At 46.8% G+C, this 44,168-nt stretch carries 39 protein-coding genes, 1 tRNA gene and 1 pseudogene; 26 read left to right on the forward strand and 15 right to left on the reverse strand.

Translation table 11 applies throughout. The features are described from left to right. Positions 1–425: 425 nt before the first annotated feature. Positions 426–1,760: a hypothetical protein gene (locus tag QUA36_RS23450; RefSeq protein WP_333459276.1), complete on the forward strand. Its 1,335-nt coding sequence runs from the start codon at positions 426–428 to the stop codon at positions 1,758–1,760. A gap of 139 nt (positions 1,761–1,899) precedes the next feature. On the opposite strand, the gene QUA36_RS23455 is transcribed toward QUA36_RS23450, so the two are convergent. Continuing rightward, positions 1,900–2,220: a hypothetical protein gene (locus QUA36_RS23455; protein ID WP_333459277.1), complete on the reverse strand. Its 321-nt coding sequence runs from the start codon at positions 2,218–2,220 to the stop codon at positions 1,900–1,902. Between the two features lie 112 nt (positions 2,221–2,332). On the opposite strand from QUA36_RS23455, the gene QUA36_RS23460 reads away from it, so the two are divergent. From QUA36_RS23460 to QUA36_RS23495, 8 genes are all read left to right on the forward strand, one after another. Next, complete coding sequence (locus QUA36_RS23460; protein WP_333459278.1) at positions 2,333–3,235, forward strand: ion channel; 903 nt, start codon at positions 2,333–2,335, stop codon at positions 3,233–3,235. Positions 3,236–3,285: 50 nt separating this feature from the next. Then, positions 3,286–3,633: a DUF433 domain-containing protein gene (locus QUA36_RS23465; protein ID WP_333452287.1), complete on the forward strand. Its 348-nt coding sequence runs from the start codon at positions 3,286–3,288 to the stop codon at positions 3,631–3,633. Positions 3,634–3,678: 45 nt separating this feature from the next. Then, positions 3,679–4,854 (forward strand): exonuclease SbcCD subunit D, encoded by a 1,176-nt coding sequence (locus tag QUA36_RS23470; protein WP_333459279.1) that lies wholly within the window; start codon positions 3,679–3,681, stop codon positions 4,852–4,854. A 261-nt stretch (positions 4,855–5,115) separates the two neighbouring features. Further along, positions 5,116–8,157 carry an SMC family ATPase gene (locus QUA36_RS23475; protein ID WP_333459280.1) on the forward strand — a complete coding sequence of 1,014 codons (3,042 nt, stop codon included), beginning with the start codon at positions 5,116–5,118 and terminating at the stop codon, positions 8,155–8,157. A 157-nt stretch (positions 8,158–8,314) separates the two neighbouring features. After that, positions 8,315–8,734, forward strand: coding sequence for a XisH family protein (locus tag QUA36_RS23480; RefSeq protein WP_333240538.1), 420 nt, complete (start codon positions 8,315–8,317; stop codon positions 8,732–8,734). After that, a complete protein-coding gene (locus QUA36_RS23485) occupies positions 8,722–9,054 on the forward strand; it encodes a XisI protein (protein WP_333459281.1) in 333 nt (110 codons plus the stop codon). Before QUA36_RS23480 ends, QUA36_RS23485 begins: the two co-directional genes overlap by 13 nt. 117 nt (positions 9,055–9,171) lie before the next feature. Beyond that, positions 9,172–10,341: a pyridoxal phosphate-dependent aminotransferase gene (locus QUA36_RS23490; protein ID WP_333459282.1), complete on the forward strand. Its 1,170-nt coding sequence runs from the start codon at positions 9,172–9,174 to the stop codon at positions 10,339–10,341. A 16-nt stretch (positions 10,342–10,357) separates the two neighbouring features. Continuing rightward, complete coding sequence (locus QUA36_RS23495; protein WP_333459283.1) at positions 10,358–12,271, forward strand: aminopeptidase P family protein; 1,914 nt, start codon at positions 10,358–10,360, stop codon at positions 12,269–12,271. 238 nt (positions 12,272–12,509) lie between these two features. Here QUA36_RS23495 and QUA36_RS23500 read toward each other — a convergent pair whose 3' ends face one another. The 3 genes from QUA36_RS23500 to QUA36_RS23510 form a co-directional block, all read right to left on the reverse strand. Next, the gene (locus tag QUA36_RS23500) at positions 12,510–12,710 is read right to left on the reverse strand and encodes a hypothetical protein (RefSeq protein ID WP_333459284.1); all 201 of its coding nucleotides are present in this window, start codon (positions 12,708–12,710) and stop codon (positions 12,510–12,512) included. 49 nt (positions 12,711–12,759) lie between these two features. After that, positions 12,760–12,832: transfer RNA gene (locus QUA36_RS23505), tRNA-Thr, on the reverse strand. 133 nt (positions 12,833–12,965) lie between these two features. Continuing rightward, positions 12,966–15,122 carry a WD40 domain-containing protein gene (locus tag QUA36_RS23510; RefSeq protein WP_333459285.1) on the reverse strand — a complete coding sequence of 719 codons (2,157 nt, stop codon included), beginning with the start codon at positions 15,120–15,122 and terminating at the stop codon, positions 12,966–12,968. Positions 15,123–15,501: 379 nt separating this feature from the next. On the opposite strand from QUA36_RS23510, the gene QUA36_RS23515 reads away from it, so the two are divergent. From QUA36_RS23515 to QUA36_RS23535, 5 genes are all read left to right on the forward strand, one after another. Continuing rightward, entirely contained in the window at positions 15,502–16,647 is a 1,146-nt protein-coding gene (locus QUA36_RS23515) for a sulfate ABC transporter substrate-binding protein (protein ID WP_333459286.1), read from the forward strand. A 100-nt stretch (positions 16,648–16,747) separates the two neighbouring features. After that, positions 16,748–17,608 carry a sulfate ABC transporter permease subunit CysT gene (cysT, locus tag QUA36_RS23520; protein WP_333459287.1) on the forward strand — a complete coding sequence of 287 codons (861 nt, stop codon included), beginning with the start codon at positions 16,748–16,750 and terminating at the stop codon, positions 17,606–17,608. Further along, entirely contained in the window at positions 17,598–18,476 is an 879-nt protein-coding gene (cysW, locus tag QUA36_RS23525) for a sulfate ABC transporter permease subunit CysW (RefSeq protein WP_333082990.1), read from the forward strand. Before cysT ends, cysW begins: the two co-directional genes overlap by 11 nt. A 185-nt stretch (positions 18,477–18,661) precedes the next feature. Continuing rightward, entirely contained in the window at positions 18,662–19,021 is a 360-nt protein-coding gene (locus tag QUA36_RS23530; RefSeq protein ID WP_015174211.1) for an NIL domain-containing protein, read from the forward strand. A 710-nt stretch (positions 19,022–19,731) separates the two neighbouring features. After that, positions 19,732–25,077: a DUF4347 domain-containing protein gene (locus tag QUA36_RS23535; RefSeq protein WP_333459288.1), complete on the forward strand. Its 5,346-nt coding sequence runs from the start codon at positions 19,732–19,734 to the stop codon at positions 25,075–25,077. Between the two features lie 145 nt (positions 25,078–25,222). Here QUA36_RS23535 and QUA36_RS23540 read toward each other — a convergent pair whose 3' ends face one another. Beyond that, complete coding sequence (locus QUA36_RS23540; RefSeq protein ID WP_333161682.1) at positions 25,223–25,603, reverse strand: cytochrome c; 381 nt, start codon at positions 25,601–25,603, stop codon at positions 25,223–25,225. A gap of 180 nt (positions 25,604–25,783) precedes the next feature. Here QUA36_RS23540 and petG point away from each other — a divergent pair, with 180 nt between their 5' ends. Next, a complete protein-coding gene (gene petG / locus QUA36_RS23545; protein WP_006632329.1) occupies positions 25,784–25,903 on the forward strand; it encodes a cytochrome b6-f complex subunit V in 120 nt (39 codons plus the stop codon). 100 nt (positions 25,904–26,003) lie between these two features. Here the strand turns inward: petG and QUA36_RS23550 are convergent, their stop codons facing one another. The 9 genes and pseudogenes from QUA36_RS23550 to QUA36_RS23590 form a co-directional block, all read right to left on the reverse strand. After that, positions 26,004–26,222, reverse strand: coding sequence for a hypothetical protein (locus QUA36_RS23550; protein ID WP_333161685.1), 219 nt, complete (start codon positions 26,220–26,222; stop codon positions 26,004–26,006). A 22-nt stretch (positions 26,223–26,244) separates the two neighbouring features. Continuing rightward, positions 26,245–27,327, reverse strand: coding sequence for a glycosyltransferase family 1 protein (locus QUA36_RS23555; protein ID WP_333459289.1), 1,083 nt, complete (start codon positions 27,325–27,327; stop codon positions 26,245–26,247). Between the two features lie 92 nt (positions 27,328–27,419). Beyond that, positions 27,420–28,490: a glycosyltransferase family 1 protein gene (locus QUA36_RS23560; protein WP_333451235.1), complete on the reverse strand. Its 1,071-nt coding sequence runs from the start codon at positions 28,488–28,490 to the stop codon at positions 27,420–27,422. Between the two features lie 14 nt (positions 28,491–28,504). Continuing rightward, positions 28,505–30,634, reverse strand: coding sequence for a glycosyltransferase (locus tag QUA36_RS23565; RefSeq protein WP_333459290.1), 2,130 nt, complete (start codon positions 30,632–30,634; stop codon positions 28,505–28,507). A gap of 10 nt (positions 30,635–30,644) precedes the next feature. Continuing rightward, positions 30,645–31,202, reverse strand: a complete 558-nt coding sequence (locus QUA36_RS23570; RefSeq protein ID WP_333161693.1) for a hypothetical protein — start codon at positions 31,200–31,202, stop codon at positions 30,645–30,647. 239 nt (positions 31,203–31,441) lie between these two features. After that, positions 31,442–32,515, reverse strand: a complete 1,074-nt coding sequence (locus QUA36_RS23575) for a glucose-1-phosphate thymidylyltransferase (RefSeq protein WP_333161695.1) — start codon at positions 32,513–32,515, stop codon at positions 31,442–31,444. A 285-nt stretch (positions 32,516–32,800) separates the two neighbouring features. Further along, entirely contained in the window at positions 32,801–33,511 is a 711-nt protein-coding gene (locus tag QUA36_RS23580) for a M15 family metallopeptidase (protein WP_333459291.1), read from the reverse strand. A 45-nt stretch (positions 33,512–33,556) separates the two neighbouring features. Beyond that, positions 33,557–33,780: pseudogene (locus tag QUA36_RS23585) on the reverse strand (DUF433 domain-containing protein). Positions 33,781–33,903: 123 nt separating this feature from the next. After that, positions 33,904–34,566: a class I SAM-dependent methyltransferase gene (locus QUA36_RS23590; RefSeq protein WP_333459292.1), complete on the reverse strand. Its 663-nt coding sequence runs from the start codon at positions 34,564–34,566 to the stop codon at positions 33,904–33,906. 187 nt (positions 34,567–34,753) lie between these two features. Between QUA36_RS23590 and QUA36_RS23595 the strand changes: the two genes are divergently transcribed. The 9 genes from QUA36_RS23595 (at position 34,754) to QUA36_RS23635 (ending at position 42,486) form a co-directional block, all read left to right on the forward strand. Next, the gene (locus QUA36_RS23595) at positions 34,754–35,224 is read left to right on the forward strand and encodes a MarR family transcriptional regulator (RefSeq protein ID WP_333161704.1); all 471 of its coding nucleotides are present in this window, start codon (positions 34,754–34,756) and stop codon (positions 35,222–35,224) included. Positions 35,225–35,387: 163 nt separating this feature from the next. After that, a complete protein-coding gene (locus QUA36_RS23600) occupies positions 35,388–37,070 on the forward strand; it encodes an efflux RND transporter periplasmic adaptor subunit (RefSeq protein WP_333459293.1) in 1,683 nt (560 codons plus the stop codon). Positions 37,071–37,412: 342 nt separating this feature from the next. Further along, positions 37,413–37,550 (forward strand): 50S ribosomal protein L34, encoded by a 138-nt coding sequence (gene rpmH, locus QUA36_RS23605; protein WP_006632320.1) that lies wholly within the window; start codon positions 37,413–37,415, stop codon positions 37,548–37,550. A 42-nt stretch (positions 37,551–37,592) separates the two neighbouring features. Next, positions 37,593–37,997, forward strand: coding sequence for a ribonuclease P protein component (gene rnpA / locus QUA36_RS23610; RefSeq protein ID WP_333161708.1), 405 nt, complete (start codon positions 37,593–37,595; stop codon positions 37,995–37,997). Next, on the forward strand, positions 37,969–38,361 hold the full coding sequence (locus QUA36_RS23615; protein WP_333161710.1) for a PH domain-containing protein: 393 nt from the start codon (positions 37,969–37,971) through the stop codon (positions 38,359–38,361). The genes rnpA and QUA36_RS23615 overlap by 29 nt, the downstream gene beginning before the upstream one ends. Positions 38,362–38,562: 201 nt before the next feature. Continuing rightward, complete coding sequence (gene yidC, locus QUA36_RS23620) at positions 38,563–39,711, forward strand: membrane protein insertase YidC (RefSeq protein WP_333161712.1); 1,149 nt, start codon at positions 38,563–38,565, stop codon at positions 39,709–39,711. A gap of 11 nt (positions 39,712–39,722) precedes the next feature. Beyond that, positions 39,723–40,196: a Jag family protein gene (locus QUA36_RS23625; RefSeq protein ID WP_015174192.1), complete on the forward strand. Its 474-nt coding sequence runs from the start codon at positions 39,723–39,725 to the stop codon at positions 40,194–40,196. Positions 40,197–40,286: 90 nt separating this feature from the next. After that, on the forward strand, positions 40,287–40,799 hold the full coding sequence (locus QUA36_RS23630) for a YceD family protein (protein WP_333161714.1): 513 nt from the start codon (positions 40,287–40,289) through the stop codon (positions 40,797–40,799). Between the two features lie 178 nt (positions 40,800–40,977). After that, positions 40,978–42,486, forward strand: coding sequence for an AAA family ATPase (locus QUA36_RS23635; protein ID WP_333459294.1), 1,509 nt, complete (start codon positions 40,978–40,980; stop codon positions 42,484–42,486). 78 nt (positions 42,487–42,564) lie between these two features. Here the strand turns inward: QUA36_RS23635 and QUA36_RS23640 are convergent, their stop codons facing one another. Continuing rightward, positions 42,565–42,738, reverse strand: a complete 174-nt coding sequence (locus QUA36_RS23640) for a hypothetical protein (protein WP_333459295.1) — start codon at positions 42,736–42,738, stop codon at positions 42,565–42,567. On the opposite strand from QUA36_RS23640, the gene QUA36_RS23645 reads away from it, so the two are divergent. Further along, positions 42,731–43,192, forward strand: a complete 462-nt coding sequence (locus QUA36_RS23645) for an SH3 domain-containing protein (protein WP_333451222.1) — start codon at positions 42,731–42,733, stop codon at positions 43,190–43,192. The two genes, QUA36_RS23640 and QUA36_RS23645, sit on opposite strands and share 8 nt — an antisense overlap. Before the next feature lie 559 nt (positions 43,193–43,751). Then, positions 43,752–43,928: a hypothetical protein gene (locus QUA36_RS23650; RefSeq protein ID WP_006632312.1), complete on the forward strand. Its 177-nt coding sequence runs from the start codon at positions 43,752–43,754 to the stop codon at positions 43,926–43,928. Positions 43,929–44,168 lie beyond the last annotated feature (240 nt).

Raw genomic sequence — 44,168 nt, forward strand, 5'->3', positions numbered from 1 at the left:
TGTCGGCTTTGGCGATAAATTCGCTGTAACAATTTAGACGAAAGATGGTTTATTTCTCTGATAAACATCATATGAAACTGTAATTAACTCATAATTTTGCCGGAAATATCATTCTACTATGTATTTGTGTAATTAATTGTGTCTGACTACTTAACTCCCTAGAGACGCAGAGGCTTTGCTGTGCTCGACGATCGCACTCGTAATAAACGCTTTTTACCAAATCGGGATGCTTCTGTTGGAGATGGGCATTTTTTTTTGACTATTAGCCTTAAAATTAAGCTTATTCAGGACTGAGGCATTGATCGCATATTTCTGTTATTGTTCGCGATGCGCTTTCTTCAATCGCAGCCGGATCGTAAAGCATCGGTGGCTTCAAGTCCGATAATTGTTAATCTAAATCCTCTCATTCTAAATTGGTATTACTTGTGGATGAAATGTTGGAAAGAGCTTGGACACTCAAGCAAAATTTAATTGACTTTGTGCTGGATGCTGAGGGAGAGTTGGCGGTAGCTTTGGAAGCTTATGCTGCTGCTCGATCGATCGGCGAACGCTACGACATTGCTCAGCAAAATCAAGTGATTGACAGTTTTACAGTCGAAGGTAAAGTCGGAGACAAAACGCCGATCGACCTATTTGTCGAAAGTCAGCCGGATTTAACCGAAAGCGATCGTAGCTTGCTCGAAAGTTGGGAGCACAGAAGCTTCACTGGCTTATTTGAAATCACTCAAGTTTCCCCCGACAGGTTTGAACTGATGAACTGGCTGACGGCTAAGCACTACGTTGTCAAGCCCAACAGTCCTAATTTTCTTGCAGAAATGTCTCGCTTTAAGTTAGGAGAAATCTTGCTGGCTCGGATTTCTCCCCTTACCGATGACTGGTGGGTACTTTCGAGCTCTCCCATCCCCAAGGGGAAATTGGGTAAGCCGAAGTTGGCGGTGGCGATCGGCAATTTCAAGCAAAATCACAAAAAGAACCTGTACAGCGATGCGCCGGAATTGTTAGAGCAAGCTTGGGATTCGGTAGAAAAGTACCACGAAGATTTTACCGAATTTTTTGGCAGCGAGGAAGTTACGCTATCGGGATATCACCTGAATAAACAGTTGGCTGAATTTCAGGAATTTATCACTAAAAAACGCCTAGCTGATATCGGCGTTGATGGAAGTAAATCTCTGGCGGATATCGTTGAAGATGCCGGAGTCGATCGAGAAGAAGTCAAAGCAGCCGCCATCGCCGCAGCAGGTGCCGATGCTAACGCAGTTGAGGTAATGCTCGACAGCAATGCTAGTTCAAAAATGGTAATGCCGAAAGTTGAATTGCCCGATCGCTTCAAGAAAGCCGAACAGGTGACAGCACTTTCTCATCCTCGCTGGGGACAAACCTTTTTGTCTACTTACGCTCAATTTACTGCACTGCTAGCAGCCGAAGACTTTTCAACCGTTCCCGGTTACGAAAAGCTGGTGCGTAACTATCTAGAAGATCCTGCAATTAATGTCTGGATTTGGCAACGGTTAGCTAAAGTTAATCCAGCGAAATTAGAACAAGTTTTGCAAACTGTATTGGAACGTACAGACTTTCATATCGATCGCGATTTAGATGCCTTGCTGCAAGAGTTTAAAAAACCCTTAGAACCCGAACTCCCGGAAATTGCCAGCGTTCCCGTGCACCTGCACAACTTATTTCAGGAAGCTTTAGGCGAAGTTAATAAGTCAAAGTCTAAACCGCAGGAGAAAAAGAAAAGCTCTAAAGGCTTTAAATCCTAAGCAACCGAGTTTGTGGCATACTCACAGCTAACTGTGAGCTTATTGCCCGGTAATATCACTCAAATAGCTTTGCAGTCAGGACTTTAGTTTTTCTTCACCGCGATCGAAAAAACTGAAGTCCTCACTACAAACACTTTTTTTAATCTTCAACTTGTCGGACAGCCATGCGTTGCAGCGGCAGGCTGAGTATGCTAGAAGCAGTTAACAAGTAAGAAAGAACAGTAGTCAGCTTTAAACTGAGCAATAACCAGCTATCCTCTTGTAGGTGAAGTTTCAGCCCGAAAAAAGAGATGCAGTACACTATCCAGTAAGTAAAGCTCATCTTGATTAGAATTTCTTCGCTCAAAGTGCGATCGTCCGTTGGCTGCGAGTTGCGATTATCACCCAGCAGGACTAGACCCGCAATAGAAGCCACAAAAGAAACCATAACGAGATAGTCATGCCAGTTAAGCTCAACCATTTCTAAACTCCGCTTTTATCCGAATTTTTGGAATCAGACATCAGTCTAAAGGATAAGTTTTCCCGGTCAAAGCAATAGTTACAAATTGAAACAGCCGCAGTTACAAATCGCAATGAAAATCAACCGCAACCACCAGCCACAGGCTCGTTTAGTCAGTCGCAAAGGACAATTGCCCTTAAATATTGTCAAGTTGGGAGTACCGCGCCTGCATTTTGCCGACCTCTACCACAGGCTACTAACTCTTTCTTGGCCGCGATTTTTCATCCTGATTTGTCTCTCCTATACAGTCACAAATTCTTTATTTGCCTTAGCTTACTTGGCGGGAGGAGATTGCATTGCTAACGCGCGGCCGGGCTCTTTCCAAGATGCCTTTTATTTCAGCGTGCAAACAATGGCGACGATCGGCTACGGCGCTATGTATCCGCGCACGGATTACGCTAATACTCTAGTCGCGATCCAAGCACTTTTTGCTTTGTGGGGAGTGGCGATGGTGACGGGACTGGCTTTTTCGAGATTTTCCAGACCAACAGCTAGAGTTATCTTCAGCCGCGTAGCTGTGATCGCTCCTTTCAACGGCGTTCCGACTCTGATGTACCGCACGGCAAATCAGCGTTTTAACCAAATTTTAGAAGCGCAGCAACGAGCTACTTTGATCCGCGACGAGGTAACACCGGAAGGAGAATTTATGCGGCGTTTTTACGATTTGCAATTGATGCGGAGTCACTCTCCGGTTTTTGCATTAACTTGGACGGTTATGCACGCAATTGAGGAGAGCAGTCCTTTGTACCAACTTACTGCCCAAGATTTGATGCAACAGCAAGTGGAAATTGTAATTACGTTAACAGGAATTGACGAAACAGTTTCGCAAACTATTCATGCGCGACATTCTTTTGTGGCATCTGAAATTATGTGGAATATGCGGTTTGTAGATATTCTTTTGAAATCGGCGACGGGAGGGCGGGTGGTTGATTATACTCGGTTTCACGATGTGCAGCCTGTTGAAGGAAAATTTTGATTTAGCCACCAGTGCTAGAATACCTGTAGGGCAAAAAAAAGTTAATATTTATGAACTCAATAACGGCAAATACGACACTGAAAGAATTGCAACCGCAACTCTTAGCTTTAACTCCCGAAGAGAAGGCTCAAGCTATAGAATTACTAGCTCAAAGTTTAAGAAAATTTTGGTCGGGAATTCAAAAGACTCCCGGCGTGTGCGGCGGCGATGCTTGCATCAGACAAACGCGAATTCCTGTGTGGGTACTGGTGAATGCTCGCGATTTAGGTATTTCTGAGGCTGAACTCTTAGAAGACTATCCGACTCTGCGTGCCGCTGACTTGACGAATGCTTGGGCTTATGCTGAGGCATATCCTGATGAGATTGAAACAGCAATTCAAGAAAATGAGGAAGATTGAAAAGTGGCGCGTTTCTATTAAAATAAACAAAATACTCCTTGTACTATGCGAATAATTCATACTGCTGACTGGCATTTAGGGCGGCGTTTTCGAGGGATCGATCGCACTTTTGAAATTGCGATCGCCCTCGAACAGATTTTGAAGCAAGCAAAAGCTTTGGATGTCGATGCTGTGCTCGTTGCGGGCGACATTTTCGACGTGCCCAACCCTCCCGCTTACGCCGAACGCATTGCTTATAACTTTTTCTGCGAACTACAAGCCGCCGGAATTCCCGCAATTGCGATCGCCGGTAATCACGATTCGGCATCCCGCATCGACAGCATCGCGCAATTGCTTTCCCTCGCCGGTGTGCGCGCTTTAGGCAAACCCAGGCTTTCCGCCGACGGTGGCACAATTACTCTTAATACAAAAAGCGGTAAACTTTGTGTGGGAGCGATGCCTTTTGCTTCCGAACAAAGACTGTTAGATGCTAATTCTCTCTGGCAGTCTGGCGATGCCGAACGTCGAAAAGATTACCGCGAAATTGTAGCATATTTACTCGAAGATTTAAGCAGAGAGTTTAGAGATAATACGGTCAATATTCTCATGGGACACATGAGCATTGACGGCGCTAGATTGGCAAAATCCGAAGTCGCTTATTACACGCGAGAAAAATACCTGCTGTCAGCGCAAACTCTGCCCCAGGAAGCTCAGTATGTTGCCCTCGGACACATCCACATTCACCAGCGGATTTCTGAGACTTCTCCCGCTTATTATTCCGGTTCTTTGATTCAGCTAGATTTTGGAGAAGCGGAACAGGAAAAAGGATTTTGCTTGATAGAAGTTGAGCCGGGAAGTCCGGCAAAGGTAGAATTTAAGCCTGTGGCTTGCCACAAGCCGTTAAAAGTGCTTAAATGTCATAACGACAATCTCGATGAAACTTTACAAGCTCATCAGTATCATCCGGGTTTCTTGAAAGTAATTGTCGAACTGGACAGTCCGCAAATCGGACTTGCCGATCGAGTGCGCCAAATCTGTTCTCAAGCGCTGTTAATTGAACCGCGTTATCCAGATGCAGCGCTAGAAGCAACCGAAATAACTAATATCGATCCCAATAATTTCGATCCTGCAGCAGAGTTTTGCAACTATTATCAAAACCGCTTGGGAACGACACCGAAACCGGCAGTATTGGAGGAATTTCAAAATTTGTACAAGAAGTTTAAGGAAACAGTTAACAATTAAATGGGTAAAAAGATACAATCCAAAATCCAAAATCTCAAATTTCAAATAGTTTTAAGACTGAAATCCGCGCTCAATGTCGCTTGTAGTCGAGTCTAGATCCCCCTAAATCCCCCTTAAGAAGGGGAGTAGGGGTTGACTTTGATAATACTCTTGTCCCCCCCTTGTTAAGGGGGGTTAGGGGGGATCGGGAAGACTGTAGAAGGAAGACATTAGACCTGAATATAACAATCTAAAACCCCAAATCCCAAATCTAAAATCAGTATGCGTCCACTCGAACTTATTCTCGAAGGATTTACCAGCTTCCACCGCGAACAGCGTTTAGATTTTTCTCAACTCGATTTGTTTGCAATTACTGGTGCTACAGGTGCGGGCAAATCTTCACTGTTAGATGCCATGACTTACGCTCTTTTTGGCACGACAACTCGCAGCGGCAAACAAGTAAGTGACTTGGCAAGTCAAGGTAGCGAAAATTTAAAAGTGCAGTTGCGTTTTGCTGTGGGTTCAGCACAGTATCGGGTGACGCGAAGGTGGCGTTTTCGTCCGAAATCTCCCGAAAATAAGGTGATTTTGGACAACTGGCAAAATGGTCAATGGGAAACTTTGGGGACGAGTATCGTTGCTGTTCAAAATACCATTGAACAGATTTTAGGAATGGATTTTGATACTTTTACGCGAGCAATTGTTCTGCCTCAAGGCAAGTTTGATGAGTTTATTAAAGGGGATACTTCAAAACGTCGGGAAATTTTGCGTCAGCTAGCAGGATTTGAGATTTTTGAGCAGATGCGGAAGGAAACAAATGAACTCGCAAAGTTGCTGAAACAGGAACTGGAAATGGTGGAAAGGCAGCTAGCGGATTTAAGTGCGCCGACTGCTGATGAGGTGGCTCAAAGACGATCGCAACTTTTGATTTTAGAGCAGCAGTTGCCTGAGTTCGATCGCGCTGTGATGAAAGCTCAGAGGGATCTAGATGAAGAGGAACAGCTATTTTCGCAAATCGCTCGCTGGCAAGAGTTACAACAACAACTGACTCAATTAAATGCTAATTCTGCTGAGGTTGCAATTTTAGCACAGCGTTTAGACAGAGCGCAAGCTGCCAATCATTTACAGGGAGATTGGGCTTTAGTGCGATCGGCTCGCAGTCAGTATGAGACTGCAGAAAGTGCCTCGGTGGCAGCGCGAAAGCAGTTAATTAAAGCTCGCTCTGAGCTGGCAGTAGAGCAGCAGCAACTTGACTCGGCAAAAGCGAAAGAAGAGGTGCTAGGGCCACAAATTAAGGCTCGCGAAGATGCTCTAGCTGCTGCTAAAGTATATGAAGAACAGCGCGCTCAATTAGAAAAAGAAGTGGCGCTTGCCCAAAAAATTCAACAGGAAAAACTCCGCTTTTTTATGGCAGCAGATAAAGACCTGCAAGCTGCTAACACTAAAATTCAAGGCGCGGGTTTTCGAGTTACTCAAGCAGCGGCACAGCTCGCACAGTATTCGCAGGGAGGGAAGCGTTTAGAGCAATTGCAGCAAATTTCACCCTTATTGATGGAACTTCAGCTAATTACCAAGCAGGGAAAAGCTCAGCAGCAACAGTTGGATAAATCGATCGCAGATAAGGAAAAAGCTCAACAGAGTTATGTGGAGGTTGCCACTAATTTAGAAGCAGCCGAAATCAGGTTAAAAGAGTGCGCCCGCGAGTTAGAAGTGGCCCAAACCGCTAATGCGGAAGCGGCACGTTTAGAGAGTGTTGCTGCTATCAGAATGTCGCTGAATTCTGGCGATACTTGCCCGGTGTGCGGGGGGGTGCATCCTGAGAGCGAGAACCTGCCTCCTTTGCCGAATTCTAATATTGTCGATGTCGCTGGTTTGCGGCAGAAATTGGCTGCAGCAAATCAGGTTTTTCAAGATGCTCAAAGGTTGGCTGCTGAGGCAAAAAGTACAGCTTCAGCTTGCCAGCAAAAAGAGTCAGAAATTGCTCAAATGCTGGAATTAACGGGGAATAGAGTTGCCGAATTGCAGCAGCAAATTACTCAAGTTTTGGAAGATTCTCAGTGGGAAAGCTTGGGGTTGCAGCAGGAGTTGGCAAGCCTTAAAGAGAGCGATCGCCAATACCGCGAAACCGAACAGCAGTTCCAACTGGCATCATTGGAATATGATAATTTTCAGGAAAGATTTAATTTGGCGGTGGCGACTCAAGCAGCTAAACAGCAGGAATATCAAGATGCGATCGCCGAATCAGACCGCCGCCAGCAGCAGTTCCAAAGTTGTGTAAATGCGCTTTATCAAATTACGGAATATCAACCTTATGCTAATTTAGCAAAAGTCTTAGAACAAGACAAGCAAGACTTGGCCAATCTGCTGAAAGTGGCCGAAAAATCATATCAAACTGCTCAAAATAAGGTTATTCAAGCAGCAGAGAGAGAGCAACAAGCTGGAGAGGCTTTTGGGCAAGCCCAGGCTCATAAACAGCAGCTAAACCTCGATTGGTCAGCAAAATTAACGGCGGCTGATTTCACAGAAGAGACATTTTTAGCAGCGGTTGCGACAGTTAAGGAACAATCAGAATGGGAAAATGCTATTCGCTCTCACCGCGAATCAAAAATTCAGTTAGAGACGCGGGCGAAAGATTTGAGCGAGGCGATCGCAGGCAGAACTACCGATGAGAATACTTTAGCACAAGTGCGATCGGCAAAACATACCGCCCAAGAAAACCTCAAACAAGCCAACAACAACCGCGCCGAACTTTTAGCTTGGATTCAAGTAGCCGCCCAAAATCTCGAACAAGCCGAAAGACTGTCACAGCAAATCACAAATTTCACAGAACAAGAGCAAACTTATCACACCTTAGCGCAGAATCTCAAATCCAACGAATTTCAATCCTACATTTTAGAACATTTAGAAGCAGAATTAGTCGGCAGCGCCACATTAATTTTGCAAGAATTAACCGAAAATCGCTACAAACTAAAAAACCAAGACGGCGAATACTGGGTAGCAGATAATTGGAACGGCGGCGAAGCTAGACGAGTCCGAACCCTTTCCGGCGGCGAAACCTTTGCAACTTCCTTATCAATGGCTTTAGCTTTGTCAGAAAAACTGTCTCAAGGAGCTCACTTGGGTAGCTTGTTTCTCGATGAAGGATTTGGTACTTTAGATACCGAAACTCTCGAAAGCGTTACTCAAATTTTAGAATCTTTGCGGCAGCGAGACAGGCTGATTGGAGTGATTACCCACGTTCGAGAATTGGGCGAAAGATTGCCCGCACAAGTTAAAGTGTCTAAGTCGCCCCAAGGTTCTAGAATAGAAGTTGAAAGAGTCTAATTATAATATAATAAGACTTATGTCCAAAGTAGTTTTGCTCGCTATTTATAGCGCTCTCGGTGCGCCGTCCGCATCCTACCAAATATATATGTAGGGTGTGTACTACGCACCGATCAACTAAGCTCTTTTTGGATCTAGTAAAACAGTTTTTTAAATCATGTCAGCCAAAGATATTTTTCACAACACAGTACGTGCGGCTTTGGAGAAAGATGGATGGACAATTACTCACGATCCTCTGTTTCTAAAAGTAACTTCTCAAGTAAAAATGCAGATAGATTTGGGAGGAGAGAAATTACTTTCTGCCGAAAAGGGGAGGCAAAAAATAGCAGTCGAAGTAAAAAGTTTTGTGGGCTTGTCGGCACTGTCAGAATTCCATACGGCTGTTGGTCAATTTCTTAATTATCGAGTAGCATTGGAAAAATTGGAATCAGAACGAGTGCTGTATTTGGCAGTGCCTACAGATATCTATCAAGATTTTTTTACAGACTCGTTTATTCAAACTGTGTTAGAACGATATCAAATAAAGATGCTGGTTTTTCATGTGAAGGGACAGGAGATAACATTATGGAAAGATTAGATTATCGCCAGTTAGTTCAGAAAGTCATACATCAACACGCGACAGAGCAGTCGGAGCAAGATGTAGAAACCACTGAAATTGTTTTCGATACGGAACGCGACCGCTATTTATTGTTGTATGTGGGATGGCGGGATGAAGAACGAATTCATGGATGTCCGATTCATGTTGATATCAAAGATGGAAAAATTTGGATTCAGCGTGATTTTACGGAAGCAGGAATTGCCAATCAATTTCTAGAATGTGGAGTTCCTAAAACAGATATTGTGTTGGGATTTCGAGCGCCTTATGTACGGCAATTTACTGGATTTGCGATAGCGTAAATCCTTAAATAATATCCCAAACAACCACAGCCCCACAACCCCGACTTATCCAATGATTCGGGGTTCTAATCTGTAAGTTATGTCAATTTACTTAACGCCCCAAGAAACAAATATTATATGAAAAATTACCCGACTCGAATGCAATCGGTACAGTCGCCCATAATTCCAGTAGTTGGCGAATTGATTCGCCAAAATCCGGGAACGATATCTTTAGGACAAGGCGTAGTTTACTACAATCCGCCACAAGAATCATTTGAAAAAATCCCCGACTTCTTCGCAAATTCCGACAATCACAAATACAAAGCCGTCGAAGGAATTCCACAATTACAGGATGCAATCGCAGCCAAACTAAAAACAGATAACGACATAGAGATTAATAGCAAAAACTGCATTGTCGTTACCGCCGGCAGCAACATGGGATTTACCAACGCCATTCTCGCTATCACTTCTGCGGGAGACGAAGTTATTATCCAATCACCTTATTACTTCAACCACGAAATGGCGGCAATTATGGCAAATTGCCGACCAGTGATAGTAGAAACCGACGCCAAATATCAACTTAATATCGATGCTATAAAAAAAGCAATTACCGACAAAACGCGAGCCATAGTTACCATTTCACCAAATAATCCCACTGGTGTTGTTTATTCGGTCGAAGCACTCCGGGAAGTTAACGAAATATGCCGCCAGCACAACATCTATCACATCAGCGATGAAGCCTACGAATATTTTACTTATAACGGCGTCAAACACTGTTCGCCCGCTGCTTTTCCCAACAGCAGCGAACATACAATTTCTCTGTTTAGCCTCTCCAAAGCCTACGGTTTTGCGAGTTGGCGGATCGGGTATATGGTAATACCAGAACACTTGCTCGTTTCTGTGAGAAAGATTCAAGATACCATCTTAATTTGTCCGCCCGTAATTTCTCAGTATGCAGCCCTGGGAGCCTTGCAAGTTGGTAGAGGTTACTGCGATAATTATGTAAGGGCGATCGCATCCGTGCGCCAACTCGTATTAGACGAACTCAATACCATCCAAAACTTGTGTACAAATTCCCCAGCCGCCGGAGCTTTCTACTTTTTCTTGAAAGTTGATACTGAACTCGATACAATGGAATTAGTAGAACAATTAATTCGCGAATATCACGTAGCAGTGCTTCCCGGTACAACCTTCGGCATGGACAACGGCTGCTATTTGCGCGTTGCTTATGGTGCTTTGGAGAAAGCAACCGCCACCGCAGGTATTAGGAGATTAGTTAAAGGTTTGAAGACAATTTTAAACAAGTAAAATAGGAAACTTAAAAATGGTTGCCACTAACTTAAAAACCAATACAAATATTCAAGATACCTCCGCTGCCAAACTGGCAGACTTGCGCGATTTGATGGCAGATTACGACTTAGATTGCTATTATATTCCAGCGGTTGACGAACACTTAAATTTATCAGTTCCAGCAGCTAAACAACGGCGAGCTTGGATGTGCGGTTTTACTGGTTCCGCTGGTGATTTGTTGGTTGGCAAAGATTCCGCTTGGTTGTATGTGGATTCCCGCTATTACGAACAAGCCGAATTGCAAGTCGATACTGGAATTATTCAAATATCGAAACTCGGCTTAGAAGGAAATTTAACCTTAATTGAAACTTTAGAAAAACTGGCTGTAGAATCGGCACAAAAATCAACGAAAATTCGCCTGGGTTTTGACCCATTTACCGTAGCGACAGAGCAATATCAAAATTGGGTGAAAAAATTTGCCACTGCGGATATTCAACTCATACCAATCCGGGAGAATTTGACAGACAAAGTGCGATCGCAAACTCCTTGGCAAACAGCAGAGACTTTACCCGCGATTGATGCAGAACCCATATTTAGCTTACCTGTATCCCTGACAGGAGAAACCGCCGCCGAAAAATTAGCCAGAGTCAGGGAAGCGATGCAAAAATCCAACATCGATGTGCTTCCGATTACCAACCTGAATCAAATAGCGTGGCTGTTCAATCTCCGAGGCTCGGATATTCCCCACATTCCCATTTTCATATCCTATGCCATTGTCACCACAGATGCAGCGTTTTTGTTTACAAATCCCGAACGAATTTCCCCCGAAATCAAGCAAGAATTGCGGGCGGATATAACTTTGCTTCCCTACGCAGACTATCCGCATACATTAGAAACTTGCGTAAATTTGCCACATAAAGTTCGGGTACTTTTAGACCCGAAACACAGCACAGCAGGCACGTACCAGTTAATATTAAACCATCAAGAAGCGCAGTTCTACAACATCGAAATAGTTTTTAAGGCACATCCGGTAGAAGGGATGAAAGCTCGCAAAAATCCCGTAGAAATTGAGCAGATGAAATCAGCCAATTTTAAAGCCAGTCGAGCGAAAACTTTGACTTTAAAGTGGTTGACAGAACAGCTAGAAACTGGTAATGTAGTTACCGAGTTTGATGTCAAAGAAAGCATCGAAAAATTTTACCAAGAAGAAACAGATTTTCAGACTTTAACTTTTAGAACGATCGCCGGTGCGGGAGCCAATAGCTCGATCGTACATTACGGAACCCCCAGCCCTGAAATAACGTTAAAACCGGGGGAACTGCTGCTGCTTGACTCAGGCGCGCAATATTTAGCAGGTACAACCGACGATACGAGAACAGTAAGTATCGGAGAACCCACGGCGCTACAAATAGAACACTACACAACAGTCTTAATCGCGCACATCAACTGTGCAATGCAGCAATTCCCCAAAGGAACAACGGGAGCGCAATTAGATGCGATCGCCCGTGCGGTATTATGGCAAGAACAGCTAGACTACGGACACGGTACAGGGCACGGAGTCGGCGCGTTTTTAGCTGGTCACGAAGGGCCAAACGGCATCAGCAAATCTGTGCAGTATCCCCTGGAAGGCGGAATGGTAACAAGCATCGAACCGGGATATTACGAACCGGGATGGGGCGGAATTCGCATCGAAAATCTCTATGTTGTCAGGGAAATGCCATCAAAAAACGCTACGGTTTGGTACGGATTTGAATCGCTGACGTATATTCCGTTTGAGCGCAAATTAATAAATGTCGATCGGCTCTCAAAGACTCAACTAGCATGGTTGAATAATTATCATGCTGCTGTAGTCGAGAAACTGGAACCCGTACTTGATGCAGCAACAATTGAATGGTTGAAAAAAGCCTGCGCTGCGTTAGGTAAAATTGATGTTACTGTTAGCCTATAAGCCGATCGTACTCTGCGTGCGCGCCGATCCAAAACCACAAAATACCCTGCTCAATCCCTATACCCAAAGCTCAGTAGTCTTGTCCGGCTCTGACTGACCAATACTTGCCGACTTTTTTGAAATGCAGCGATGGATGAGTTGGATCGGCTTTGAGTAACTCGTAACATCGATCGGCTGAAAGCTTTGGTTTCAGGTAAAGCGTTGTAGCATTCCCAAAATCGATGAGTCGTGTAGTGCATCAAATTTCCCGATAGCGCCCCGCCTCAAAATCTGCGATCGCCTCCTGGGCTAAATCTTCCAACTTACCGCCAGCAATATCTAGTTCTAACTGATCGTCCCAACGCCGATAATCCAACTCAAGAAACCATTCTAAAAGTTGATGAAACTTATCTGGTGGTAGATCCAGGATAGCGGCTTCAATTTGCTCGATCGTCAACATAGAGCTTGTGATTTGTAGATAGTTATATCTATCAAAATTATACTAATAAAGCTGGTGACAGGATTTGAACCTGCGACAGGCTGATTACAAATCAGCTACTCTACCAACTGAGTTACACCAGCAGTGAAAATTAATATAGCAAACTTATAGTCATTAGCGCAACCCCCCCAGCCAACTTTTTTTTCAAATTCGCTCAAAACCCCTCCCCGTAAGGGTAAAACCGGAATAGTCAGCCCACTGCCCACTGTTAATTAACTAATCGCAGCGCCAAATCTTAATCGTCTGATCCGCACTGCCGCTGGCGAGCAAATTGCCCGAAGGTGCGATCGTCACCGAGTACACCGTACCCGAATGTCCCTTAAGACTGGTCAACAATTCCCCGGTCTGCAAATTCCAAATATTAATCGTATTATCATCGCACCCGCTAGCCAAAGTCAAACCGTCCCCACTGATAGCAACCGACTCGCCCCGACTCACATAATTCTTCAAAATATGCAGGGCCTCATTCGTTCCTAAATTCGGTACACCCTTTCCCCTCCCAGAATTAGTATTTAAAATCCGCAACAAACTGCCCGTATGCAAATTTCGCAGCTTAATCGTATAATCATTGCTGACGCTAGCAAGAATCTGACCATCCGGCGCGATCGCCACAGAATTCACCCCAACATTCAACCCCGAAAGAGTCCGCAGCAACTTGCCACTTTCCACATCCCAAACCTTGCTCGTCGCATCCGAACTGCCACTGGCTAATATTTTACCGTCCGGGCTAAAAACCACCGCATTCACATTGTCAGAATGACCCTTCAAAGTCCGCAGCAACTCACCACTCCGCAAATTCCACAGCTTAATCGTATTATCAGCCCCGCCGCAGCTAGCAATTACCAGGCGCTTCGGGTTAATCGCCACCGAATTCACCTCCATAGAATGTCCCGGAAAAGTACACAGCAAATCGCCGTTGTGCAAATTCCAAAACTTAATTGTTTCGTCCGAACTGCCACTGACCAACATTTTTCCGTCATAGCTAATAGCAACCGAATTTACGCGATCGGAATGTCCCGTCAGAGTGCCAATTAATTCCGTTGTTTCTAAATTCCAAATCTTAATAGTTTTATCCCAACTACCGCTAGCCAAAATTTTGCCGTCAGGGCTAATCGCCAGAGAATTCACAAACGATGAATGTCCCGGCAGCGTAAATACACACCGCCATTTCTGATGTTTTAATTTATGAGCTAATTCCTTCACCCGCTTAGCTGCTGCCTCAGCTTCCTCTCTGCGTTTGAGTTCAGCCTCCTCCAAACGCTGGCGTTCCGCCCTAGCTTTCGCCTCTCGCAGCGCCAGCCGCCGCATCTCTCCCTTATAGACTATTCGCTGCTGCTCCTGAATTTCTTTAAGAGTTTCAATATAGGGTTGGGCCCAATCTTTAGAAAACCATTCCTGAGCAAATTCAGCCTGTAATTTAAATAACTGAGGTTCGTGAGTAAAATCGATATTTAAATAATACAAATCCGCTAAAAAAGCAGCCAATAACTTGTGAATAGTCACAATTATTTGCCGAATAATCCGCAGGCTCAGCTTTTTGTCTTTCCCCTCCGCCTCCAACTGGTGATAAACCTCTTCCCAATTCCAAGGCTGCATCGCCACTAGAGAAACGCTCTGATTGATGACTCCCCAAAAACCCACATGAAAATTAACTTCATAATCGCTGATATCGCTGTACAGTATAGCTGTCGGTACGGGAGACAACACAGTCTGCAACCGCTCCACATCAATATCAGAAATGGATTTTTTGAAATAGTCTCCGTAAAACTGAACCGGGCACAAATCTCCGTGCGGGGGGTAGTGCTGGTTCAAAAAAGCTCTTAACTTAGCCGGCAGCTCGATATTCAGATTGTGGCGAAACGAATCGGGGCAATCTTGGCTAATTTTTGCGGGAGCAACTAACAGCAGCAATCGGTGCTGCTGCTGCTGCAAAATCTGTTCAGTTTCCTGCCTGCTCAAATTAGAAAACCAGTTGTCCCTATCCCAAATTGTTTGAATTTCGCTCAGCTTAACTCGAATTGCTTCTGATTGAAACTCCCGCATTAAGTCGCGGCAAAGTCGGCTAATTGCCCGCTTATCTCTTACTTCTTGTGCCTTAATTCGATTAGCCCGTTCTTCCTTTACCCTTTCTTCTGCGTCGGCGATCGCGATTAATTCTTGTTCTCTGGCCTGCTGCCGCTGCAAATATCTCATTTGTGCTTTAATCCAGCGGGGGTCTTTTTTGATTTGCTGGTTCAAAGCTGAAGAACCCGATGGCTCAATTTCTGCATAGCGTTCGCTGACAGCGTTTGCCCCCAATCTTTCTCCCAATTCAGAGGCTACAGGCTTCAACAGTTCAATTAGGGTGTCTGAGACGGGGCGGGGTAGGGACATACCAGTTAAAACTTTTTCTTAGTTTAAGGGCGATCGCGCGAGTCAGGCATATCTCGCTGGGGCGGGGACTCTTGGCAGGGTTATTACATTTGGGCGATCGGCCGATGGTATATGTAAGGCGTATCGTGCAGGCGTATCGTGCAGCCGCGCAAGTTTAGCACCTTAACTCAATAAGAGTATTTATACACTTTACATTTTACCCCGAATCTGAATCGAAAACACCGACGGAAAAGACTTCAGGATATGCGATCGACCCTGAGTTCCCCCAATTTGTTTTTTTTGTTGCCTTTTGACTCGCTCTTGTCTATAATCGTACTTCACAACCATAATTACGGTATTCCTACCCAATAACCGTAGTTTATCTAGAGGAACAAATATAATGAGCCCGTGGCAACGCCTAACTCAACACCTTTACTGGCCGCAACAGCGATCAGCCAGCACAAATCAATCATTTACTGCCATGAGAAGATTTGTATCGCTATTTTTAGTGGGAATAACTTTAAGTCTGGCCGTTGCATCCTGCAGCCAGGGAAGCACCAACAACCCCGCAGCCACTCCAGGCAGTGCTACCCCAGCAGCTAACAAAGGCAACGTAGAATTAACCCTAGTATCCTTCGCCGTCACCAAAGCCGCGCACGAAGCCATAATTCCCAAATTCGTAGAACAATGGCAAAAAGAAAAAGGCCAAACCGTCACTTTCAACCAAAGCTACGGCGGTTCCGGTTCCCAAACTCGCGCAGTAATTGACGGTTTAGAAGCAGACATCGTACACCTAGCCCTAGCCCTCGACACTGCAAAAATCGAAAAAGCCGGACTAATTCAACCTGGGTGGGAAAAAGAAGTTCCCAACGAAGGCATAGTCAGCAAATCCGTAGGAGCAATAGTTACCCGCGAAGGCAATCCCAAAGGCATCAAAACCTGGGAAGATTTAAGCAAAGACGGAGTAAAAGTGATTACTGCCGATCCCAAAACATCAGGCGTTGCCCGTTGGAATTTCCTCGCACTTTGGGGCTCGGTTGTTAAAACCGGAGGAGACGAAACGAAAGCATTAGACTTTACTAGCAAAGTCTACAAAAACGTCCCGATTCTGACTAAAGACGCCCGCGAAGCCACCGACGTATTTTTCAAACAAGGCCAAGGCGATGCCTTAATTAACTACGAAAACGAGATTATTCTGGCTGGTGAGAAAGGCGAAAAACCAACTTATACTATTCCAGAAGTCAATGTTTCGATCGATAATCCCATTGCCATCGTCGATAAAAACGTTGATAAACACGGCACTCGCGAAGTCGCCGAAGCATTTGTCAAATTTCTGTACACCCCGGAAGCTCAGCGAGAATTTGCTAAAGCAGGATTCCGCCCAGTAGATGCGACAGTAGCGGCGGAACCGGAATTTGCCCAAAAATATCCCCCCATCAAAACCCTCTTTACAGCTCAAGACTTAGGAGGTTGGGGAGATATTCAGCAGAAATTCTTCGATGACGGAGCTGTTTTTGACAAAATCCAAGGTTCAATTAGATCGTAGTAGCCGGGGCGGGTTTACGAGATGATTGGCTTTAGGCAATTATTTTTGGTAAAACCCGACCCTACAGCAATTATTTTTTCCAACTCAAAACTATTGACTTATGGCTGGATCATCTGCAATCAGTAACCCTCAATCTCCAATTCAGCATATCAAAAAGGCGATCGGCAAAATCACATTACCTTGGGGAATCACCCTAGGCTACCTCAGCTTAATGCTATTGCTCCCAGTTGCAGCAATGCTGCTGAAAGCCAGCACAGCAAACCCCGCCGAATTTTGGGCAATTGCCACCAGTCCGATCGCCCTTTCCGCCTACGATGTCACCTTCTTTACGGCATTAATTGCGGCATTAATTAACGGAGTATTCGGCACATTAATTGCCTGGGTATTAGTCCGCTACGACTTTCCCTTAAAACGGATTGTCGATGCAATCGTCGATTTGCCTTTTGCACTGCCCACCTCCGTCGCCGGTTTAACCCTCGCCACCGTTTACAGCGATAACGGCTGGATTGGTTCGCTTTTTGCACCTTTGGGAATCAAGATATCGTTTACTCGATTGGGCGTAGGTATAGCGATGATATTTATTTCTTTGCCATTTATCGTTAGAACCGTACAGCCAGTTTTAAACGAAATGGAAAAAGATATCGAAGAAGCAGCTTGGTGCTTAGGTGCTTCTCAATTTGAAACCTTCTGGCGAGTAGTTTTGCCGCCGCTATTTCCGTCTATTTTAACCGGAGTAGCACTCGGATTTTCGCGAGCGGTTGGCGAGTACGGCTCTACTGTAATCGTAGCTTCTAACATACCGTTCAAAGATTTAATCGCACCAGTATTAATTTTCCAACGGTTGGAACAGTACGACTATGCAGGAGCAACAGTTATCGGCACTTTCATGTTAGCTATTTCCCTGGCAATGCTGTTCGCCATTAATCTCTTACAAGCATGGAGAAGACGCTATGACGGCTAATATCAATTCACCCGCTGGTTACAAATTTCCGCCCAGTGGTTCTAGCCGCAGTCAGGAAAAAGCTTGGGTAAAACCAACTTTGATCGGAATTGCGATCGGCTATCTCGCTCTGGTCTTATTTATCCCCACTCTCAACGTTTTTTATCAAGCTTTCAGAAAGGGGTTTGAGCCATTTTTGTCTAACTTAACCTCGCCGGATTTTCTGCACGCAGCGCAACTTACCCTGGTAATTTCTCTGATAGTTGTGCCTATAAATACAGTATTCGGTTTGTGTGCAGCCTGGGTAATTGGTCGCAATAAATTTCGTGGCCGCACGCTATTAATCAGCCTTTTAGACGTGCCTTTTGCCATATCTCCCGTAGTTGCAGGTTTAATGATTGTACTGCTTTACGGTCGAGTGGGATGGTTCGGGCCATGGCTGGAGGCGGCCAATATCAGGGTTATTTTTGCCTTCCCTGGAATGGTGCTGGCTACTGCTTTTGTTACCTTGCCTTTTGTGGCGCGCGAAGTGATTCCTGTTTTGGAAGAAGTGGGAACAGATCAAGAAGAGGCGGCGAAAACTTTGGGAGCAAATGACTGGCAAATTTTCTGGAATGTCACGCTTCCGAGTATTCGCTGGGGATTGCTTTACGGAGTAATTTTGACCAATGCTAGAGCAATGGGAGAATTTGGAGCCGTCTCTGTGGTGTCGGGAAATATTGCTAAAAAAACGCAAACTTTGCCTTTGTTTGTAGAGGATGCTTACAAGCAGTACGCGACGCAAGCCGCATTTTCAGCGGCGGTAGTTCTCGGTCTTTTAGCAGTTGTTACCCTGGTGCTTAAGGAGATTTTAGAACGAAAAACTAGGATCAAAGAAGTTGAAGAATAGTCATTAGTCATTAGTCATTAGTCATTAGGGCTTTAGGGTGCGCTGTCAACCTCATCCCTCAAACCAGTCATTATTAACCTGCGACGCTATCGACAATCTGGTTGGAATATCGAAAATATCGCAGATCCGCACCCTACAAGATATTGGTGCAAAATGTAAACTGAAACAAACATCAGGAGGCTCAAATGTTAGCTCACAACACTAGCGAATCTGAATTTGAGGCGATCGGCGATTTTCACAGAACCCAAGAATCAGATATTCCCCACTCTGATAGTGGTGACAGCAGACCAACTCAAACCCGCATTCGCATTCGTGTTCCTAAAGAGTACCATCAGGAACCTGTAATCTCTAACCTGATTTCTGAATACGGTTTGACGGTAAATTTTAATGCCGCTTTATTGGGTGTCAAAACTTTAGATGATGGTTGGTTTGACTTGGAACTTAACGGTACAAGTAAACAGATTGAAACGGCTCTGATGTATCTCAATGATTTAGATGTGGAAATCTGGAGCAATTCCAATAACCCGGATGAAGAAACTTGGTAATTAGTGAGCCTTGGACGCACACAACTGGAAGAGGAGTTAATATTCGGGAATGCACCCCTAATTTTATTTCTTCGAGCCGGTTAATTGAGTCTAACAGTCTTTAGGAATGTTAGTCATGAGTCAGCCTATCTATTCCTGTAAAATAACTGTTATCAAGGTTCTAGTGAGGAATGCAAGCCTTCATAAAACTCAGAGGACTTGCATTTCTTGCTACAAACCGATTTGATTGCGGTTGTTCGTTAGCGAAGCCCTCGAAGAGGATCGCACATACATATCATTCAGCAGCCAACCACTACCAAATAACACCAGCTTACAGCTAATAACCGTGATTGATGACTCTTGATTAACAAATATCGATCGCCATCAGTTAATTATTTGATTGACAGTTTTTATAAAATCTGGTACTTTGTCCATCTCTGGCATATCAATAAACAGCGCGCAATTCTTCTCCAACATTAATGTAACAGCCGGAACAATATCCCCTTTAAAACTTCTAAACAATCAAACTAACTCAGTTAGGGCATGGCAGCATAAAACAACGTTTTTGTCAATATTCAATTTAGGTGAAAGTTAGGTGAGGTAAAACTCAGGGGCGATCCTCTTAGAGGGCTTGGCCAACGACTCTCATCCGCGCTGGAAAAAGATCGATGGCTGCTGCGGTTGGTTTGTGATATGAATTTGATGTGTGCGTGTACCAGGAGAATTTGAACGTGGAACTGTATAAAGAACCGAAACACCAGATAGTTTTTGCAGATTCAAAAGTTAAAGATTGCGAAAGTTTAACAGAAACGGTCAATCCCGATACAGAAATTGTTATTCTGAATGCCGATCGCGACGGCATCGAGCAAATCGCCGAAACACTTAAACAGCGGCAAAACATTGCAGCCGTCCACATTTTGTCTCACGGTGCAGCAGCCAGCTTGCAACTGGGAGCAACAGAACTAAATCTGTGCAACATTGAAAGCTACCGCAATTATTTAGAAACATGGTTTGCTTTGCCAGCAACTGAGGCAAACTCTAACTCTCCAATTACAGCTAAACCCGAAATTCTGCTTTACGGTTGCAACGTCGCCGCCACAGAAGCAGGTGTCGCCTTCGTCCAAAGGCTGAGCCAGCTCACGGGAGCAAATATTGCCGCTTCCGACAACTTGACTGGGAATGCTGCGTTGGGTGGAGACTGGGAACTCGAAGTAACTACGGGAAACATTGAAACACCTTTGGCATTTTCGGCGGAGGCGAGGGAAGCTTATAGTGCAGTTTTAGTCGCCACATTTGGGGAACTGCGGGATGCGATAACTCTGGCTAACGCTTTGCCCAATGCAGACACGATCGCCATCACAGGCAACATCGCCTTCGGGGTGGGACAGGTTCTGCCCAGGATTTCCACCCCCATCACCTTTACCGGCGGCGGTTTCACCCTAGATCTCGGCAATAACCGGGGCTTTTTTGTAGACAGCGCGACTGCCCCAGTCAGCTTTTCCAACCTGACACTGACCGGTGGTCGAGCGCAAGGCGGTGCCGGTACGGGCGGCGGCGGCGGTGCGGCCGGCATGGGCGGCGCACTATTTATCAACAGCGGCACTGTCACAGTTAACAGCGTTACCTTCAATGGCAACAGCGCTACCGGCGGCGCGGGCAGCCCCCCCCCCGTCGCACCCGCAGTCGCAGGCCCAGGCGGCAACACCGATTTTGCAGGTCTGTTTCCCTTCGTTTCCGCAGGCGGCCCCGGTCAAACTGGTCTTCCCGGCTTGGTAAATAACGGCGCTGCAGGTGGACCCGGCGGCCCGGGCGGCAATGGTGGCGCTGGCAGTGGCGGATTGCCAGGAACTGGTCTTAACGGCGGAATTGGTGGCGCGGGAGGGGTTGGTGGCAGCGGTACACCGGGCGGTACTAATGGCGGAGTTGGCGGCCCTGGCGGTGCTGGTGGCGCTGGCGGCCTCGGAGGAGGAGGCGGAGGAGGAGGCGCCGGCGGCGCTGGTGGCGTCGCCGGCAGTGGCACAGTAGGTGCAGCCGGCCCTGGGGGCATGGGCGGCGCTGGCGGCTTCGGAGGCGGCGGCGGAGGCGGCGGCGGGGGTGTTGGCGGCAACGGCGGTGTCGGGGGCTTCGGAGGCGGCGGCGGCTTCGGTACAGTAGGCGGAGCCAGCACGACAGTCGGAGCTTTTACTCCCGGCGGCACTGGCAGCCCAGCCGGTGGGGGTGGCGGTGCTGGTTTGGGAGGCGCAATTTTTGTTAATACTGGCAGTTTGACCCTGAACAACAGCACTTTGTTCAGCAACACAGCAACCGGAGGCGCGGCTGGCGGTGTGGGCGCTACACCGGGCCAGGGCGCGGGTGCGGCGATTTTTGTCAACAGCGGCGCTACTGCAACTCTGACTAACAACACCATCACTGCTAATACTGCGACTGCGACTGCTCCTGCTCTTGCTGTCGGTGGGGGCATTGCTACTAACGGCGGTATTGTGGATCTCAGAAATTCGATCGTCGCCGGGAATTTGGGCGGCGCGAATCCTGACGTGTTTGGGACATTCGCCGCCACCAGTATCAACAATTTGATCGGGAATCTTGCTGGCAGCACTGGCTTCGCAGCCACCCAGCAACTGACCGTTCCTCTAGCAAATGTCATCGCCCCTACCGCAGCATTGAACCAGGCTACAGGCGTTCCCGTGACTTATGCTTTGGCTGACAGCACTGGGACTCCTAATCCGGCGATCGATACTGGGGATGCCACGGCTGCGGCTGCTGCTGGCGCGACGGACCAGCGGGGTGCTGGCTTTCCCCGGACGATCGGCACTGCTGTTGATATCGGTGCTTATGAATACGGCCCGATCGTCACAGGCGTTAAATTCAACGACCTTAACGGGGATAGCCTGCAAGGTGCCGCGGCGACTGAACCAGGTCTTCCGGGCTGGGTGATTTCTGTAGGTACGAAGAGCGCTACTACCGCAGCCGACGGCACTTACATCCTCCGCGACGTAAAAACAGATACTCCGATTACAGAAGCGCCACCCGCTGGAACCCCTGCGACTGCTTGGGTGCAGACTCTCGGCCCGACTCCGGCAAATACGGGTATTGTGAATGTCACCGGTGCCAATTTCGGCAACTTCCAACTGACATCGATCGCAGGCAAAACCTACACCGATCTCGCGGGCAACGGCTTCACGCCCGATGACACCGTATTAAACGGCATCACCGTTAACTTATACAAAGATACCAACGCCAACGGCACGCTAGAAGTCGGCACAGATACTGTTGTGGGCACTGCACAAACCACTGCGGGAGCCGGAGATTACACATTCTCGGAGATAGGCCCCGGCAATTACCTGATACAAGCCACTGCCCCAGCCAACTCCAGCATCTCTTTCCCCGCTGCAGCAATTCTCGTTAGTGCCCAAAGCGGTACTCCCGTCACCGGTCAAAACTTTGGCGTTTTCCAAAACATCACCGTCAGCGGCACCAAATTCACCGACCTCACAGGCAACGGCTTCTCTGCTGACGACACCCCCCTCAACGGCACTACCGTTCGCTTGTTCAAAGATACTAACGATAACAGCACTTTAGATACGGGTGACGCGGAAATCGCCTCTCAAGTTACCGGGACAGCGCCAGCGGCTGCTGGGACGTATAGCTTTGCCAACGTCGGCTCCGGTCGGCACTTTGTGAGAGAAGACGTACCGACGGGATTCTCACAAACCGCCGGGCCGACTTTTTATCCAATTAACCCAGTCAGTGGCACAAACATTACGGCTCAAGACTTTGGCAACCTCCAGTTGGGCAAAATCAGCGGGATTAAATTTAACGATCTCAACAAAAATGGCGTCCAAGATGGGCCAGAAGAACCACCGCTAGGAGGCTGGACAATTTACTTGGATGCCAACAATAACGGTGTGCAAGACGCAGTAGCAGCCGAAACAGGCACTAACGCCGCCGTCACCGATGTCGCCGGTAACTACCAGTTCACAAACCTGCCAGCCGGCACTTATACAGTGCGGGAAGTGCCACAAACAGGCTGGACGCAAATTGTGCCCCCCGTCAACGAAGCTACGCCTACTCTTTCCGGCGCGTTTACGATCGCCGTCACCAGCGGCACAGACTCCCAAAACAACAACTTCGGCAACTTCAGACCCAACTCGATTAGTGGTCTTAAGTTCAATGACCTCAACAGCAACCGGGTACAAGATACCGGGGAACTAGGGCTGGCCAACTGGCAATTCTTCCTCGATACCAATGATAACGGCACTCTCGACACCGGGGAACCGAACACCCTCACCGATGCCGCCGGTAACTACCAATTCCTCGATTTATCAGCAGGAACCTACAAGGTGCGGGAAGTCTTGCAGCCTACTTGGACGCAAACTACCCCCGACCCGGATGACATCACTGTCACCAGCGGTCAAGACATCGCTAATATCAACTTCGGCAACTTCCAGTCGAGCACTATTAGCGGTCAAAAATTCAATGACCTCAACAACAACGGCGTTAAGGATGCCGGAGAATTGGGACTAGGTAACTGGCAAATATTCCTCGACAGTATCACTCCCGATGGCATCTTTCAGCAAGGCGAACCGACTACCATCACTGATGCAGCGGGCAACTACACTCTCCGAGATATACCCGCAGGTACTTACCAGGTAAGGGAAGTCCAGCAAAACGGCTGGACGCAGACGACCCCCAACCCCGCCCCCGTTACGGTTAATCCCTCCGATAACATCACAGGCATTGACTTCGGCAACTTCCTGCCGCAACCCGGGGCGATCCGAGGTCTGAAGTTCCAAGACACCAACAACAATGGCACTCAGGATGCTGGAGAACCCGGTTTACCCAATTTCCAAATTCAGTTAACCAATGTTGTAGCTGGAACTGCTCCTGCTCCTGTTACCACTACCACAGACAACAGTGGCAACTACCTGTTCGCGAACCTAACGCCGGGAACCTACCGCGTCAGGGAAGTCAATCAAACTGGGTTTACCCAAAGCACACCCCAACCCGCCGACATCACCCTAACTTCGGGCGCTATTGTCAGCGGGATCAACTTCGGCAACTTCCCAGCGCCGACGCCGACTCCGACGCCGCCGCCGACTCCGACGCCGCCGCCACTGCCACCTGTACCGACGCCGACGCCTGCACCTGCACCTGCACCGACGCCTGCACCGACGCCGACGCCTGCACCTGCACCGACGCCGACGCCTGCACCTGTACCGACGCCGACGCCTGCACCTGTACCGACGCCGACGCCTGCACCTGTACCGACGCCGACACCTGCACCAACGCCGACAGATTTGGTTTGCCCTGATGACTTCCCCAGGATCGCTACTCCCAATGAGCCCGGCACTCCTTCAGCGGGTAATGTGCTCAACGGCCCTAATGGCAACGATACGATCGTGGGTAGTGCCGGCAATGACTCTATCTTCGGGTTGAGCGGCAACGATTTGATCTTTGGTCGAGGAGGCGGTGACTATATCAATGGCAATATGGCCAACGATACTGTCTACGGAGGCATCGATAGCGATACTCTCTTCGGTGGCAAAGGCTTTGACCTGATTTTTGGCGATCGCGGTAACGATACGATTTTTGGCAATCGTGGCAACGACTCTCTTTCTGGCGATGAAGGCAATGACTTATTGTACGGGGGCAAAGCCGATGACGTAATGTTGGGAGGCGCTGGCGACGACGTGCTATTTGGCGATCAAGGCAATGACACTCTCTGCGGCGGCGAGGGTAACAATACCTTAATTGGCGGCAGCGGCGATGATTTGCTCTTTGCTGACACTGGCGATGACTTGCTCTTTGGTGGCATTGGCAGCGATACCCTCGTCGGTGGCAGTGGCAGCAATGGCTTTGTCTTGTCAGCGGGCGGAGGAATTGACACGATTTTCAACTTCACCGCAGGAGTTGATTCGATCGAGTTGGTGGGAGGCTTGGACTTCAATCAACTGTCATTAACCGAAACTAATGGCTCGACGGCGATCGGAATCGCTAACAGCGACCAGATTTTGGCTATACTGACGGGCGTACAGCCGAGCCAGTTATCGGCTCAGAGTTTTAACTTGCTGGTTTAGTCTGCAGATAAAACTCGGCAGTTACAGCCGAGCATACACTTGCCTGCCGTCCCTGCAGAGAGGGACTAGCGGGAAGCAGAACCTCTAAGCATGGGTTTCGAGGCTCTGCCAAAGAAGGGGAACGAATTCCGTTCCCCTTCTTTGGTCAAATTTGTTCGAGATACTTCAGCAAGTCGGCCATTTCTTGCGGACTCGGTTGAAACTGCGGCATTGGTGGGGTTTGCCCGCTGGTGACTTGCCGGATCAGATCCAATTCGGATTTGCGATCGGACACTCCGTGCAAGTTGGGCCCGACTTGACTGTCTGAAACGGAGATGTGACAACCCGCACAGTTCATTTGAAATATGGCGGAACCCTGAAGCGGGTTGCCCGTGAGGGATAGGACACTTTTGACGTAAGGATCGGCGACTTGAAATTGACGTATTGTGAGCGTAGCCAAGATGATGACAAGCAACACCGCTAGCACAAATATGGCAAGTCGCTCGATCGGGTTTTTAATTTCATTCCTGGCAAGTTGGTTATTCAAAGGAGTTCAATTAAAAATAGTATCTACAAGAAAATTTATTTCTCATAACATAGCTTAATCGTTCGCAGCGGGGAGAGCAAGATCTAATACTCCCGGAAGGGCGTTTTTCGGGAAATTCATCTGTGTAAGTGCTGGTAATATTAAAAATAGGTTGTTAAATCTTAACGTTAAGGAGCTCTCATGGTAGAACCGCTGCTTTCAGGTATTGTTCTGGGTCTAATCTTTGTTACTCTGGCGGGGCTGTTTTTTGCTGCTTATCAGCAGTACAAGCGCGGCGATCAGTTGGGTATCAATAAGTAAAAGAGGCTACAGTCCCTAACTCAGGCTGTCAGGGGGAGGGGGAATTGGGAATTGGGAATTGGGAATTGGGCATGGGGGATGGGGCATGGGGCATTGGTCATTAAATCGGCCTACTTCCTTCTTCCCTCTTCCCTCTTCCCTCTTCCTTCTTCTCAACATCCGTTACATCCCTTACATCCGTTACCAAATCCGTTGCCGAACTTCCCTCTTCCTTCTTCTCGAAATCCCTTACATCCGTTACATCCGTTACCGAATCCGTTGCCGAACTTCCCTCTTCCTTCTTCTCAACATCCGTTACATCCCTTACATCCGTTACCAAATCCGTTGCCGAACTTCCTTCGTTAAAGATATCGATCGAGAATAGCAGCAGTTTCCAAGCCTGTTTTTTCCCAGCTAAATTGTTTTGCTCTGGCTAAACCGAGCTCCCGCAAGTGCGATCGAACTTTGGCATCGACTGCAAGCTCTTGCATAGCCGAAGCAATTTCCTCGACGCTGTAGGGGTTGACTAATAAGGCGCCGTCCCCCGCCACTTCGGGCATTGAAGACAGGTTAGAGGTGATGACAGGAGTGCCGCAGGCCATTGCTTCGAGCACGGGGAGGCCGAATCCTTCCCAAAGACTGGGGAAAACCAGGGCGATCGCTTGGTTGATGACTTTGAGCAAGTCGGCCGCGGGAATGTAATCTAAGAATTTTACTCGATCGACCAATCCCAATTCTTGAACCTGCGCCTTCAGCAGCGGCGTATAGCGTTTGTCTTCCGAACCTGCTATCCACAATTCGTATTCGGAATTATGATGCAAAGCAGCAAAGGCTGCTACAACTCGCTGCACGTTTTTATAAGGATTGTGGCGGCCGATATAAAGAAAATAATTGCTTGTTGGTAAGTCTAAAAAACGGAAAAAACTGGTATCATATCCGGGGAAAATTGGCGTAATTAAATTAGTAGGAATCTTGCAAAAATTAGCGATATCTTTGGCAGTTGATTCCGAGTCGCAGATGACGTGTTGAGCCTGCCGCAGCACTTGGGGAATGTAATAGCGGTGGTAAGGCGTCAGAGGATCGAAGCGGCGGGGAAATCGCAGCGCTATCAAGTCATGTACTGTAATTATATAGCGGCAACCTGCAAATAAAGGAGCTTCGGGAATTGGGGAAAATAACAGGTTTGATTTTAGCTGTTTGTAAATTTTGGGGAGTTGGGTTTGTGTCCACAGCAATCGGTTGATGTGTCCTTTGGTTCCTTGTTCTGGTGTGAGGTTTGGGGGGATTTGGTAGCAATTACTATTGGGGAATTTTTCGGCTGTTAGTAATGTTGGATTGAGGGATTTTAGATGGGGAAATAGGTTTTTGGCATAGATGGCTAAGCCGGTTGGTTTGGAAATTAGGAAGGAAAGGTTGATTAGTAAGTTAGATTGGGGATTGGGCATGGGATAATATGTAGATTGCGGTTTTTGGTGGGATTTTTTTAACCGCAGAGGGCGCAGAGGACGCAGAGAGGAGAAAGGAAGAGAGGGAAGATTTAAAGATATTGTTGTAAGATGTTGGCGGTTGCTGTTCCGGTTTTGTGCCAGCTAAATTGAGATGATCTGGCTAAACTAGCAGTTTTTAAGTTCGATCGCACTTTTGAATCTGTGGCTACTGTTTGCATGGCTTCGGCTATTTCTCCGACGCTGTAAGGATTGACTAATAATGCGGCATCTCCGGCTACTTCTGGCATCGATGACAGGTTGGATGTGATGACGGGTGTGCCGCAAGCCATTGCTTCTAAAATTGGTAAGCCGAATCCTTCCCAAAGTGTAGGGAAAACTAGGGCGATCGCCTGATTCATCAATACGGGCAATTGAGAATAAGGAACGTAACCGAGAAACTTTACCAAAGATTGTAAACCTAATTCTTCAACTTGTGCTGTCAACTGCGGCGTGTAGGCATTGGGAGGCCCTGCTAGCCACAATTCGTAATTTGTGCGATCGGGCAAACTCGCAAATGCAGCAATTAATCTTTCTAAGTTTTTGTAAGGATCGTGTCTACCCGTATAAAGAAAATAATTTTTGGTTGGCAAGTCGAGATATCTAAAATTAATATTATCGCAAGCTAGGGGAATTGTGGTCATTTTCTCAGGCGGAATGTGGAAAAAATTAGCAACATCTGCCGCCGTTGCTTGAGAATCGCAAATAATGTGTTCTGCTTGCCGCAAAACCTGCGGTATGTAGTAGCGGAAATAAGCTGTTAATCTAGAAAACCGTTGGGGAAACCGCAAAGGAATTAAATCGTGAACTGTGACAATGTAGCGACAGCCGGAATACAAAGGTGCTTCGGGAATTGGGGAAAATATCAGGCTTGACTGCAATTTTTTGTAAATTTTAGGTAAGTTGAATTGAGTCCACAGCAGCCTGTTAATTTGTCCTTTCGGCCCTCGATCCGGAGTCAGGGTTTCTGGAATTTGATAGCAAGTATAATTGTCAATTTGCTGGGAAGTAAGTAATGTTGGTTTTAGCTTTTGCAGTTGCGGGAAAAGATTAGCTGCATAAGTTCCGATTCCCGTTGGTTCAGGACTTAAGAAGGATAAATTGATTAAAAGTGGGTTAGACACGCTTGAATTAGCCTTTAAGTTCGATCGAGCATTTGAGCTATATCGGCAGGATTTGGCAGCCGAATTGTAGCATACTCTTGATGAATAATATCAAAAAAACTATTGACTTTTTTTTCAAAATGTGCAAGTCTAAAGTTCTGACTGCGTTGCTGTGCACCAGCTTGAAGTTCTGCTAGCAAATCAGGATTAACAATTAGTTGATGTGAATGCTGACAAAGTTCCTCAACGGTATTGAACACAAAGCCCGATCGCCCATGTTCGACAATTTCCGGTTGGCCGCCGCCGTTGAAAACAATCGGAGCACAACTGTTGTGCATTGCTTCCACAGTCGCCATCCCGAAATGCTCAAATCTTTGAGGATTGACTTCACCCAAACCGCAGCCGTGCCAAAATATGCTTGCTCTAGCATAAAGCGATTTTACCTCATCGAAGTCAACATTGACTTTTAGCTCGATCGCCCTTGAATCTTGCTTCAATAAATTCTGAACAGTCTTTAAATAAGGATTTTTCGGAATGCTGCTGCCAACTAAAATTAGTCGCCATCCTTGAAAATCTTCGGGGTAATCCGCTAGCAAACTGCGGAAAGCTTTAATTAGTTCAATTTGCTTTTTTGTTCCCCCAGCTTCAAACTGTCCCACCGCCAAAATTATGTTTTCTTTCGGCACTTTAACTGTTGCCATTTCCACGGGCGGATAAAGCAGAAAAGTTGGCTGTAGGTTCCAGCGTTTCTCCAACCACTTGACGGTAAATAGACTGTTGGCAATAATGAAAGTGTAATCATCGACAGCAAAGTGACGGTTGCGGAAGGTATTGGGAAAGTGACAGAAAAATACTGAGATTGGCGACAGTGGTTTAACTTTTTCCAGTTGGTTCGCGTTGATGAAAATATCGTAGTTTTTGCTTTCTCTGGCAATTTCATCAAAGGGATTTTCCATATCCTCCACGATGATGCTGGAATCGATGCACTGCATTCCGCGTTTCTCATAAAACGCCAAGGGAATAATTTTAATTTTGCATCCTGAAAGGTTGAGTCCGTACCACGATTCTAAATCGGAAACAGCAACTGGTTTGTTAGCAATAAAAGTAATGTCAAATTCATTTTGTAACAGCGAGGCGAGGGTAGCGACGTATTTTTGACCGCCACCAATAAAATGCAGCCCATGATCGTAAATGGCGATCGACATTTTGCGATCGCCCCGAACCACCTGCAATCGAGACAAAATGCGATCGATCTTCAGGCGACTGTAAATCACCGCCAACTTTTCCGACAACTGCGGCAATACAGTTTCAATGATTTCTGGTTTCTGATAATCAAGCAGCTTTTTAATCGCTACAAATAAACTATCGAACAGCAAATCGTACTGCTTGTTAGTAAAAAAATCAGAAGTATGAATTCCTTTGACTAATTGCAAAGGTTCATGTTTTGCCAAATACAAAAACCGATTGCGGTTGCAGAAATACTCGGTAAGTTTGCTGCCTTTACTCGAACCTCTATATTCGTGATGGGCGATAGCGGCGGGAGTATAAAGCATTTTCCAACCGCGTTTGTGGCAGCGTTGGGCAAACTCTACATCCTCAAAATACATCACAAAATCTTCATCTATTGGCCCCACATCTTCGAGACATTTCCTGCGGAAAAGCACCGCCGCCCAACAAAGCCCTTCGACTTCCCGTTCTGTATCGTACTGTCCCGCATCTTTTTCGCCAAAACCGACATCTTGCCAATAAAAATTAGGTAATTGCTGAATACCCGCGCTGTTAATTCGCCCGTCTTTAAACAACAATTTGCCGCTAGCCGCACCTAATTCTTTATTAGTTTCTAGCCGTTTTACAAGAATCTCTAACCAGCGACTGTCAAGGGTAGCATCGTTATTTAGAAATCCGATATATTGCCCTTTTGCTTCGCTGATGCCGAGGTTGAGGGCTTTCGCAAAGTTGTTGGCAGTATTGACAAAAACCCGAGCTTTGGGAAATAGTTCGCGCAGGGAATTAACGGAGTCGTCTTGAGAACAATTATCAATTACAATTAAATCTAGTTGCGATTCGGGATACGCAAGTTTTTGTAGAGATTTTAAGCAATCTTTGGTGTGGCGCAGACCGTTATAGTTGACTATAATTAAGGAGCATATGGGCAGTGTGGTCATCTTTGATGCTTTATTTTTGTCGATCGAGCAATTGAGCGGTAATCTTCTCTAAAATAGCAGTATGTTGCTCCTGCACTGCTTTAATCTGCTCTATTTCAGACTGAAAAGCTGCGATCGCCTTTTGTTGAGTCTCAAGCTGTGCTGTAACTTCGGGAGATGCGCTGCTGAACTCCGATTTAATTTTTTTCTCTAGAGTTTGTTGATTTTCTTGCAATTTTTGCAATTGAATGCTCAATGTTTGAACGACGCGGGTATTCGCAAAATTGTAAATTACTTGTCGTTCCAGTACGGGTCTGAGCAATTTTCTGACTATTTTCCTAACTGCAATTACTGCGGAACCAAGCCGCCTTTGATAAGAGGTAATGGGGATGTTATAAATGTCGAAACCCGCCTTTAAAAGGGCGATATCTTCGTCATCTTCATCTCTGGCGTGAAGCGAAGCTATCCCGAAGGGAATCGCACTATTTTCTGTTCCCAACAGCGACGGCTCAGCAATACCAATCCGCGGCTCCAAAGTTTGTCGCAATTTATCTATTATCTGTTGAGTTGGTATTTCTTCTGACTGCAAACTTTCCTCTCCTTTAGATAACTTATAATGACTTATTATGGAACAGGCATCTTTGCTGTTTCCATCATTGTAACTAATTGTGGACAGGCCACTTTGCTGTGTGAATAATTGTAATTAATTGTGGAACAGGCATCTTGCCTGTTCAAGGGCGGGCAGGATGCCCAACCCTACTCCCCACAAGAAAATTTATCTCTATGTTAAATCAGGATTATTGCTTCCGATATTGGCAATATCTCAATTTAAGCTAACTCAATTTGACTGTCATCACCAATCAGAAACCGCAGAGCTTTTGGACGAGCGGGCGCATTTGTGAGTTGAGCTCGTTGCCCGATCACGCTGTCAACAATTCGCTGGTGAATGCCAAGTATTTTCGCCCCTTGCAATATTACACTGTGTTCGATATCAGCATCAATCATCGTCACGCGATCGGCAATACTGCTGTAAGGCCCGATAAAGCAGTTTTCAATGCGGCAATTTTCCCCAATTACCACAGGCCCGCGAACTGTAGAATTAATAATTTCCGTTCCTTCGCCTATTTGCACTCGTCCGATAATTTGACTTTTCGCGTCTACTTTCAATTCAGTTGAAGCTACGATACGGCTATCTAAAATGATTTGGTTTGCACTCAGCAAATCGTCTTTTTTACCCGTATCCAGCCACCAGCCCTCTAAATTGCAGGCTTCTACCTGTTTTTCCTGATTCATGAGCTGTTGAATAGCGTCTGTAATTTCCAGTTCGCCGCGGGCAGAGGGTTGAATTTGATCGATCGCCTCGTGAATAGTAGGAGCAAAAAAGTAAATCCCCACCAGTGCTAAATTCGATGGCGGATCTTGTGGTTTTTCTACTAACTCCAAAACTCTTCCTTTCTCATCAACTTTTGCAACCCCGAAAGCTGAGGGATTGGGAACGGGACGCAGCAAAATCAGAGCGTCTAGTTTCTGCTTGTTAAAAATCTCTAAAAACGGATCTAACTGATTCTGAATTAAGTTATCTCCTAAATACATAATAAACGGAGAATCGCCCAAAAATGGTCGGGCAACTTTTACCGCATGAGCGAGCCCCGCCGGCTTTTCTTGCAAGATATAAGTAATTTTTGCCCCGAAGCGAGATCCATCTCCTGTTTTCGTCTTCACCTCTTCCCCGGTTTCGGGACTAATAATAATCCCAATATCTGTAATCCCAGCCGCCACAATTCCTTCAATTCCGTACCACAGTATTGGCTTATTTGCTACAGGAACCAACTGCTTAGCACCCGTATAGGTGAGGGGACGCAAGCGTGTTCCTTTGCCGCCAGAGAGGATGAGTGCTTTCATTGGGTGAACTCTGAGTTATCCTTTAGGGTTTGCGGTGCTGGCTTGAGTTGCCTGCACTTGTTCGCTCTTGTTGATTTTAAAGCACCGCTACCCTGCTGGCAATAGTTGTCGTGTCTTATGATACAAATTATTTATGCCGATCAAACTTTTATAGTCCAGGACGCACAGAGGGTCAGAAAGGGGGTTTCTTGCTGCTTGAAGTAGCTAAAAGCTGAGGTTTCTTGTCAACAAACCCGGTTTCTCAAGGTCGCGAGTGCACCAGTCCAGATTTAATTACGTACCCTTTTAATAGCGGCCATATCGAGCAATCAATTGGCTACCACTATTGTTTTGATTTGTCAACCAAGCCCACATCTGATCGCCCAGACAAAAATGCCACCATTCGTTAGGATGCTGCTGAAAACCCGCAGCTATCATCGCATTTTTTAAGATTTGCCTGTGACGGTGGTATTGCTGTTCTGGTAGATGATTGCTGTTAGCAAAATAATCTGGATACGAACGTTCTGATATTTCATCAATCGGAGAACCCATATCAATTGGCCGATTATTTTCATCCACTAAAGTTACATCTAAAGCAGCACCTGTACTGTGAGGGGGAGGCGTCGCGCGATCGAGGCTCGGCACTGCCCAAAATTGATAGACGTGTTCTATAATCACTTGGCGTTTGTCTTCGGAAACCGGAAATTCGCAGCCTTGAGCAAGGGCAATTTGATTAAAAGTATAATCTACCATAAATTGCTGGACTTCCACCGGCCGATAAGCGTCAAATATCAGAATTTTCCAATTTTGATAATTTTGCTGTAGCTCAGTTTGAGCTGCGATTAAACTATCTACAACTCCTTGCCGCAAATAGTAAGGCGAATCTGCTTTGCTGTTGTGATAGGGAGCACCCAAGTTTTGATAAGGGTGCGGGATTTCAAAGGCAAAATGTTCTGGTGGGATGGGGACTAATGGTTCGTCGCATTCGTCGATCGCTATTTGCTGGTATGGTTTCATATCAAGGTGTTACCCTACTTTATGATTACTGATGAACTACCCTACTCAGTATATGCTTTTCTCTTGAGTCAGCCGCGCTGCACATAGCAAAGCAGCTAGAATATCCTCATGTTGTAAATCTTCATAGTCATCTATAATTTCTTTAGCATTCATACCATAACTGAGTAATTCAAGAATTAGTAGACTGGATATCGGAGACCGCGAATACATATTTTTCCGTAACAGATATTTGGATCGAGTGTGATGCGCTGCAAAAGCTGGTTTTCCATATTTGAGGAGCAAATATTAAATATATCCTAACCTAAAGAGCGTAACTTGCGATCGTTTTGTAGTAAGGACTTTAGTGCTTTGAATCTCCACCTAAAGTCCTAAAGTCCTTACTACAAAAAATCCTAACTTTGGCGGTAAGCAACTACCGCATAAAACGGATCGCCGCTTCCTATTCGCAGCATTTGCATAAAACTCGGCAAGTTAGGCTTGCGAACAATTACTTCCGGCTTGCTAAATCCGGGTATGTTCGCTCCTTTGACAGAATCAAAGTAACCCTTGACTAATTCTACTCGATCGCCCTCGGAACCTTCCCGCCAAGCCGCGATCGCCTTTTGATAAAACATTCGGTTGGAAAAGCTCATAATTGCTACGCCACCGGGCTTCAAAATCCGGTGAATCTCGGCAAAAATCGCATCCGGGTGTTGCAAATACTGTACGGAAACGCAGTTGACAACCGCGTCAAACTCTGCATCCGGCAGCGGCAGTTTAGGATTTGCGTTCAAATTCTGCACAAAATAATGATTCAGTCTGCGATTCTTTGCCAACTCTTCTTGATTCATGCCGTGCCCTTCGACATGGGCAAATTCCATCTCGTCGGGGAGGTGAGAAACCCAACTGCTCATCATATCAAAAATCCGAGTATTCGGCTTCAGCCGTTCCCGATACAAATCGGTTAGTTGCTGAATGAATCCATCGTCTACGTGCGTCACAAAGCGGGGAGCGGAATAGAACAAATTGTCGTCGGTGTCGTCTAACTTGGTGCGTTTGTCGGCTGGAAGCAACATAAATTCAGATCGCAAACTAGATTTACTCTTTCTAGTTTAAGAACAATAAGAATTGTTAACATATCCGGCAGAGGGCGGATTCCCGGTTTTAGCGTAGCAGTTGATCGCCAAACAACCTGCTTGCACCCCCTTGACATCTCCCAAAAAGCACTTTACACTAATAGTACGAACGCTAAGCAATAAGCCGATGGTTACTACATCCACTGTCGATCGCACACATCTAGCTCAGTGGCACGACATTCTCGCCCCCCAAAGCCTGGGCTACCGTCTCAAACTTCTGGCACAGCTAGGCAGTCGCAGGCTGCAAGAGGTACTTGAACCCTTTGGATTGACACCTTTTCACTGGCTGGTACTGTGCTGCTTGTGGCAAGAAGACGGTTTGCCGACTTCCAGCATTGGCGACAAACTGCAACAGGTAGGCGGGACGCTGACAGGCGTGATCGATCGCATGGAAGAAAGAGGCATAGTCCGCCGCGAGAGAGACACTCGCGATCGCCGCATTTGGCGCATTTGGCTGACAGACTCCGGCAGGGAACTGCAAGAGGTATTGCCCCCGCTGGTAGCTGCAATCCGAGATCGAGGTGTCGAGGGCTTTTCAGAGGCCGATCAAAAACTCTTTTCCCAACTGATCGATCGAGCGATCCTGAATCTTTCCTAAATCAACAAATCAATCTTTTGAGCGAAGTGCAGCAGCATCTACCTCCACTAAATTACAAATAACCGCAAAATACTACGCACTCTTAAAAAAAGCCGTCTTACTAAATAAAAACTACGTACCCTAAACAAACGACATCTTACTAAAGTATCAGGAGTCAAATATCATGAAAGCCCCAAACGAAATCAACCCAGCAGAATTCAACGGTAACGGCAACGGCAAAGCAGCCGCCGTATTAGAAAAGCCGATCGACGACAGCATCGCTAAAAGCCTACCAGTAATCCCCATCCCAGAGACAGAAATCAACGCCCCCGCCGAGGCCAAAACAGGCGCAGAAACAGAACTCAAAGCACCCCTGCCGACGGCTGCAACACCCAAGAAAAAAGCCCCGAAAGCGTTGATATTAGCAGCGCTGGGTATAGGGGCGATCGCAGCAGGCAGCTTCGGCTACCGCTACTGGCAATACGCCTCCATCCACCAAGAAACAGAAAACGCCACAGTTGCCGGACACATCCACCAAGTCAGCAGCCGCGTCAACGGTACTGTCGCCGAAGTCTTAGTACAAGACAACCAACAAGTAAAACCCGGACAACTGCTAATCAAACTCGACCCCCGCGACTACCAAGTTAAAGTCCAACAAGCCCAAGCAGCCTTAGAAAACGCTCGCCGCCAAGCCGAAGCAGCCGAGGCAAATATTTCCCTAGCCTCTCAAACCAGCCAAGGCAAAACAGCCCAAGCCCAAGGAGACATCGGCAGCGCCAACGCTGCTATTTCCACCGCCCAAGCAGCAATTAGAGAAGCCGAACAAGGCGTACCCGCAGCCGTTGCTGCAGTCGCTGAAGCCGAAGCCGGCGTACCCGCAGCGCAAGCTAAAGTCGCCCAAGCTGAAGCCGGAATTCCCCAAGCTCAAGCCAAAGTGAGGGAAGCCGAAGCCGGCATTGCCGCCGCGCAAGCTCAGCTAGCACAAGCGCAAGCTAATCTTGTCAAGACGCAAGCTGATTATAGACGGTACGAAAGCTTGCAGGAAGAAGGTGCGATCGCCCGCCAGCAGCTAGACGCAGCCAGAGCCGCCTACGAAGTAGCCCAAGGCCAAACCACAGCAGCCCAACAAGGAATTGCCCAAGCCAGAGCGCGCTTAGCTCAAGCCAAGGAAGGCGTAACCGCAGCCCAAGCAGCAGTAGCCCAAGCTCAAGAAGGAGTAAAACAAGCCGAAGCGCAAGTAGCGCGCGCCCAAGTCGGTGTCGCCAGCGCTCAAGCTAAAGTCGCCTTAGCCGAAGAAGGCATCAGCACCGCAGAAGCCAAACTTGCTGCATCAAAGGGGGGATTGCAACAGGCGCAAGCGACGGGCGAACAAACTAAAGTCAGTCGAGCGCAGTATGATGCTGCTAAAGCTGCGATCGGGCAATCGGAAGCGTCGGTTAAAGACGCTCAACTGCAACTTTCGTACACGAATATTACTGCTCCCGCCGCCGGACAAATCGGCCGCAAATCGGTTGAAGTCGGCCAGCGGGTGCAGCCGGGAACTCCGTTAATGGCGATCGTCAGTAACGATTTGTGGGTAGTTGCTAACTTCAAAGAAACGCAACTGGCAAATATGAAACCAGGCCAAAAAGTAGAAATCAAATTAGATGCTTTTGGTGGCCGTAAATTTGAAGGTCATCTAGATAGTTTCTCCCCTGCTTCTGGCGCTCAATTCTCCTTATTGCCTCCCGATAATGCTACGGGCAATTTCACCAAAGTTGTGCAGCGGATTCCGGTAAAAGTTGTGTTTGATCCCGAAAGCATTAAAGGCTATGAATCGCGGATTGCACCGGGGATGTCTGCTACGGTAAATGTTGAACTGAAATAAGGGCAGAACACGGATGAATTTAGAAGTCTGGGATTTGATTTTTTGTGAATAGAAGAGGAAATCCCCGACTTCTGGGAGTTTGAGAAGTTTTAGCAGTCGGGGATTTTATTTTTTTCGGTTAAGGGCGATCGCTCTTGCAATATCATCTTAGAAAGTTAGGGATATGGTAGTGAAAACACAACCGAAATTTCGTCCAGCAGCTCGAACACGGGTTGTTGCTTTGTGATTAGTGGCGATCGATTCAAATCGGAAAAATATTATTGCCAACAAAACAGCACTATGGTATACTAGAAGATTGTGAATATTAATCAAAAGTAAAGTAGCAAGCCGGGAGAAATTAAAATGACACAGCAAACCCTGCACGGAACCAGCCGCAAAAGAAAAAGAACATCCGGTTTTCGCGCCAGAATGCGTACCGCAACCGGTCGATTGGTAATCAAAGCCCGCCGCAGCAAAGGTCGCCACCGCCTCGCAGTCTAGCACTGCATCAAGGTTGAGAGGCCTCAACGATCGCCCTACGCCATGTTGCCCGAGACAAACCGACTTAAGCACCGAAAAGACTTCAGCGCCGTATACCGCAAGGGAATGCGCCGCAACTCCGCTCATTTCAGCTTAAGAGCTCTGCGTAAACCCAAAAGCGTCGAATTAAGCAAACCGACAGCCGAAAAATCCTTGCAGCCAACTCGCACAGGCATTTCTATCAGTCTGAAGGTTAGCAAACGCGCTGTAGTCCGCAACCGGATTAAGCGTCAGATTCGGGCAGCTTTGCGACAGCTATTGCCCCGATTAAAATTAGGGTGGGATTTAGTAATTGTCGTGCGTCCGATCGCACAAGAGTGCAATTATGCAGAAATTCTGCAAGAATTAGAGCAGTTGTTGGTAGAAGCCGAGGTACTAGATGGGAATTCGAGAGGAAGTATATTATGAAGGCGGCCCCGCGCCCGGAGACTTGATCCTCAATTTACTCTTGGGGCTGACTGTGGTGGGAATCCCCCTCGCAGTAGGAGCAATTGTCCGGGCTCTGTGGCTGCGGTATCGGATCACGAGCCGCCGAGTGTCCGTAACTAGCGGTTGGATGGGGGGCGAGCAGACAGACGTTATCTACTCAGATATAGTCAAAATCGTCACAGTACCTCGCGGTTTCGGGACTTACGGAGACATGGTGCTCACCATGAAAAATGGCAGCCGCTTGGAACTCAGAGCTATGCCGAAATTTCGAGCAATGTATGACTACATTAACGAAAAACTGCCCATAGCCGCTCAAAAAGCAAACGCGGCCAAAGCTAAATAACCGAATCGCTTCGCCCTCAAATCAGGGTAAAGTGAGTGCGAGTATTGGCAAACTCATTACAACAAACCGCTAGCGGGCGGTCGATCAACGGGCAATGTCCTAAGATAGAGACAAAACCCTAAAAATTGAGGCGGCTCGCCTTCAGCGGGTAAAAATAGTTCTCAACAGCAAACATAGAGCACCTAAATTAACTCAAAGCGAATGGATTTCGGTATCTCGTTTCTCTCCAACAACCTCATGCTCCCGATCCTAGATTTTTTCTACGGGATCGTGCCAAGCTACGGTTTAGCGATCGTAGCACTGACGCTCGTGATTCGCTTTGCTCTTTATCCTCTCAATGCAGGCTCTCTTCGCAATATGCGGCGCATGAAAGTAGCGCAGCCATTGATGAAAGAGCGAGTAGATCAAATTCAAAAACTCTATAAAGACAATCCTGCCAAACAGCAGGAGGAAATGAGCAAAGTATACAAAGAATTTGGTAATCCTCTAGCAGGATGCTTCCCGTTGGTGCTGCAAATGCCAGTGCTGTTTGCACTGTTTGCAACGCTCCGGGGTTCGCCGTTTTCTGACATAAATTACAGCGTCAACGTTCAAGTTTTGCCGAAAGAACAAATCGAAACTGTTCAACCGCAAGCTTTTGCGACACCGCCACAAAATATTTACGTCACAGGTACTTTTCATGCTCCTGTTGTGGGGGTAATTCCAGGCGGCGACAAACTCGCAGTCGGCGACACAACCAAGATTAATTTTCAAACCCCAGAGGGCAAACCTCTCAAAATTTTAGCGGCAGAAAATAAGAGCGAAATCGACTTTGAACCCGGCTGGAAAGTCATCAAAGGCGAAGATCTGATCAAGGTAGATGAACAGGGAAACATCACGGCATTAGCCCCCGGTGAAGCCACAGTTCAAGGCACAATCCCCGGATTGGCTAGTAACAAAGGATTCCTGTTTATTGAAGCTCTAGGCCGCGTTGGCGCGATCGACTCAGACGGTACAATCCACTGGGATATTTTGGTAATGATCCTGGGCTTCGGCATCAGTTTATACATCAACCAAACCCTTTCAGGACAAGCACAAGGGCCAAACGACAACCCCCAGCAGGCTACAGTTAACAAACTGACGCCAGTCATATTTTCAGGGATGTTTTTGTTCTTCCCGCTGCCCGCCGGCGTGTTGATGTATATGCTGATTGCTAACATCTTCCAAACAGTTCAATCGTTTATTTTGTCGCGAGAACCGCTGCCCGAAAACCTCCAAAAAATAGTGGACGAAGCAGAGGCGAAAACCCAAAAAGAACAAGGATTAGATGCACTTCCCTTTGAGCCCAAGCGTTCTAAGAAAAAGGCTTGATTTTAACAACAATGAAAGACTCTCAAATGCAGCGCGGACAGGCATGGTTAGAAGAATTGCTACAACTGTCCGCAATTCCTTCAAAAGTGGTATGCGAACAACGAGAAGATTGCTATTGGATGACAATAGATGAAAGCAATCTGACTCGAGAACAAGTTGCAATCTTAGTCGGGCCAAACGGTAATGTCATAGATGCCATTCAGTACCTCTGTAACACGGTTCAGAATATAGGTCAGGAAGTAGAGGAGTCAATTCCTTATACAGTTGAACTAAATGGCTATCGCATCCGCCGCCAAGAGGAATTGCGATCGATGGCAGAGTACGCAGCAGATCAAGCGCGCTCGACGGGAGTTGAAGTTGAAATAAAATCGCTGTCTTCGGCAGAACGCCGTCAAGTCCACAGCTTTTTGAGCGAATGTGAGGATATAGAAACTTACAGTCAAGGACAAGAACCCGATCGGCGTTTGGTAGTGCGCCTGCGCTGACGCTAAAGAAGGAAGAAGGAAGAAGGAAGAAGTTAAAAATTAACTATTCCTTTTGACCTTTGAATTCAAGAAGTAGGAAGGCAAAAGATTATGGAGACAATTTATATCCCTCATCTACTCACAAAAACAGAGCGGAAAGAGGTCATTGATTTTGAAGAATTTATCCCCGATTTAGAAACTCTTACTCCGGTGCGAGGACGACTGCAAGTGACTCACCAAGGGAATTATCTTGAGGTGAAGGCGAAAGCAGAAACAATTGTTACTCTCACCTGCCACAGATGCTTGAAACAATACAATCATCGTTTGGCACTCAACTCATCGGAACTAATCTGGCTTGAAGAAACAGCAAATCAAACAGATTCAAGTTCAGCAGAAATAGAAGTTGCTTTAGAAGATTTGGTGGAAAATTTGTCCCCCGGTGGCTATTTCTCTCCGGGCGATTGGGTGTACGAGCAAATGTGTTTGGAACTGCCGCATAAACAGATATGCGATACTGAATGTCCGGGAATTTCTTTAACTGATGATGCAAATACAGAAATCACCGAAACAGTCTCAGACACTCGCTGGGCCTCTCTGGAAGCACTTAAACGGCAATTGCCTTAGTCAATAGTCAACAGTCATTAGTCATTAGTCAGTAGTCATTAGTCAGCAGTCAGTAGCTAAGAACTAATAACTGTTGAATAAGGACTGCAGAAAAAATCACATCGGCTAACATCTAATAACCAATAACTAAGGACTAATGACTAATAACCAATGACTAATAACCACTGACAACTGACTAATGACTATTTTTAGCGACGAGTTTGAACTACTCCTGCGATCGCGCTACCCCCTAATTTACATTCCCACACGGGAGGAAGAGCGCGTAGAAGCGGCGATCGCCCAATGTGCCAAAAAACAAGGTTCTCGCGCCGTCTACATCTGGGATTTTGTTGATGGCTACCAAGGCAATCCCAACGATGCCGGTTTTGGCAAGCGCAACCCGCTGCAAGCTTTGGAATTTCTCGAAAAATTACCCGCCACCGCGCCGGCAATTTTTATTCTGCGGGACTTTCAGCGGTTTTTGGAAGATGTCTCGATTTCCCGCAAGCTGCGGAATTTGGCGAGAAGCCTCAAATCTGTACCCAAAAATATTGTCATCGTATCTCCTCTAATTTCGATCCCGGAAGACCTCAGCGAAGTGATGACTGTTTTGGAGTTTCCCCTGCCTGCGGCGGCGGAAATCAAACTTGAGGTGGAAAGACTGTTAGGGGCTACCGGGCAAGCCATTGAAGGGCGTTTGCTGGATGAAATGGTGCGCTCCTGTCAAGGGCTGTCGATCGAACGAATCCGCCGAGTTTTGGCAAAGGCGATCGCCACCAGAGGCGAACTCCATCCCGACGACGCGGAACTGATTTTAGAAGAAAAGCGCCAAACAATTCGCCAAACTCAAATTCTGGATTTTTACCCAGCCCGCGAAAATATATCCGATATCGGCGGTTTGGACAATCTCAAAGAATGGCTGCTGCGGCGCGGCGGTGCTTTTACCGATCGAGCCCGCCAATACGGTTTGCCGCATCCCAGAGGTTTGTTGTTAGTCGGAATTCAAGGAACCGGAAAATCCTTAACAGCAAAGGCGATCGCCCACCACTGGCATTTGCCTTTGCTGCGGTTGGATGTCGGGCGCTTGTTTGCCGGATTAGTCGGAGAATCCGAATCCCGCACCAGGCAAATGATTCAGCTAGCGGAAGCTTTGGCCCCCTGTGTGCTGTGGATTGACGAGATTGACAAAGCTTTTGCGGGATTAGACGGTAAAGGGGATTCCGGGACAACTAGCCGGGTGTTCGGGACTTTTATTACTTGGTTGGCAGAAAAAACTTCGCCGGTGTTTGTAGTCGCAACAGCCAACAACATCCAGTCTTTGCCGCCAGAAATGCTGAGAAAAGGCAGGTTTGACGAAATATTTTTTGTGGGTTTGCCCAGCCAGGAGGAACGGCGGGCGATTTTTGAGGTACATTTGTTGCGGTTGCGATCGCACAGCATCAAAAATTACGATGTAGAGCGCTTGGCTTACGAAACTCCCGATTTTTCAGGGGCCGAAATCGAGCAAACTTTGATTGAAGCAATGCACATTGGGTTCAGCCAAAATCGAGACTTTACGACTGATGATATTTTAGAATCAGCTAGTCAGATGGTGCCCTTAGCCAGAACGGCTCAAGAACAAATCCAGTTTCTCCAAGATTGGGCCGCTGCTGGGAAAGCTCGCCTTGCTTCTAGATACGGCAGTTTGAGCCGCCGGATTCAGGGTTAAGCTTTTGAAGTCAGTAGATCAGTTATCAGTTGGCAGTTGGCAGTTACCAGATTTTACTCAACATTCAACATTCAGCAGTCAACCCTCTTCCCTCTGCCTTCTTCCTTCTTCCTCCTTCCCTCTCTCTGCCTTCTTCCTTCTGCCTCCTTCCCTCTGCCTTCTTCCTTCTGCCTTCTGCCTGACATCCGTTACATCCGTTACAGAATCCGTTGCCGAACTTCCTTCTTCCTTCATTTGCGGTTTTATGAACACTGTATATAGCGTTTTCAAATTTTTAGTGGGTTTTCTGCTCGCGATCGTCCTGATGGCAGGTGCTAGCGTGGCTGCTGCACTTTACTTTGCCGCTAAGCTAACTACTGTGCCCGAAAAACCTGTTTTTTCCAACGACAAAACACCAGCTCAGGTTGCGGGCGGTGCGCCGAAGTCAACAGCCCAGGCTAGCCCTGTTTCTACATCTAGCGATGCCCCGTCTCCGAAACCGCTGGAACCGGGAGCTTACCGCGCGATGGTGACTCAGCCGATCGGCTTAATTCTCCGCGATACTGGTAGCCGAGACTCGAACCGCATTGGCGGTGTTGGTTACAAGGAAAGAGTCGTAGTTTTGGAAGAGTCGCCCGACAAAGAGTGGCAGCGAATTCGGATTGAGGATGACAATCGCGAAGGTTGGGTCAAAGGTGGCAATACTGAAAAAGTTGAGGGCGAATAAAACTTAGATAGTAATTAGACAACAAATATAGCCTTTCTCAGTAACATGAGGTGCTCTCGCGGGCATCGGGCATCGGGCATCGGGCATCGGGCTCGCCCCCATACCTCACAACGCTTGAGAACCGCTATATACTCATCTCATTGTGAGGGCAGCGAAGCAATCGCAGTGTAAAAATTGTTCACCAACGCCTGAGTTTTTCCTGTCTATTGTTGCCAATAGCGATATTCACATTTATCATAAAAAGTCAAGTTAAATTTATTTACGATATTTTAGATGGCAGTTTGATGCACTGAGAATGCAGGTGCGATCGCCTCTGCAAAATCCTGAATTGGACATAAAAGCCCAGCAGACAAAAGGTTTCAAGAGCTAAAACTCAGCATGAAAACTCGAAAATACATAATCCTAACTTATGTTATTCAGCAGAGTATGTTAAGAAAATTAGCAAAATTTTAAGGTTAGTTGCAAAACCCAGGCGGTTGTTACCGCCGCAGAGGCAAGAGTGGTAGCTTGGATTACAAGATGTAAGTTTTCAGCTCTTCAGCTACCAACAATAAAAAATATGTACGACAAACGTCCCGATCGAGATTTGGCGACTGCTGCTGTTACTGCGGCTTTGGGAGCTGGGGTCGTTACCTCTTTTGCGGTTAGCAGAGGGCAAAACCCGCTGGTAGCCATCGCAATTACTGTTTTTGCAGCGGGAGTAGCTGTAATTTGCGATCGGTTCGGCTTAATTTAAGCGATCGTCGATTTTTTACTACAAAGTCAACTTCTCAAGAAATCCCCGCCCGATTTGCAACTTGCAAAAGTGGGGATTTTTAGTGGCTAGTTTTTGGGTTAATCAGCGGTACTTTCCCAGACGCACTCGCCACATGAAGAAGCCGCGTTTTTTAACAAAAAAACCTGGGGGGGTGACAACCAGCCTGAAACCGAGAGGTGGTGAGGATTGAGCCAATGTGTGCTAAAAAAAGATAGGCAG

Source organism: Microcoleus sp. Pol10D4, from assembly GCF_036701555.1.
GTDB lineage: Bacteria > Cyanobacteriota > Cyanobacteriia > Cyanobacteriales > Microcoleaceae > Microcoleus.

Coding starts and splice junctions, on each gene's coding strand:
- QUA36_RS23495 (WP_333459283.1), top strand. CDS start 10,358: ATGGTTGCCACTAACTTAAAAACCAATACAAATATTCAAGATACCTCC.
- yidC (WP_333161712.1), top strand. CDS start 38,563: ATGGATTTCGGTATCTCGTTTCTCTCCAACAACCTCATGCTCCCGATC.
- QUA36_RS23595 (WP_333161704.1), top strand. CDS start 34,754: ATGGTTACTACATCCACTGTCGATCGCACACATCTAGCTCAGTGGCAC.
- QUA36_RS23645 (WP_333451222.1), top strand. CDS start 42,731: ATGAACACTGTATATAGCGTTTTCAAATTTTTAGTGGGTTTTCTGCTC.
- QUA36_RS23615 (WP_333161710.1), top strand. CDS start 37,969: ATGGGAATTCGAGAGGAAGTATATTATGAAGGCGGCCCCGCGCCCGGA.
- cysW (WP_333082990.1), top strand. CDS start 17,598: ATGACGGCTAATATCAATTCACCCGCTGGTTACAAATTTCCGCCCAGT.
- QUA36_RS23530 (WP_015174211.1), top strand. CDS start 18,662: ATGTTAGCTCACAACACTAGCGAATCTGAATTTGAGGCGATCGGCGAT.
- rnpA (WP_333161708.1), top strand. CDS start 37,593: ATGTTGCCCGAGACAAACCGACTTAAGCACCGAAAAGACTTCAGCGCC.
- QUA36_RS23490 (WP_333459282.1), top strand. CDS start 9,172: ATGAAAAATTACCCGACTCGAATGCAATCGGTACAGTCGCCCATAATT.
- QUA36_RS23625 (WP_015174192.1), top strand. CDS start 39,723: ATGAAAGACTCTCAAATGCAGCGCGGACAGGCATGGTTAGAAGAATTG.
- QUA36_RS23500 (WP_333459284.1), bottom strand. CDS start 12,710: ATGTTGACGATCGAGCAAATTGAAGCCGCTATCCTGGATCTACCACCA.
- QUA36_RS23635 (WP_333459294.1), top strand. CDS start 40,978: ATGACTATTTTTAGCGACGAGTTTGAACTACTCCTGCGATCGCGCTAC.
- QUA36_RS23475 (WP_333459280.1), top strand. CDS start 5,116: ATGCGTCCACTCGAACTTATTCTCGAAGGATTTACCAGCTTCCACCGC.
- QUA36_RS23565 (WP_333459290.1), bottom strand. CDS start 30,634: ATGACCACACTGCCCATATGCTCCTTAATTATAGTCAACTATAACGGT.
- QUA36_RS23650 (WP_006632312.1), top strand. CDS start 43,752: ATGTACGACAAACGTCCCGATCGAGATTTGGCGACTGCTGCTGTTACT.
- QUA36_RS23580 (WP_333459291.1), bottom strand. CDS start 33,511: ATGAAACCATACCAGCAAATAGCGATCGACGAATGCGACGAACCATTA.
- QUA36_RS23510 (WP_333459285.1), bottom strand. CDS start 15,122: ATGTCCCTACCCCGCCCCGTCTCAGACACCCTAATTGAACTGTTGAAG.
- QUA36_RS23485 (WP_333459281.1), top strand. CDS start 8,722: ATGGAAAGATTAGATTATCGCCAGTTAGTTCAGAAAGTCATACATCAA.
- QUA36_RS23555 (WP_333459289.1), bottom strand. CDS start 27,327: ATGCCCAATCCCCAATCTAACTTACTAATCAACCTTTCCTTCCTAATT.
- QUA36_RS23470 (WP_333459279.1), top strand. CDS start 3,679: ATGCGAATAATTCATACTGCTGACTGGCATTTAGGGCGGCGTTTTCGA.
- cysT (WP_333459287.1), top strand. CDS start 16,748: ATGGCTGGATCATCTGCAATCAGTAACCCTCAATCTCCAATTCAGCAT.
- rpmH (WP_006632320.1), top strand. CDS start 37,413: ATGACACAGCAAACCCTGCACGGAACCAGCCGCAAAAGAAAAAGAACA.
- QUA36_RS23480 (WP_333240538.1), top strand. CDS start 8,315: ATGTCAGCCAAAGATATTTTTCACAACACAGTACGTGCGGCTTTGGAG.
- QUA36_RS23630 (WP_333161714.1), top strand. CDS start 40,287: ATGGAGACAATTTATATCCCTCATCTACTCACAAAAACAGAGCGGAAA.
- QUA36_RS23575 (WP_333161695.1), bottom strand. CDS start 32,515: ATGAAAGCACTCATCCTCTCTGGCGGCAAAGGAACACGCTTGCGTCCC.
- QUA36_RS23600 (WP_333459293.1), top strand. CDS start 35,388: ATGAAAGCCCCAAACGAAATCAACCCAGCAGAATTCAACGGTAACGGC.
- QUA36_RS23515 (WP_333459286.1), top strand. CDS start 15,502: ATGAGCCCGTGGCAACGCCTAACTCAACACCTTTACTGGCCGCAACAG.
- QUA36_RS23455 (WP_333459277.1), bottom strand. CDS start 2,220: ATGGTTGAGCTTAACTGGCATGACTATCTCGTTATGGTTTCTTTTGTG.
- QUA36_RS23590 (WP_333459292.1), bottom strand. CDS start 34,566: ATGTTGCTTCCAGCCGACAAACGCACCAAGTTAGACGACACCGACGAC.
- QUA36_RS23465 (WP_333452287.1), top strand. CDS start 3,286: ATGAACTCAATAACGGCAAATACGACACTGAAAGAATTGCAACCGCAA.
- petG (WP_006632329.1), top strand. CDS start 25,784: ATGGTAGAACCGCTGCTTTCAGGTATTGTTCTGGGTCTAATCTTTGTT.
- QUA36_RS23460 (WP_333459278.1), top strand. CDS start 2,333: ATGAAAATCAACCGCAACCACCAGCCACAGGCTCGTTTAGTCAGTCGC.